Source organism: Oscillibacter sp., assembly GCF_040505565.1.
Taxonomy (GTDB): Bacteria; Bacillota; Clostridia; order Oscillospirales; family Oscillospiraceae; genus Oscillibacter.
On record NZ_JBEUWZ010000013.1, the window covers coordinates 112,492 to 157,626 of the forward strand.

At 52.7% G+C, this 45,135-nt stretch carries 35 protein-coding genes (1 of these 35 only partly in view); 21 read left to right on the forward strand and 14 right to left on the reverse strand.

Annotated elements, in window-relative coordinates; translation table 11 throughout:
• The 6 genes from ABWQ15_RS07305 to ABWQ15_RS07330 form a co-directional block, all read right to left on the reverse strand.
• Positions 1–125, reverse strand: partial view of a hypothetical protein gene (locus ABWQ15_RS07305; RefSeq protein WP_353908102.1) — the 5' portion only. It extends 142 nt beyond the left edge of the window; only the first 125 of its 267 coding nucleotides appear in the window; the start codon lies at positions 123–125; the stop codon falls past the left edge of the window.
• An 8-nt stretch (positions 126–133) separates the two neighbouring features.
• Complete coding sequence (locus ABWQ15_RS07310) at positions 134–2,491, reverse strand: LuxR C-terminal-related transcriptional regulator (RefSeq protein WP_353908103.1); 2,358 nt, start codon at positions 2,489–2,491, stop codon at positions 134–136.
• Positions 2,492–2,997: 506 nt separating this feature from the next.
• Positions 2,998–3,480 carry a flavodoxin domain-containing protein gene (locus ABWQ15_RS07315; protein ID WP_353908104.1) on the reverse strand — a complete coding sequence of 161 codons (483 nt, stop codon included), beginning with the start codon at positions 3,478–3,480 and terminating at the stop codon, positions 2,998–3,000.
• A gap of 15 nt (positions 3,481–3,495) precedes the next feature.
• Positions 3,496–4,851 (reverse strand): MATE family efflux transporter, encoded by a 1,356-nt coding sequence (locus ABWQ15_RS07320; RefSeq protein WP_353908105.1) that lies wholly within the window; start codon positions 4,849–4,851, stop codon positions 3,496–3,498.
• 111 nt (positions 4,852–4,962) lie between these two features.
• On the reverse strand, positions 4,963–5,448 hold the full coding sequence (locus ABWQ15_RS07325; protein ID WP_353908106.1) for a MarR family winged helix-turn-helix transcriptional regulator: 486 nt from the start codon (positions 5,446–5,448) through the stop codon (positions 4,963–4,965).
• 375 nt (positions 5,449–5,823) lie between these two features.
• Entirely contained in the window at positions 5,824–6,186 is a 363-nt protein-coding gene (locus ABWQ15_RS07330) for a hypothetical protein (RefSeq protein WP_353908107.1), read from the reverse strand.
• A gap of 548 nt (positions 6,187–6,734) precedes the next feature.
• On the opposite strand from ABWQ15_RS07330, the gene ABWQ15_RS07335 reads away from it, so the two are divergent.
• From ABWQ15_RS07335 to ABWQ15_RS07375, 9 genes are all read left to right on the forward strand, one after another.
• Positions 6,735–7,184, forward strand: coding sequence for an N-acetylmuramoyl-L-alanine amidase family protein (locus tag ABWQ15_RS07335; protein WP_353908139.1), 450 nt, complete (start codon positions 6,735–6,737; stop codon positions 7,182–7,184).
• Positions 7,185–7,456: 272 nt separating this feature from the next.
• Positions 7,457–8,614, forward strand: a complete 1,158-nt coding sequence (locus ABWQ15_RS07340) for a sensor histidine kinase (RefSeq protein WP_353908108.1) — start codon at positions 7,457–7,459, stop codon at positions 8,612–8,614.
• Positions 8,615–8,628: 14 nt separating this feature from the next.
• Positions 8,629–9,495 (forward strand): response regulator, encoded by an 867-nt coding sequence (locus ABWQ15_RS07345; RefSeq protein ID WP_353908109.1) that lies wholly within the window; start codon positions 8,629–8,631, stop codon positions 9,493–9,495.
• A gap of 97 nt (positions 9,496–9,592) precedes the next feature.
• Positions 9,593–10,924, forward strand: coding sequence for a YjiH family protein (locus ABWQ15_RS07350; RefSeq protein WP_353908110.1), 1,332 nt, complete (start codon positions 9,593–9,595; stop codon positions 10,922–10,924).
• A gap of 127 nt (positions 10,925–11,051) precedes the next feature.
• Entirely contained in the window at positions 11,052–12,281 is a 1,230-nt protein-coding gene (locus tag ABWQ15_RS07355; RefSeq protein WP_353908111.1) for an ABC transporter substrate-binding protein, read from the forward strand.
• 103 nt (positions 12,282–12,384) lie between these two features.
• Positions 12,385–13,260 (forward strand): branched-chain amino acid ABC transporter permease, encoded by an 876-nt coding sequence (locus ABWQ15_RS07360; protein ID WP_353908112.1) that lies wholly within the window; start codon positions 12,385–12,387, stop codon positions 13,258–13,260.
• 13 nt (positions 13,261–13,273) lie between these two features.
• Positions 13,274–14,176, forward strand: coding sequence for a branched-chain amino acid ABC transporter permease (locus tag ABWQ15_RS07365; protein ID WP_353908113.1), 903 nt, complete (start codon positions 13,274–13,276; stop codon positions 14,174–14,176).
• A complete protein-coding gene (locus ABWQ15_RS07370) occupies positions 14,173–14,928 on the forward strand; it encodes an ABC transporter ATP-binding protein (RefSeq protein WP_353908114.1) in 756 nt (251 codons plus the stop codon). Before ABWQ15_RS07365 ends, ABWQ15_RS07370 begins: the two co-directional genes overlap by 4 nt.
• Positions 14,928–15,632 (forward strand): ABC transporter ATP-binding protein, encoded by a 705-nt coding sequence (locus tag ABWQ15_RS07375; protein WP_353908115.1) that lies wholly within the window; start codon positions 14,928–14,930, stop codon positions 15,630–15,632. The genes ABWQ15_RS07370 and ABWQ15_RS07375 overlap by 1 nt, the downstream gene beginning before the upstream one ends.
• Before the next feature lie 888 nt (positions 15,633–16,520).
• On the opposite strand, the gene ABWQ15_RS07380 is transcribed toward ABWQ15_RS07375, so the two are convergent.
• Entirely contained in the window at positions 16,521–17,729 is a 1,209-nt protein-coding gene (locus ABWQ15_RS07380; RefSeq protein WP_353908116.1) for a M20 metallopeptidase family protein, read from the reverse strand.
• Positions 17,730–17,998: 269 nt separating this feature from the next.
• Between ABWQ15_RS07380 and ABWQ15_RS07385 the strand changes: the two genes are divergently transcribed.
• The 5 genes from ABWQ15_RS07385 to ABWQ15_RS07405 all read left to right on the forward strand — a co-directional run bounded on the left by ABWQ15_RS07385 (position 17,999) and on the right by ABWQ15_RS07405 (position 24,784).
• Complete coding sequence (locus tag ABWQ15_RS07385; protein ID WP_353908117.1) at positions 17,999–19,180, forward strand: DUF3798 domain-containing protein; 1,182 nt, start codon at positions 17,999–18,001, stop codon at positions 19,178–19,180.
• A gap of 135 nt (positions 19,181–19,315) precedes the next feature.
• Positions 19,316–20,902, forward strand: coding sequence for a sugar ABC transporter ATP-binding protein (locus tag ABWQ15_RS07390; protein ID WP_353908118.1), 1,587 nt, complete (start codon positions 19,316–19,318; stop codon positions 20,900–20,902).
• 3 nt (positions 20,903–20,905) lie between these two features.
• On the forward strand, positions 20,906–21,949 hold the full coding sequence (locus tag ABWQ15_RS07395; RefSeq protein WP_353908119.1) for an ABC transporter permease subunit: 1,044 nt from the start codon (positions 20,906–20,908) through the stop codon (positions 21,947–21,949).
• On the forward strand, positions 21,946–23,214 hold the full coding sequence (locus tag ABWQ15_RS07400; RefSeq protein ID WP_353908120.1) for an ABC transporter permease subunit: 1,269 nt from the start codon (positions 21,946–21,948) through the stop codon (positions 23,212–23,214). The genes ABWQ15_RS07395 and ABWQ15_RS07400 overlap by 4 nt, the downstream gene beginning before the upstream one ends.
• Positions 23,215–23,257: 43 nt before the next feature.
• Positions 23,258–24,784 (forward strand): serine hydrolase domain-containing protein, encoded by a 1,527-nt coding sequence (locus ABWQ15_RS07405; protein ID WP_353908121.1) that lies wholly within the window; start codon positions 23,258–23,260, stop codon positions 24,782–24,784.
• A 127-nt stretch (positions 24,785–24,911) separates the two neighbouring features.
• Here the strand turns inward: ABWQ15_RS07405 and ABWQ15_RS07410 are convergent, their stop codons facing one another.
• The 6 genes from ABWQ15_RS07410 to nifJ (ABWQ15_RS07435) all read right to left on the reverse strand — a co-directional run bounded on the left by ABWQ15_RS07410 (position 24,912) and on the right by nifJ (ABWQ15_RS07435) (position 34,165).
• Positions 24,912–26,261, reverse strand: coding sequence for a hypothetical protein (locus tag ABWQ15_RS07410; RefSeq protein ID WP_353908122.1), 1,350 nt, complete (start codon positions 26,259–26,261; stop codon positions 24,912–24,914).
• A gap of 1,170 nt (positions 26,262–27,431) precedes the next feature.
• Positions 27,432–27,995, reverse strand: coding sequence for an ECF transporter S component (locus ABWQ15_RS07415; protein ID WP_353908123.1), 564 nt, complete (start codon positions 27,993–27,995; stop codon positions 27,432–27,434).
• 125 nt (positions 27,996–28,120) lie between these two features.
• Positions 28,121–29,161, reverse strand: coding sequence for a uridine kinase family protein (locus tag ABWQ15_RS07420; protein WP_353908124.1), 1,041 nt, complete (start codon positions 29,159–29,161; stop codon positions 28,121–28,123).
• A 2-nt stretch (positions 29,162–29,163) separates the two neighbouring features.
• Complete coding sequence (locus ABWQ15_RS07425) at positions 29,164–29,598, reverse strand: DUF3842 family protein (protein ID WP_353908125.1); 435 nt, start codon at positions 29,596–29,598, stop codon at positions 29,164–29,166.
• 589 nt (positions 29,599–30,187) lie between these two features.
• Positions 30,188–30,631, reverse strand: a complete 444-nt coding sequence (fabZ, locus tag ABWQ15_RS07430) for a 3-hydroxyacyl-ACP dehydratase FabZ (RefSeq protein ID WP_353908126.1) — start codon at positions 30,629–30,631, stop codon at positions 30,188–30,190.
• Between the two features lie 12 nt (positions 30,632–30,643).
• Complete coding sequence (nifJ, locus tag ABWQ15_RS07435; RefSeq protein WP_353908127.1) at positions 30,644–34,165, reverse strand: pyruvate:ferredoxin (flavodoxin) oxidoreductase; 3,522 nt, start codon at positions 34,163–34,165, stop codon at positions 30,644–30,646.
• Between the two features lie 506 nt (positions 34,166–34,671).
• Between nifJ (ABWQ15_RS07435) and ABWQ15_RS07440 the strand changes: the two genes are divergently transcribed.
• Positions 34,672–35,436 (forward strand): IclR family transcriptional regulator, encoded by a 765-nt coding sequence (locus tag ABWQ15_RS07440; RefSeq protein ID WP_353908128.1) that lies wholly within the window; start codon positions 34,672–34,674, stop codon positions 35,434–35,436.
• Positions 35,437–35,511: 75 nt separating this feature from the next.
• Positions 35,512–36,321: an SDR family NAD(P)-dependent oxidoreductase gene (locus ABWQ15_RS07445; RefSeq protein WP_353908129.1), complete on the forward strand. Its 810-nt coding sequence runs from the start codon at positions 35,512–35,514 to the stop codon at positions 36,319–36,321.
• Between the two features lie 262 nt (positions 36,322–36,583).
• On the opposite strand, the gene ABWQ15_RS07450 is transcribed toward ABWQ15_RS07445, so the two are convergent.
• Complete coding sequence (locus tag ABWQ15_RS07450; protein WP_353908130.1) at positions 36,584–37,420, reverse strand: IclR family transcriptional regulator; 837 nt, start codon at positions 37,418–37,420, stop codon at positions 36,584–36,586.
• A gap of 418 nt (positions 37,421–37,838) precedes the next feature.
• On the opposite strand from ABWQ15_RS07450, the gene ABWQ15_RS07455 reads away from it, so the two are divergent.
• The 5 genes from ABWQ15_RS07455 (at position 37,839) to ABWQ15_RS07475 (ending at position 45,038) form a co-directional block, all read left to right on the forward strand.
• Positions 37,839–39,116, forward strand: coding sequence for a nickel pincer cofactor-dependent isomerase, group 22 (locus ABWQ15_RS07455; RefSeq protein ID WP_353908131.1), 1,278 nt, complete (start codon positions 37,839–37,841; stop codon positions 39,114–39,116).
• 13 nt (positions 39,117–39,129) lie between these two features.
• The gene (locus ABWQ15_RS07460) at positions 39,130–39,411 is read left to right on the forward strand and encodes a UxaA family hydrolase (protein WP_353908132.1); all 282 of its coding nucleotides are present in this window, start codon (positions 39,130–39,132) and stop codon (positions 39,409–39,411) included.
• A gap of 14 nt (positions 39,412–39,425) precedes the next feature.
• Positions 39,426–40,589: a UxaA family hydrolase gene (locus ABWQ15_RS07465; RefSeq protein WP_353908133.1), complete on the forward strand. Its 1,164-nt coding sequence runs from the start codon at positions 39,426–39,428 to the stop codon at positions 40,587–40,589.
• Positions 40,590–40,679: 90 nt separating this feature from the next.
• Positions 40,680–44,207 carry a pyruvate:ferredoxin (flavodoxin) oxidoreductase gene (nifJ, locus tag ABWQ15_RS07470; RefSeq protein WP_353908134.1) on the forward strand — a complete coding sequence of 1,176 codons (3,528 nt, stop codon included), beginning with the start codon at positions 40,680–40,682 and terminating at the stop codon, positions 44,205–44,207.
• 54 nt (positions 44,208–44,261) lie between these two features.
• Positions 44,262–45,038, forward strand: coding sequence for an enoyl-CoA hydratase-related protein (locus ABWQ15_RS07475; protein WP_353908135.1), 777 nt, complete (start codon positions 44,262–44,264; stop codon positions 45,036–45,038).
• Positions 45,039–45,135 lie beyond the last annotated feature (97 nt).

Below are 45,135 nucleotides of genomic sequence, written 5' to 3' on the forward strand. Positions count from 1 at the left end.
CGCAGGATTTCGGCCTGCTGTGCGTCTTTGGTAAAGCAAATTCGCCCTTGAAGCACAAGGCCAATTTGCCCGCCCCGCTCTGCCAACGTGACGCCGGGTTTCAAGGTCAGTATGATTTGATCCATCGCGCCCCCTATAGCAGACGCAGCTTTTCAGCTGCGGCCCTGGCTTCGCTTCGGCGCTTGACGCCCAGCTTCTGCAAGATACGGCTGACGTGGGTCTTCACCGTCGGCAGCTTGATTCCTAATATCTCTCCGATCTCCTGGTTGCTCAGGTTCTGACAAAGCAGCTTGAGCACTTGTGTCTCCGCCGCTGACAGCGGCTCCATGGCCTGCACCTGCGGTTTCAAAAACCGGGGATACTCCACCGCCTGCGCCCGCGCGGCGGTAATCAATTCGTCGAGATACGCCGCGTCAGCGTTCCAGCCGCATTTGCCCAGCAGCGGCAGAATCGCCGCGCCGTACTGCGCCGCGGGCCAGATGAATTGATACGAAAAGCAGGAGTCCAGTGCCGCGCAAAGCGTTGCTCTCCATTCCGCGTCGCCCATACGCTCCATGCACAGTGCTGAGAGTATTTTTATATGGATGCCGTCCATCACACGACCGCAGTGCTCGCAGTAGGGCGTTAGCCGCGCCAGAAGCAACAGCGCATCGCCGTAATTGTCCTCATAAATTTGCACCATTGCCCGCGTCAGGTACTGGTAGCGCCACATGGCCCACAGCCGCACATCGTTCTTCGGTGCTCTTTCCCGCAGCCAAGCCCGCGCGGCGTCCGTATCGCCCAGCCGGAGATAAATGCGGCAGAGCATCGCGTCAATGTTGGGAAGAAAACGCGTTTGCCCGATGTCGAGGAATTTTGCGCGTAGGCTTTCAATGGATTCCCGCGCCGTTTGCGCCTTGCCTTGCGATACCTGTACCCGCGCCAGTAGCCCAATTACCGCGAATTCAATGTCCGGCGTGCCGCGTGCCTGTATCTCGCCCAAACGGGACATGAGGGTGAGCAGGCGCTTCGATACGTCTTCTCCCTTTTCAAACTTACTCTCGCACACGGCGCAGTCGGCAAGCCCTACGCCGTCCCGCCCCAGAACAGTTTCCAGTGGTTTTTTTATGGTTGCGTACAGCAGATCGTCCTTCTTCGACCATTCGCAGAAGTCCTTGCCGCCGTTCATGGTGCTGGGCAGGGTGCTGGTGACGGAAAAGGCCGGTACCTTGAGCTGCTTGTCCGTCATGACCCGGAACACGCTGCCGATGACCTCAATCAGGCCCCTGCTCCCCCGCTGGGGCAGGGCAATGTCCAGATAGGCAAGCTTTCCCTGCACGTTTTTGTATTCGGAATCGGTTTTCTTGAGCTGCGCGGCGTAGTTTTGCAGTACATCGTACCACCGCTCGGAAGCCTCGTAGTCAAAGCACAGAGAGGTCAGCATGCTCATGCCGCATATCAGAGCCGGAGATTTCAGAATTTCCTCGTCCGGAAGAGCGAAATAGTAGCTTTGCAGCTCGTGGTAGCGTCCGACGCCGGGATGATGCTCCGCGTTTTTCACCAGCAGCGCGGACACCATGCTCTGATCTCCCGCGCGGGAGTAACATTCCAGTGCTTTGTCTGGTTCGTCGTGCAGCTCATAGTAGAGTGCTGCGCGGCTGTACAAACTGTGCTGCTCCGCGTCGGTGAACTTCTGGTCTATTATCCACATCAAAAATTCTCGAAAGACGGGCCAAAAATGAAAGGCGTCCACACCATTGAACAGAAGCATGGTCGTGTCCCGCTGGATAATACCCAACAGTTCTCCCACATGGGGGTCGCCGCTGACCATTTTCGCAAGCTCCAGATTAAAACAATCAAACGGCGCAAGGCACACCAGCAATTGTTGGAGCGGCGCGTCAAAACGGCGGTAGACCGCCTCATCAAAGTAAAGAAACAGCTCGCGTTTGGCTGTATTTAAAGTGTCCTCACTGTATGCCCCGCCGTTTCTCAACTTGCGGCAGAGGATAGCCATGGCGAGGGGATAGCCTTTAAAATCCTGCTGGATTGCACTCATATCACCGGGGCTGACCGTGATGCCCCGGGATTCCAGCATCCGCTCTGCGGTGACGCGATCAAAGAACAGAGCCTGCGCTTCTATGGTGAGCAGGATGCCCGCAAATTGGAACGGCATCAGCCATCCGGGGACGGCTCCCCGGCCCAGCAGAAGGAAGTGCAGGTCCGCTCGCATGCGAATCAGATTACAGAGCGCTTCGCGGCGCTGTGGTTCCAGCAGATATTGCAGATCGTCCACCAGCACCGCGTCGCAGTCCGGCGTGATACTGTCCGGAAGAAACTCCGCAGACACAGCATCGAGCGCACAAACGATATGCCCAGCAAGCAGTGCCGCCGCCGTTGTGGTCTTGCCGAAGCCGCAGGGCGCGGAAAACAAAATGACCCGGCAGTGTTCCCAGCCAGTTAGAAAAATTTCTTTTAGCGAGGGATTTATAATGGCAGTAGCGCTGTCGCCCATGAGCCGCCTCCTTTGAATGATCCGTATATTTACAAGAATTATTTTCCATATATCGACTAATTGTAGCAGAAAAGATTTGTTTTGTAATCCATCCAAAGTATGATTGATGGGGGGATTAAGTTTTTTTATTTTCTCGGATTTATGCCGGATGGGCCCACCTTGCTTGATGTTGTTGAAATGCACCGTGTAATTGAAACATTACGATTTACGGTGTCTCAGGGCTTGCTGCTGATGATTCGGAATCTGTACAAGATGACGAGAGTTCCTGCCCGGCGTGTTCCATGTTTCTGCAGGAACGTTGTCTGCCTATGCACGGTCCGTCTTCGGTGATCACTCCGACATAATGGGTTGCCGCACAACGGTATAAAAAATCCACACTGCCAGCCGGTGTCGGCAGGCAGTGTGAAAATCTTTGATATTTAGCTTGAGTGAAGGCCCTAAGAGTCCACCACTGACGGTGCTTTTGTATCCGGGTATACGGGTGGGGAACGTTTTTCAACAAGGCGTCAGATGGCGCTTTTTCCGTCTTTGCTGGAAGAGGAAATTTTCCTTACCAGCGCCGCGAAGAAGTCTACAGCTCTTTGAATCTCGTCTGCGGTGGGATGCTTTTTATTGATCCCGCCCACCAGCTTCCATGGCCCATAGGAATTAAAACCCTTACAGGCATAAGTCCCCAGGTCTTCCGCGCCCCGCTCCGCGGCAACGGCACGGAGGGAGGCTGCAAAGTCGCGGCTGTTGTCCGCGCAGGTATACAGGAAAAATATCTGTTTTCCTTCTGGCAGACTGGCCTGAGCAAACCGCTCCACGCTTTCGTAAAACTTTCCCCAGGCGATGCCGGAGGCAAAGCCAATTAAATCATAGCCCGTCAGGTCAGCTGCCGGAACGGTCTGCGCATCAAAGACCGTCACCGGATATTTTCCGGCGATCGCATCTACCAGCTTCTTTGTGTTGCCATGGTGCGTAGAGGCATAAATAATGGCTGCTTTCATTTTGTGGTTCCTCCTTTACATCGTCGCTGCCGCAAGAGCATTCGCTTGCTTTTCACTTTTTATCAGCTGCACAGCGGTAATACCGCTGGATACCAGTTCCGTGGCCGGGAACGCGGCCAGCAGCCCTGTCCGCCCCATCACCCCGTTCAGGAGCAGAGCAAAAAACAAAAATAGCACTCCCCGGCACAGGGACAGCACCCCGCCGTTTTTGGCGTCTCCGATAGCAAGGAAATAGGATGCTCCCACAAACTGAAACGCCAGCGTCATATAGCCAACAGCCTGCACTCGCAGCGTCAGAACCCCAAATGCCAGCACCTCGGCAGAATCCCGGTTAAAAAGGCGGATAGCCTGCGGCGCAAAAATCATCAAAAGCACGTTGCACACCACGCAGAATATGGTCGTAAGGAGGATGCCCTCTCTGGTAAACCGGGCTACCCGGTCATAGTCTTTTGCTCCGTAATTGTATCCCGCCAGCGGCTGATAGCCTTTTAGAAAGCCGAATACGGCGTTTATTTCAAGGCAGAACAGTTTATACGTGATGCCGAATGCCGCCACACTGGGATTTCCGTACTTTACCGCCAGAGCGTTGGTCACCGTCAGGGTTGCCATATTTAACAACTGGAAGATAAGCATGGGTACGCCAATTTTCAAAACATTCGCAAAGAAATAGCCGGAGGGTTTTACATATTCTGAGGAGAACTTCAGCAGTCCCTTACCGTGTACAAAATAGAGTACATAGACCAATGAAGACGCAGCGCTGGAAATCACGGTTGCGTAAGCAACGCCTTCAACGCCGGTGTGAAACGCATAGATGAACAGCGGATCCAGTACCATGTTCATGACCGCGCCCATCACCAGCACACCGCTGGTGAACACCGTGGCTCCCTCGGAAACAATGATGTTATTTACGGTAATGTTGAAAACGCTGAACACAAATCCCGCAATGATAATCGTTCCATACTGAACCGCATAGGGCAGCGTATCTCCGTCCGCGCCCAGCACAGTCAAAATTGGGCGAAGACCCAGCAGCAGTCCGGCTGACAGCACCAGTCCGCAGACCACCGCACCGACAAGGGCGGTCGAGGTGAACTCCGACGCCTGCCGGTGCTGTTTGTCGCCCAGCAGCCGGGAGACCTTGGAGCCCGTGCCGTTGCCGAAGCATGTGCCTAGACCTGTAACGATCAGCGTCAGCGGGAAAACCAGGGACACCGCCGCCGTGGGCACCATCCCGAAGCTCCCGATAAAGTAAGTGTCTACCAGATTATAGAGCGCGTTGATAATCATTCCCAGCATGGTAGGAATTCCAAACTTGAACAGCAGTGGGATGGTTTTCCCCGTTCCCATCTCGATCTCGCGCTTTGTCAGTTCCATTTCTTTGCCTCCATAAATATAGTTTCAATACTGTTAATTAATAATTTATTGCTACTAAACACTTTTGCCAAAAAAGAATGCCACGGCGTTGCCATAGCATTACTTTTTTAATTAACCATCCGATTTGGACGATTTATCCAGATCATTGAGCCGGGCGACCAGCGCCTGGTCAAAGAGATCCAGCGTTCCAATCAAAGCCTTCAGTGTATCCTCCGGAAGGCTAAGAAAATACTGAAAAAACGGTTCGGAATTATTTTTGTGGTACGCGTCGTGAAGCCGACTGGCTTCCTCTCCCAGCGGAGTGAGGTATAGGCTCACCTGCGCATCGGAGTCCGGCGACACCTGCTTTTCCACCAGCCCCTTGGCGACCATTTTGTACAGCATTTGAGATGCCGCACCCTTTGAGATGCCCCGCTTTTGGGCTACGGCGGTAACACTCATTCCGGGGGTCTGGTTTAAAAGCATAATGGTGTGGATTTCCGGCCGGGTAAGCAGGAGTCCGTTGCCATAGTTCCACGGGCGTTTTTCGATCTGGATATATTCGTGGACAATCCGTTCCATCAGTGTCGACATCCGCTTGAATTCTTCAATTTCCATCCAATCACCTCCGAACGTTTTGTTGCAATACTGTTTTGATGCTATACACTATATAGCATGCGAATTAAAATTTGTCAACAGGGTCCTGAAAAATTTTCACTTTACCCGGGAGATGAAACAAGCCCGCCCCAGAAAACAATTTCGGGGCAGGCTTGAAGGCGTTCAGCAGTTACTTACGCAAGTTTGATAATAAAGGGCTGACTTTTCGCAAGGATAACTGTCACCAGGAAAAACTGGTTTATCCTTTGTCGGTTCTGAACAATTGAAACGGAATTGAGGCATTGAAGAGCCTTTAATTCGGTTAAAATCTTATTGAAGCATCGGCTTCCGCATTTCTGGCGAACTTAAAACGGAGACAGTGAATCGACTCTTTTTTTAACAGCAATCGCCGCAATCGCCGACATCGCCGGGGACTGCACCCTTATCGGCCAGAATTTTATTGGCAAGCGCATTAAACAGAGCTGCCATTGCTTTTTCCTTGCAGGTGTATGCGCACAAGACATCTTTAATAACTTTAGCCTGTTCAGCAGGATCGCGGATCATACAGACTTTTTGAAGGAATAGTTCCAGGAAGGAGGCCAAGCTGGTCGCGATTCGCGCCTCAGCAGCTGCTACCATATCAACAGATTCAGCATCTGTCGGAACCGGAGGATGCGGGTAACCGCCAGGAATCGCATCAGATGCACCGCCAGACACAGCCTGAGGGGACTCTAAATCCCGAGGGAGAGCTTTATCCATAATGTTTCTCCTAAGAACATATTTCAAGATTACCCCGGATGGCGTAATCTTGCTGTCTTATAATATGTATTAATTGATTTGGCGGCTACTTTAGAAAGAGCTAAAAGCATGTATTATCATAATCGAGTACAGGTTGAATCGCTTGCAATGCCTAATCCGCGATTAATTGGAGCGGGTTTCACATAGGGCACATATCTCAATGAAGGGAGGTGTACCTTATGTGGTGTAGACACTGTTGCCGCTGCTGGCACTGCGGCTGGGTCTGGAACAGGAATTCCTGGCATTGCTGCTGTGGGTCTAACGGCTGATAACTTAAAACGTGCCCCGCGGGAGCTTTATCAGCTCTTACGGGGCACGTTTTACTAGGAACCGAAATTATTTAATCAGAATATGATATAGTAAACTATAGACTTAGGTGTGTTAGTATGGCAATTAAAATATTGATTGATCAGGGACATAATCCGACTGGTTACCACAGTACCGGCGTCTCTTGGTAAGGCCTTGATGAGCAGGATATAACCTTTTAGGTGGGCATCTATCTCGCGGAAATGCTAAACGTAGATTCCCGTTTTGAGGCCCGTTTGTCACGCCCATTGCCTACTACGGTCCTCGAAACCAACAATTCTACAAGTTTGGCAGAGCGTGTAAGAATGGCAAACGAGTGGCCTGCTAATTACTTTATCAGTATCCATGCAAACGCCAGCCTTAATACGGCCATTAACGGCACAGAAGTGTATGTAAATAAGCTTTATACCCAGTCCAACTGGCTTGCAGAGCAGGTTTTGGACGGTATTGTGGAGACTGTGGGTACAAAAAACAACGGTGTCCTTGCAAGGCCGTCTTTATATGTCTTGCAGAAAACTAAAATGCCTGCGATTTTAGTGGAGGTGGCTTATATGTCTAATCCTTCCGATTCAGCAAAACTACGTGACAACCAATATCAGTTTGCGCAGGGAATTTATACGGGAATTATGAGATATTTCGGATTTTCTCAGTAAACGGCAGCCGTCGCCCATGGTTATCCTCCTCAAAAAATTTGACAGTGAGCAGTAATCCGGTTTTATATCACTGCTCGCTGGCTGCCGTGAATTGCACCCCCAAAGTTAGACAGTATGGTATACTGAAATAACTTTGGGGGTGTAATTCATAGACGGGCGCAATCATTTGGTGGCTTCATTTTGACAATCAGAGGTTGAATCCACAGCGACTACATTATATAATCATCGCAACAGGGCCTTGGGCAGGACTGGGATACGCCAAGGAGGTAACCATGAAACTCTATTTTCAATACGGCTGCTTGATTGCATTTTTGTCCCAAATTTATTTTGTACCATACGACGGTTTCATCGCGCCTCCCTCTCTGGGGCTGATTCTGCTGGGGATTGCAGTTCGGGACGAGCTATGCAAAAAGCCCGTCCTATTGGGCGCGGTTGCCGGCGCATTGTCTTTTGCGCTTCGTGTGGTCCTGCAGATCAGCAAGGGCTCTGTTGATTTTTTGCCGGTCATGCTGGACAGCCTCATCGTATATACCATTTACACGGCGCTTTATCAGGTTTTAAAAAGCATGATGGGAGAGGATTATCTGCCGGACAGAATCTTCATTATGCTCATGGCGGACATGATTCCCAATTTGATCTCTATGGGCGTCTGCCAACAGATCAGCGACGAACGGGCCTCTTGGATTTTGCTGATGGCGGCGATTCGCTCCGCACTGGTGCTGATCATCTCCCAGAAAAATCGGGAAGTACAGTATGAAAAGCTGACCAGCTTTGCCGCCAATATCTACGCGGATATTTTCTTTCTACAAAAATCCAAACGACAATTGGACGAGATGACCACTCGCAGCTTTTCCATCTACCAGGAATTGCCGGCGGAAAGTGAACTGCGCCAGCGGGCGCTGTCGCTTGCAAATATGGGACACGAGGTCATGAAGGATTACAGCAATATTGTCAGCGGTCTGGCCAAGGCAATTCAGGTTTCTCAGCAGGAAGCTCCCATGCTTCTCTCACAGATTTGCCGGGTTCTGGAAGCAGGCACCCGAGAGAGTATTGCCCCGGCCCACCTCCGCCTCCGGTTGGAGGGGGACATTCTGATTGAAGAATACTACGATTTTTTCATCGTGCTGAACAATTTGATTATTAACGCGGCGCAGGCGGGCGCAAAACAGATTGAAGCCGAGCTGTCCGTCAAAAACCGAAGCGTTTTCATGCGCGTCTCGGATGATGCAGGTGGGATTCCGGAGGACATTCTCCCCTGCATTTTTCTCCCGGGCTTTTCCACCAAATTTGACGAGCACACCGGCGCGTCGTCGCCGGGGTTGGGGCTGTGCCACGTCAAGGATATCATTGGCAAATGGAACGCCCGAATCCAAGTGGAGAGCACCGTGCCGGATGGTACAACATTTACTATTGAAATTCCTTCGCTGTGAAAGGAGGGTGAACGATGAAGCGGATTCTCATTGTTGATGACGACAGCTCCACGGGAGCTATGCTGAAATTCGTCATCGCGCGGGAGCAGCTGGGCGAGGTCGTGGGCACAGTTTCCGATGAAATCCAGGCAGTGGACGAGATTTTGTTTTACCAACCGGACATTGTGCTCATCGACCTGCTGTTTCCTCATACCGACGGAATCCAGATCATGACACACGCCATGGCGCGGGGCGCCGTCAGCCATTTTATCATGATCTCCCAGGCACAGGACAAGAACATGGAGGAGATGGCGTATAAAGAGGGAATCGACTTTTTTGTACACAAACCCATCAATATCCTGGAAATTCGAAAAGTTCTTCAAAATGTCATCCAGATCACGGAGATGGAGCAGATGCTCTCCGCAGTACGGCAGGCCGTACTGCCGTCTTCCATGGCAGCACCTGCCGAAGATTCAAATTGGAGGCAGAAATTGCAGGAAATCTTGGCAGATATCGGCATCTGGGGAATTACTGGCAGCCGTGAGATCGTGGTGGCGGTCTGGTATCTCAAAGAGCGCCATCTGCTGGATACACATCAGGAATACCAGCTTGCGGACGTCTACCAGCGGGTGGGGCAGGAGTTGTACGGCAGCGAGACCAGCGCCGCGCGGCAAAAGGGAATTGAACAAAAAATCCGGCGCGCCATTCAGAAAGCGCAAACGCATTTGGCATCCAGAGGGACTGAGGATTTCTACGACGATATCTTCATAGAGTATGCCTCCCGCCTGTTTGATTTCGGTCAGGTACAGCAGGAAATGCGTCTGCTGCAGGGAAAAACGGATCAGCCGGGCAAAATTAACACCAAAAAATTCTTTGAGGGGCTTCTTTTGAAGTTGGATTAAAAAATTATTGAAGGTTATTGAAGGTTTTTGAAGTCTTGATTTAAAATAGTAATACGATAGAGGGGAGGAAGCGCGGCCCTGTGCTTTGCGACAAATTATGCAAAAAAAAGAGGGCGGTATTCCCATCCGGAAAAAGACATACAGCCGTGCAGCCTGGATTAAGCTCATCCTGTGCAACCTTGTCGGCATTTTTATGTTTTTTGAGACGATCCCCTTTCAGGGCAGAAACACCATCCCACTGGATGCACTGTGCAGCGTTATCGGCAAGCTGGCGGGCAATGCGCAGCAGTGGGTCGTTGTGGCAATGTGCATTGCCGGGGCACTGATGCCTTTTTTGAAAAAGAACTGGAATCAAAATGGAACCAGCGTTGTTTTTACCATTCTTAAAATCTTGGGCGCATTCTGTGCCGTGATGTTCGTTACCAAAATCGGCCCGCGCGAGTGGCTGGAAAGCGCCAGCCTGCTCCCATTCTTGTTTGGGCTGGGCCGTTCTCTGAGCCTTTTGGTCCCTGTGGGCGCAATCTTTTTGTCCTTCCTGACAAGTTACGGATTGATGGAATTTGTGGGGCTGTTTGTCCAGCCCCTGATGCGTAAGATCTGGAAGACGCCCGGCTGCTCTGCCATTGATGCCGTGGCCTCCTTCGTGGGGAGTTACTCCGTTGCGCTGCTCATCACGGACAATATGTACCAAAAGGGCACCTATACCACGAAGGAGGCCGCCATTATCGCCACGGGTTTTTCTACGGTTTCGTCTACATTTATGGTGACTGTGGCCGGCACATTGGGCCTGATGGAGCATTGGAATCTGTATTTTTGGACCACTCTGATGATTACCTTTGCGGTGACGGCATTCACCGTCCGTATGTTTCCCTTGAACCACTTTCCTGATGAGTATCGGGACGGGGTGACGCCAAAGCCGGAGCGAAGCATTGACCAAAACCGCTTCCGTACGGCGCTCCAGACTGCGCTGGACACCGCGGATCGCAGCGGCAGCCTGCCGATGAATATTGGGAGATCTCTTCTCAACGGGTTACAAATCACCTGCACCATCGTGCCCAGTATTTTATCGGTGGGCCTGATCGGAATGCTTCTGGCAATCTACACCCCGATCTTTCATGTGCTCGGATTTATCTTTTATCCGTTTGCCGCCTTGGTGCAGGTCCCCGAGGCGCTGGTAGCCGCCCAGGCACTGGCCACCAGTATCGCCGAGATGTATCTGCCCTGCGCATTTGTGGTGAATTGTTCCCTGATTACCCGTTACGTGGTGGGTGTGGGCTGTATTTCCGAACTGCTGTTCTTTTCCGCAGTGATCCCCTGCATTCTCTCCACCAGCATTCCCGTCAGGATTTCGCAGATGCTGATACTTTGGGTGGAACGGGTGATGCTCTCCATTCTTTTGGCCGGTGTGGTTGCGATGATTGTATTTTAATTTCCCACCGCCACACCAAAAAGCGGACAGAGACCCGCATAAAATGCAATTAATCCAAGATATCCTTGTACAGTTTTGGGATATGCTGTGATTAATATACTTTTTAACTGCAAAAGGAGGAAAACCCATGAAAAAGTTGTTGAGTCTCATTCTTGCACTGACAATGTCTCTGTCCCTCGCCGCCTGCGGCAGCCAGGCATCCACCGCACCTGCTGCCAGTGGCTCCGGTTCCGGAAGCGCTTCCGCCGGGGACACCTCCCCCATCCGAATCGGCTTCTTCGCACCTGTTTCCGCCGCTTCGGCCGCAGCCGATGGTCAGAGTGCCGAGCAGTCTGCAAAGCTGGCAGTAAAACTGGTTAACGATGCCGGCGGCATCCAGGGCCGCTCTGTGGAGCTGGTCAACTACGATGACGGTCTGGACACCTCGGCGGCTGCCAACATTCTGGAAAAGCTCACCACAGTGGATAACGTGAACGCCATCGTCTCCGGCTCCTATTCCGGTCCCACCAAGGTGGCCGCACCCATCTGCCAGGATGCGGGCATCGTGATGGTTTCCGCCTATGCCGTTCACCCCGACGTCGTTAACGCCGGTGACTACATCTTCTCCCAGTCCTTCCCGGGCGCGGTTCAGGCCACTGCCGCTGCGCAGTTTGCCGTTGGTGAGCTGGGCGCCAAGCGGATTGCCATCGTGGGCGTGGATCTGGACTTTGGCAAGGAGCAGGCTGCTTATTTCAAGGCGCAGGCTACCAAGCTGGGTGCCGAGATCGCCTCTGAGGACTATATCGCCATCTCCGATAACGATATGACCTCCGTCATTACCAAGATCAAGGACGAGAAGGTCGATCTCATCTATATCCCCAACTACTATGCACAGGCCGCCGAGGTCTGCCGTCAGGTTGCGCTGCAAGGTCTGGATGTGAAGATTCTGGGCTGCGAAGGCGCGGATTCCTGGCAACTGCTGCAAACGGCCGGCGAGTACGCTAAGGGCCTGTACATCACCACCAACATGAACCGTGACGACACCAACAAGGAAACCCAGGACTACATTAAGAACTATCGCACCGAATACAAGATGGAGCCCGACATGGTGGGTGCTTCCGTCTATGACGCATTCCAGGTGATCTTTGCCGCCATCAACGCCGTTGGCACCGATCCCGCCGCTATGCGCGACTACATCGCCGGATTGAAGGATTTCGATACCGTTACCGGCAAGTTGATGTATTACACCAGCGCCGGCTCCGCTGTGAAGCCCGTTCAGATCCAGCGCGTAGAGGATGACCTTCAGTTCCACAGCTTCAGTGTCATCAACGACATCAACATCATCGACGGCGACAAACTCCAAAAGGTCGTTTACTAAATAGAGAGGAAGCCCCTCTCTCCCGCGCATGCAAAGGAGCGGAGGCGTCGTACCGGCGTCTCCGCTTTCGCATGAATCTCTATGATCGAGAGGGTATTGTACTATGTTTTTACAGCAAGTCATCAATAGCCTGATGATCGGCAGCCTCTATGCCTTGACGGCCATGGGCGCTACGCTGATCTACGGCATATTGGGCATTCTGGATATCGCCAATGCCGGCGCATATCTGCTGGGCGCTTACGTGGGATATTACGTCTATCATGCAACCGGACAGCTGATTTTGGCGTTTCTGGTCGCCATGACCGCCATCGGACTGTTTGGCGTGATCCTGCACCGCGCCGTTTACGGCCCGATTTTGGCAAAGCCCCGGATGCTGTCCATTATCCCGCTGGTTGCGGCGGTGGGATTGTTCACCCTCAGCAGCGATGCGGTGCGGCTACTCTGCGGCGCAGGTACCAAGGCTTACAACTTCCGATTCTCCACGGACGTGCTCCACTTGGGAAGTGTCTCCATCCAGACCACATGGGTGCTCATTTTTGCGCTGACCGCGCTTTTGCTGGCTGTGTTGTGGTTTATTTTAAATAAAACGAAAATGGGCCTTGCCTGGCGCGCAACAGCGGAGGATCCCGACATCGCCAAAGCCTGCGGCGTCAACACAAATTCCGCAATGGCGCTGTCCTATGTGCTGGGCTATGGGTTTGCCGCTGCTGCCGGCATTATGACAGGCATTCTCTACAATTCCATTACCCCAGCTCTGGGGGAAGTGCCGTCCTACAAAATGCTGGCCATTATTGTGCTGGGCGGCCTCGGAAATCCGCTGGGTACGGTGGTGGCGGGTTTGATCATCGGCTTTGCCGAGGTGATGCTCTCCACTTATACCCAGATTCCTATTCCCAAAGACGCCATAGCGTTTGTCGTGCTGATTATTGTGCTGCTGATCAAACCCGCGGGTCTGTTCGGTCAGCGCAACAAAGTTTGAGGAGGATGGCTGTATGGGTGCATATGTATATTCCATCGGTGCAACAGCTGCCATCTTTATCCTGTTGGCGCTTTCTTTGAACATTATCACCGGTTACGCCGGGCAGGCTATGATGGGACATGCGGCGTTTTTTGGACTGGGCGCCTACACTGCGGCAATTTTGACGCAGACTTACGGCGTGAACTTCTTCGCTGCTCTGCTGCTGTCCATGTTGGTTACCGGTGCCTGCGGCGCATTGCTGGGCCTCATCTCCCTGCGGCTTCAGGCGGACTTTCTGGCCATTACCACCATCGGCATCAATTTTGTCATGGTGGCGCTGTTCAACAACCTGTCCATTACCGGCGGCTCTTTGGGACTCACCATTGTCAAACCCACGCTCTTTGGCGTGAAAATGGGCAATCGCCAGTTCTTCTGGCTGACCCTGATTCTCATCGTTGTATTGTGCCTTCTGATTGTAAAAATGCGCCGGTCCTGGTTTGGGATGGCGCTGGCCTCCATTAATAACGATGCCGGCGCCGCACGCTCCTTTGGTATCGACGTGAGCCGCTACCAGATCCTGACCTTTATCATCGGCACCGCGATTGCAGGTCTTGCTGGCGGTATCTATTCCCATCGCATGGGTTATATCTGCTCTTCTGACTTTGCGTTTGTCATCTCCATTCAAATCCTCTCCATGGTGGTCATTGGCGGCATCGGTACCATCCGCGGCCCGATTCTGGGCGCCCTGCTGCTGACGTTCCTGCCGGAAGTGCTGCGCTTTGCGGACGATTATCGTTCGTTGGTCTACGGTGCGCTGCTGGTCCTGATGGTACGCTTTATGCCCAGCGGCCTCATCGGCGACAACAGCCCGCTGGTCATCGGGAGTAAGAAGCTCCTGGGCAGACGCTTTGCGAAAAAGGGAGGCCAAAAGGCATGAAAGAATTGATGCGGATTGAGGGCCTCAAGATGTATTTTGGTGGCCTCAAGGCCATTGACGGTCTGGATCTGACCATAAATCAGGAGGAGACGCTGGGTATTATCGGACCAAACGGCGCCGGAAAGACCACCCTGTTTAATGCGATCTGTGGCGTCTACAAACCTACGGACGGCAAGATCACTCTGAAGGGACAAGAGGTACAGGGGTTGCCCGCGCAGGAAATGGCGCGCAGGGGAATCGCCCGCACATTTCAAATCTCAAAGCCACTGGCTGATCTCAGCATTCTGGACAACGTGATTGCGGCAGCCGGCGTGCATGAATACACCGGTATGCGCTCCTATTTCCGCAAAAGCCACACGCCGGAAGTTGTCGCAAAAGCGGAAGCTGTACTGGAAGAAACAGGCCTGAGGGAACTGCGTGACAAAAAAGCCAGCGATGTGTCTCTGGGTTACCTGCGCCGTCTGGAAATTGCCCGCGTTTTGGTGACGGATCCGGAGCTGATTATGCTGGACGAACCCTGCGCGGGACTCTCCAACTTTGCAATCAACGAAGTGACCGAGTTGGTGATGAAACTCAAGGCACAAAAAAAGAGCATCGTACTCATTGAACACAACCTGCCGATCACCATGAAGGTCTGCGACCGCATTATGGTACTCAGCTATGGCAAAAAGATTGCCGAGGGAACGCCCGAGGTCGTCAAAAGCGACAAGCAGGTCATCGAGGCCTATCTGGGAGAGGAGGACGAGGAATAATGCTGGAAGTAAAAGACCTGTTTGTATCCTATGGCATGATGGAAGTTCTCCACGGAATCAACGTCAGCGTCAGCACCGGCGAACTCGTCTCTGTCATCGGTCCCAACGGAGCCGGCAAAACCACTCTGATTAAGACCATCATGGGGCTCGTACAGCCAAAAAGCGGCAGTGTGCTCTACGATGGGCAGGACATCACCCATATTCCCGCCCACAAGCGCGCGGAGCTTGGCATCGGCTATGTCCCCGAGGGTCGCCATGTATTCGGCCGCCTGACGGTGGAGGAGAATCTCACCATCGGCGCATACAGTTCCAAGGATAAAGAGAAACTGAAAAAAAATATTGCGATGGTCTACGACATCTTCCCCCGTCTGGGCGAGCGCAAGGAGCAGCTGGCCAGCACTATGTCCGGCGGCGAGCAGCAGATGCTGGCAATCGGACGGGCGCTGACGCTCTCTCCCAAGCTGTTGCTGATCGATGAAGTGTCTATGGGACTGATGCCGATCATGGTCAATACCTGTTTCAAGGTCATTCACGATCTCAACAAAAGCGGTATTACGGTTTTAGTGGTGGAGCAAAACGCCAATAAGGCGCTGAAAGTAGCCGACCGTGGGTATGTGCTGGAAACCGGCAAAATTATACTGACGGACACAGCGGCAAACCTTCGGGGCAACGAGGTTGTACAAAGCGCCTATTTGGGTGCATAAATTCAAGTGAGGTTTCCAGAATTTCTATTGCAAGGCTGCAGCCTCCGCTTTAGGCGGAGATTTCTGATCCAGCGCATGAAAAAACGCTAAAGAGAGACGCTTGGCCAGTGAGCTGCACCCCAATTGTTGGACAGTATGATATACTGAATAACAATTGGGGTGCAGTTATTCCACGAGGAGTAGAGAAGTCGAAAACAGTATAAAATCTCATTGTATCTACCAAGAAAACGAATAAATTGATTGGTTTATCTGCTTTTTTATAATTTCTTGAAAATCAGATGGTTTGCGAGAGTGAAAATTTTCAGATCAGCTCGTGTGGGAGGTGTCTCTGTATGCAATAACGCAGACATACGTTGTTTTCTCTGAGGCTGAGGTCAATCACAGAATCGATAAGTTCTTGTGAGCTGTTTTGGAGAGTATATACAGCTCATGTCAGCGGTACCCCGAAGGAAGTCGAACGCGCAAGGGAATAATTCGGCAGGATTGGTCAGCAAACAAAGCGATAAGCCTACATCGGAGCCTATTTTTAAAGTACGTCACAACTCTTTTTATGCCGAGGCTTTTACGATAAGCCCTCGGTTTTTTTGCGGCCAAAATCATCAGAAATGAGGTTGTTCAAAACCTGCTTCCGTACATTGCACGGCGGTGTGAAAAGTAGGAATGCATGAAGCAGAAACAGCACAACGTCATAGCCTTTTGAAACAGGGACAAAATAATCTCAGTACATTCCCTCACCACTGTTTTTGCGTTTTTTAACCCGCAACCCCCCAAATTTAAATCTACGTTGACAGTATCGAAGGTCAGAGCTCACGATTTAAATCTCGTTCAATCGGCTGCGATACCGCGCGAAAGCAGCTCCGCCGTTTCGCACCGTGTGCGGCATGCCGCTCAGTCACAGTGCTCCTCCAGCCAGCGCATGGCACAGTACGCGTAACAGGCAGCCCCCCTCGGAAGAGCCTGTTCGTTGAATACGCAGTAGGGGCTGTGGACCGCATACGGATAGCCTTCTTCTGCACTGCCGAAGCTGACATCCAGATAAACGGATGGCACCTTATGGGCGACTTCACTGAAATCCTCGGCGCCCATAACCGGCCCGATCACCGCCGTCAGGTCTTCTCCGCATAGTTCACGAACATAAGAAAAGACGGAGTCGGAGACGGCCCTGTCATTCAGCGTCGGACGAAGGCTCTCTCCAAACTGCACCTCCGCCTTTCCACCGAAAGCAGAAGCGGCCGCCTCTGAGATTTCCACGATCCGACGTCGGATTAGCGCCTGCGTCTTCTCATCAAAGGTTCGGAATGTGCCGGAAAGCACACCGCTCTCCGGCAAAATGTTATCAACCGATCCGGCATGAATCTGGCATACGGATAAAATTGCAGGTATGAATGAACTCAGCTCCCGGCTGCGGATGGCGTACAGCCCCTCTGCAATATGGCTGAGCATATAAATTACATCCGTTCCAAGCTCCGGCGTGGCGCCATGTGTACCCTTTCCGATCACCATAATGTGAAATGTATCGCTCGACGCCTTCGCTTTCCCGTCAATGGCACAAAGTATGGTGCCGGTCTTCCAGGCGCTTCCGGTCAGGCAGTGCATGGCGATCGCTGCGTCCACTCGGGGATTTTCTAAAAGGCCGTCCTCTATCATGCGGGCCGCACCGTTGTACCCTTCCTCCCCCGGCTGAAACATCAGCTTTACGGAACCGCAAAGCTCCTCCGCGTGGGTGGCTAAAATGGAGGCGGCACCCAGCAGCATCGCCGTGTGGGTATCGTGGCCGCACATATGTGCGGTGCCGGGTGTCTGACTGCGATAGGGCAGCTCGTTTTTCTCCTGCAGGGGAAGAGCATCCATATCCGCCCGGAGCAGGACGACCGGTCCCGGACGGCCGCCTTTGATAACCGCCGTAACGCCGGTAACACCCTCTCCCCCTGTGCGGGAGGGCTCCAACCCCATCTGTCTGAGTGCTGTCTCCACGAACGCGGCTGTCTGGGGCAAATACAGCCCAATCTCCGGACGGCGATGGATTCCCCTTCTCCATGTTATCAACTGGTCGGATAGGGCATCCGCCTCCCGCTGAATCTCCTGTGCGCTTGTCATACTGTTCTCCTTCCCGCCGCACACTGCTTCGCATTTCCGTACGAGCCCGTGATACGGCTTATCTTTGTAAATTCTTTGTAAATAATGTTCCTTTCTATCCTGCCAAAACCGTCAAAATAAGTATTGACATTCTCGGGGTTGTCTTGTAGACTTACTTTTAAGCTGAATAGTTCTTTAAGTATTCTTTAAATACGTTTCATGTTAGCACAATGCTTTTCACGAGTCAATCGTGTAAAATAGAAATTTACTTAAAGGGAGAGGATCAAACAATGAAAGAAACTTGCAAACGCGCTCTCAGCCTGCTCATGGCGGTCATGATGACCACCCTTCTGCTTGCCAGTTGTGGCCAGCAAGCCCCCAGCAGCGGTACCGGTTCTTCCCCAGCATCATCTGGAAAGAATTCTAATTACAAAATTGCGATCATGTATACCGATGCGTCGCAGGGCGAAGAGCCGACCCGCGCCTTTGAGCAACTAAAAGCAGAATACGGTGATCAGGTTGTGGGTTCTTCCTTCCCCTCCGGCGAACAGGAAGTGCTGGTATCCACCGCCCTGGGGCTGGTTGCCGATCCAAATGTGGCTGCCCTTCTTATTTTTCAGGAGCCCGCTGGTGCCTCCGCCGCTGTCAAAGCCTGCCGGGATGTCCGCCCCGACGTGCTTTATATGGCGGCCGTCGTTGCCGAGGACCCGGATGTAGTGGACGAAGCCTTTGACGTTGTGGTGGATCCCGCTAAGATCCCCATGGGTGATTCCATTGTGAAACTGGCCAAGGAGATGGGCGCCACCACATTTGTGCATTATTCCTTCCCGCGTCACATGGCCATGGAGTCCCTTGCGCAGCGGCACGATGTCATGAAGAAAACCTGCGAGGAAGTCGGCATTGAGTTTGTCGACGCCACATCTCCCGATCCCCTGAGCGATGCCGGCGTCACCGGAACACAGCAGTTCATTCTGGAGGACATCCCCAAGAAAATTGCCCAGTACGGCAAGGACACTGCATTTTTCGGTACCAACACCGCCATGATGGACGTTATGGTCAAGGCCGTTGTGGACAATGGCGGCCTGTTGCCCTCCACCTGCGATCCAAGTCCCTTCCAGGGCTTTACCAGTGGCCTGAGCATCGAGATTCCGGAGGACAAGTCCAATGATCCGCAGTATGCTGTGGAGCAGATCCGCGCAAAACTGACCGAACTGGGCATGACCGGCCGTCTGGCCACGTGGCCCGTGTCTTCCTCCATGCTTTACTTCAACTCCATCTTTGAGTATGCCAAAGAGTGGGCTGAGGGCACGATCACCGAAAAGACCGACGTGGATGCGCTGACTAAGGTCTTTGACTCGGTCGCCGACAAGATGGCCGGTATGGACTGCAACGTTTATCTGAATCCCTGGGAAGCTGGTGGTAAAACCTATTCTCACCTGATGGGCTTCCAGATGGACTTTATCACTCTATAAGATCTTATCCGGCAACGGAGACGCCAAACCGCTTTGTGCGTTTCGGCGTCTCCGTTTTATCACCCTCAGCCCGCGGACAGCCAAGCCACTCAGAGGCCGATCCATGCGGATAATCATTTTTTGGGAGGCGTAAGAATGGAAACCAATGCTGTAATTCCCGTTCTGTCAATTCAGAACGTCGGAAAAGCATACGGTGAAAACTGGGTGCTATCCGATGTGTCGATTGATATAATGCCCGGAGAGATTCATGCTATTTGCGGTGAAAATGGCGCCGGAAAATCCACCCTAATGAACATTCTGTTCGGGATGTCCGTGATTTCCGACACCGGCGGATACGCAGGGAAAATCTTCATAAATGGGGAGGAGTGCAGGATTGCCTCTCCCGATCAGGCAATTGCAAAGGGAATCGGCATGGTCCATCAGGAATTCATGCTGATCCCGGGCTTCAGCGCCAGCGAGAACATCAAACTGAACCGTGAACCGCTGAATGCCAACATTGTCAGTAGATTTTTGGGCAGGAAGCTCAAAACGGTGGACTTTGCAAAAATCAACAGCAATTCCAAGGAGAGTCTGGACAAACTTGGCATCTGTATGGACGAAACGCAGATGGTTGACACGCTCCCCGTGGGATACATGCAGTTTGTGGAAATTGCGCGAGAAATTGACAAGGAAAATATGAAGGTTCTGATTTTAGACGAACCCACTGCCGTTCTCACGGAGTCCGAAGCAGAGATCGTCCTAAAAGTCGTAAAGCGCCTGTCTTCTATTGGAATCTCAGTCCTGCTTATCACGCATCGAATCAACGACATTATGGAGATCGCGGACAAGGTGACCATCCTCCGGGATGGCCGAAACGTCAAAACCATGCCCGTCTCGGAAACCTCCCCGGGGGAAATTGCGCAGCTGATGGTAGGGCGGGAGCTGGATCTGAACACGATTCAAAAACGTATTGTACCCATCGGCGAAGAGGTCGCTATGAGTCTCCGGAATTTCATTGTGCATATGCCCGGGGAAATGGTCCGCGGGATTGATCTGGATGTGCGCAGGGGCGAGATTCTGGGCATCGGCGGACTGGCCGGCCAAGGTAAGGTGGGCATTGCCAACGGCATCATGGGAATCTTTCCTACGGAGGGCGAGGCCATCGTATTCGGAAAGCCGCTAAAGCTGAACTCTTCCAAGGCGTCCATGAATGCAAAACTGGCATTTGTCTCGGAGGACAGGCGGCGAATGGGATTTGCGCCGGATCTGTCCATTGCGTTGAACATTGCCGCTCCCGCCATGTTTAACTACAACCAGTTTTTTCGCCGCATCCTGTTTTTTGAACAGATCGACGAAAAAGGAATTGACGCCGTTGCCCGACAGTATATCGAGGAATTTCAAATTAAGTGCACGGGGCCGCAGCAGCCCGTGGGAACGCTGTCCGGCGGCAATCAGCAAAAAGTCTGCATCGCCAGCGTGCTGATGCTTCGCCCGGATATCCTGCTGGTTTCGGAGCCCACCCGGGGAATCGACGTGGGCGCCAAGAACATGGTCCTTAATACCATCACGAAAATAAACCGTGAACTGGGCGTTACGGTCATTTTTACATCATCCGAGCTGGCAGAGCTGCGTCAAGTGTGCGACCGAATCGCCATCATTGCAGACGGTCAAATTTCCGACATTCTGCCGGCGGACGCAGACAGCGAAGTCATCGGCGTAGCCATGAGCGGGAAAAGGAGGTAATCCATGGATAACATCAGGCGAAAAATTCGTGAATTCGGAATGCCGCGTATCATCATTATCGCGTTTATCTTTGTCATTTTAATTGGCGCCATGTTGGAAGGCCAGGATATGGCCGCGCTGATCAGCGACTCTCTGGTTCGGGTAGGTCAGAACATGATCCTGGCTTTGGCCATGCTTCCGGCGATCCTGGTGGGTGCAGGACTGAACATGGGCCTTGCTATCGGAATTGTCTGTGGCCTTCTGGCAGGCCTTCTGAGCATCCAGTGGGGTCTGATGTCCTGGAGCGGCATCCTGATGGCGTGTCTCCTGGCCTTGGTCTTCGGCAGTATTGTCGGCGTCGGATACGGAAAACTGCTGAATTTGGTCAGAGGCTCTGAAATGTTGATCGGCAACTACTTGGGATCCTCTGTGGTATATCTGATGTGTATGTTCTGGTTTGCCGCGCCGTTCACCAACCCGACGATTATCTGGCCCATGGGCGGCACCGGAGTCCGGACCACCGTGCCGGTCAGCGAGTACTATGAAAAAGTGTTTAACCGATTCCTGGCATTTAAGATCGGTGGGGTAACCATCCCCACAGGCCTGTTCCTGTTTGTCTTTCTCATGTGCTTTCTGGTCTATTTGTTTACCAAAAGCAAAAGCGGCATCACGCTCCGCGTGGTGGGCAACAACCCCTCCTACGCCGCAATGTTCGGCGTCAATGTAAATCGGGCACGCCTGATTGGTATTGCTCTGTCCACCGCTCTGGGCTCTCTGGGCATTGTGGTATATGCCCAGAGTTACGGCTTCTATCAGACTTATGAAGGCCCCCTGACAATGGCGTTTACTCCTATGGCGGCCATTCTTTTGGGCGGTGCAACCATGCGGAGCGTCAAAATCCGTCATGTCATCATCGGTACATTCCTGATTCAGACGCTTTTGACCACGGCGCTCCCAGTCTCCAATCAGCTGTTTCCGGAAAGCAACCTTTCTGAGGTTTTCCGCATTATCATCTCCAACGGCATCATTTTATACGCACTCTCTCAGGCAGGAGGAAACGAGAAATGAGAAAGATTCAAAAATTTTTCGTCTCCAATGCTGTGCCGCTTCTATTTACAATCATCTGCATCATTGGAGTCTTTTTTTCCGGAACGCCGATCTCCACCATCCTCGCCGACCTGGTAAACCGGTTCGACCGAAACAGTCTGCTGGTTCTCTCGCTCATCATTCCGGTTACCTGCGGCATGGGCATGAACTTCGGCATCGTACTGGGCGCCATGTGCGGACAGCTGGGCCTGATCACCGTCACAATCCTAAAGATGTCAGGGATTTCCGCGATTCTGATGGCGGCCTTATTCGGTTCTCTGGCAGCCGTACTGTGCGGCTTTCTGTCTGGAAAAATTCTGAATCGGACAAAAGGCCAAGAGATGATCACCAGCATGATTGTCGGCTATTTTTCCAACGGCATCTATCAATTTATCTTTTTGTTTGCCATCGGCGGCATTATTAAGGTGAACTCCGACATCATTCTGACCGGCGGAGTCGGCATAAAAAACACCGTTGCTCTGGACAGCATGCAGTATGCACTTGACAATTTGAACATCTTCGGCCTGAATACCCGCGTCAATTTGTTTACCGGTGTTTTCTTCTTTGCGGCCTTTTTCTTAGTGGTTCTGTTGATTTCCTCGCTAATTCATAAGAACTGGACAAGGCGGCGACTGGCAGAACTCGTCATCTGCGCCGTACTGATGGCTGCCTCCCCGATTGCCGCCAAGGTCCCCCAGCTACTTGTGGCTAATCTTCTGATCCGAATTCCGATCCCCACGTTTCTTCTGGTGATACTCGTCTGCTACCTCATCCAGAAGTTCATGAAAACAAAACTGGGACAGGACATGCGCGCCGTGGGCCACGACCGGCAGGTCGCGGCTGCCGCCGGCATCAATGTAAATCGGGTCCGCATCATTTCTGTCATTATTTCCACCGTCATTGCCGCCTGGGGGCAAGTCATTTTTTACCAAAACCTAGGTACCATGGACGCCTATTACGGGCACGAAAAAGTCGGCACTTTCTGCGTGGCCGCGATCCTGATCGGCGGGGCTTCCGTCAAGAAAGCCACCATCGGGCAGGCTATCCTCGGCACGGTGCTGTTCCATCTGCTCTTCACAGTCAGTCCGCTGGCAGCGCAGCATATCTTTAATAACTCCATGGTGGGCGGCTATTTCCGGATGACGCTCTGTTATGCGGTCATTGCCGTTGCGCTGATGCTTCACGTCTGGGAGACCCGCGCCAAGGCGCGGGACCTACAGAGTCAGGTCAGCCAAGCCATCCGCTGATGGCTGAAAATTAAACCGCTATTATTTGAAAGAGGTGCTTTGTTTGAGTAATCCGCTCTCGCGTGTAACACCGCAGGAGGCCGGAATCAATCCGCAACGCCTGAAAGCATTGTATCAGTTCCTGATGGATCCAACCCTGGGCATTCACTCGTTTATGGTTCTCCGCCACGGAAAGGTCATCTCTGAGGCCTGGTGGGATCCCTACGCTCCGGAAAAGCCTCACACTTTGTTTTCGGCGAGCAAAACCTTTACCGGTCTGGCGGTCTGCTTCGCAGCCCAGGACGGTGCTCTTTCTCTGGAGGACCGGGTGGTATCCTGGTTCCCAGAGCAGCTCCCTGTCAAGGCCTGCACAAACATGGAGAAAATGACCATCCGCCATCTTCTCACCATGAGCGCAGGCTTTGCAAAGGACCCTCACGACTTTCCGTGGTCGCGCCCTGATGACATCCTGGCCACAGGACCGCACTGCTGCCATCAGGGCAAGGAGCTTCCCCAAATCGACTGGGTCCGCAATTTTTTCAACCACTATGTCGCCTATGAGCCCGGAACTGAATTTGTCTATTGCACGCACGGCACTTATATGCTGTCGGCCATTGTACAGCGAGCCGTAGGCAAAACCCTGTTTGAGTACCTGACAGAAAAGCTTTTTTCCCCGCTGGGAATTGAATCGGCCTCTTGGGAACTGGGCCCCGACGGATACAATGTGGGCGGCTGGGGCTTGATGCTGACCACGGAAGATCTGGCCAAGGTGGGGCAGTTCCTGCTCAACGGCGGCGTTTGGGACGGCATACAGCTCCTGTCCCGTCAATGGGTTCGGGAGGCTACCTCCGTACACGTCACCATGGACCATCTGGATGAGCCTCACATTGCTGGATACGGCTACCAGATTTGGGTTGACGAACGGGAGGGCTGCTTTTGCCTGCGGGGTGCGTTCGGGCAAATCTGCGCGGTGATTCCCGGCAAGGACATGGTCATCGTCTATACCGGCGGCAGCAACGCGCCGGAGAGGCGGGTTGTCTGGGAGAAAATCTGGGAGCTGCTGGTGGACTCCGTAGACCGGGACTCCCCCGCGGAGGGAGCGTTTGAGTTGACTCAGCTTACCCGCTCCATGCGCATTCCGACCGTCGTCGGCTCCCCTTCCTGGGAGACTCCCCAGGCCGCCCGGTGGTCCGGACGGTGCTACCAGCTCGGTGACAACCGGCTGAATTTTACATCCATCTCCATCAGGTTTTCAAACGCTCCGGATCGGCCGGACTTTCTGACGCTGGGCCTTCGGGAAAATTCGTTTACTGTACCCATAGGATACGGCTGCTGGTGTTCGGGTAAAACCTGTGTCCAGACTTCTGAAACAGACACGGATGTATCCGTGATCTTCGAAAGCGTCTCCTGCTCCGGTGCATGGAGAGAAAGCAGCTACTATATCCAGCTTTGTTTCGACGAAACAAGCTATATCAATACGATGGAACTGACCTTCTCCGACGGCGGCGTCATTCTCCGGCATAACCGGAACTGCACGTTCTTTTCCGCCATCAAGACGACGCTGACCGGAGTAGAAACTCCACTCAAATAACCCGGATGCCAGTCCGCTCCCGCCGGGATGCAGATCCTTTTATCGAGGACACGGCCCGCACGGAAATCAGCGGCATTCTGAGTATAGCAGCAGGACTCCCGGAGCATCTGCTCCGGGAGTCCTGCTGCTATACTTCAAACCGAAAACGATAAATATTGTTTGGACGGCCTTTGCCCTGCAAAAGATATTTTCCGGAAATTTCTGCATATCCCGCCTTCTCCAGGTTGGAAAGAATTTTATTTGCCATACGCAAAGAGACGTTCAGCTCTTGCTTGATCCAATTGGAATCAACCTCTCGGTACTGCCCACGCTGCAGGGCCAGCATCAGTTTAAAAACTGTGGTGGAAGAAAGATGTGCCTGACTGGCAATTTCATTAATCGTCGGCTCAAAAATTCCATCCCGCTCTCTCCGGGACACAGAGTCGGGCTCCATGTCCGTACGCAGTGCCTTGATCCGGCCGTCACTGCCAATCAGAAAGGTCTGCCCGGCGGAACATGCAGTGCTCCCAGCATATTTCACAGCCGTGGCGGCATTTTCCCGCGCGCACTGGATTGTGCTGCCAATACCATATCCAACGGCGGCCGAAATACCGGACTGCCGCTTTAAAAGGCCAGTCAACTCGCAGTATGTATTTTCACGGGTCAGATCATAGATGGTCTGTGCATCGGTAAATGCCTCAAAATTTCCGTCCACCGTTTCATTGAGCAGAAGCGATTTTGAACCAAGAGATGCATTGAAGCAATTGAGCGCGGTTTCAACCTTTTTGCGGTCCTTGTCTCCGACACCCTCGCCCAGATTGAAATAAATGCAGGCCACCTGGCTGTCCTTCAGAGATTTAAGTTCCATCTCCCGGCGCAGAGCCTCCACAATCCCGAAAATTTCCTCCGGTGTCAGACGTACATATATATGTCCAATTCCGTACTTCTGAAAAACCTCGGTTGCGATCATAGAGCGCGTCATAAAAAATTGGTACTCACGGGAACGGATGGCCCGCACATGGCGTTCAATCATCTCCTGCTCGTACGAGATGACCTCCTCCGGACTCATACGGTTGATTACGGCCCGTTCCTCGCGCATCAGCGCCCCCAGCCGATTCGCCTCAATGATATCCGGCAGATCATGCTCCCGTGTCATCAGATCTAGCCGGACCTTACTTAGATCCAAATTCGGGCAGTGGATCGTCTGCAGTAAAATCATCCGGTAATAATTCTCCACCGTCGCACTGAAGTACCGGTGCGGAAGAGCCACGCCCTCTCCGTAATATCCGATAAACCGGTCGGAGAGTGTCCCGCTGGTCAAAATGCCATCATAGGAATTCTTGATCTGAAGGAATTTCTCTTTCAGGTCATCCAACCTGTCAATCCGAAAATAGTCAAACTGACAGCCAAGATATTTGTCCCCAATGATCTGCTTTACTCGTTCTGCATCGGAACGCAAAAGCATGGCAACACGAAAGTTTTGAGTTCCTGATACCATTGTATTCTCCGTCCTGTTCTCCTGAAATTTTGTCTGCCGCCAAGTCATGAGTTTCGCAGTCAAAAATACAAACCATAAATCTTCCGTGGTAACCGGCGTTCCGGACCGCCTTTGCAGTTGCGCCGAATCCGGGAGCTTATTTGCAAAGCTTTGCTTCGTTTCTACTAAACCCTTGCTCAATTTCAAGAAAGCTCCACGCGGCAGGGCGAAAAGAAGAGTTGGGATGCAATCAGCTCTATTGCAAATCGTTCTCCAGCAGGAGAGCTGTCCGCTCTGCCCATATTCGGCCAAAAGGCCATACAGAGTCACTCTCGGTGGGCGCATATCTCAATTTGTCAATTCACCACAAGTAAGCATTGTATCTTTCCAAAACACCTGCTATTCGGTGGAATTTCCAACGTCCGGCTTGAATAAACTCTTATTTTTCAGCGCTCCATCAACGCAATCGCAATAATGGCAACTTTCTTCATGAAAGTGCATTTCTCTTCTTATTATTCTACCTCGAAAAAGAATATCCGTCAAATAAAAAGAGGCCTTAATGTTATAATTGGTTAACGATAAGTTATGTGCTCAAGATCTTGCGTGACATCATCACAGGTCATATAGTCGCCTCTCTCCTCTATAAAAAGTGATTGGCTATGAATGCCAGTTTTTCACTGAAAACACTCAAAGCCAATCACAAAGATTAAAACTTTTTATAGATCAAATGGTGGGAAAAAGCTAAATACAATTGAAAATTAGAGTAAACATCATTCAAACTCGATGGTGATATTTTGGTTTCTACCACATCATGTAGTTCCTGATGTTACCTATCATCTAAATGTGCTCTATTATATCCGTTTACTGAATCTTTTGTGGTCAAAGAGTGGTCAGAGAATGGACACTGCACGACAAGCAAAGATACTAAAATTCGTCGTGTAAAATTGACTATTTGACAAACTTATTTTAACACAAAGATGATATTCACAAGGATAAGCAATCAATTTGGATAGTGCTCAGAAGAACCATATCATCGCAGTCTAAGACTGGCATATTTTCAGCAAATTCAAATCCGCGTGGACATAAAGGGTAACTAAATCAGCGTATAAAGAATCGGTTTTTATGCGCTGCCTTTTTGACAATACTCTTAGGGATGTAACTCCCTTCTTCAAACGCGGGGTTCTCCTGTTTTCAGTTAGCCCCAACGCTCTTCGATGCCGACTGCCTGAATTTCACCATGCCAGTCCGATCCAAAGCAACCATTATGGCGGGGATAAACACGAGCTGTAGTACGATACCGGGAATGGCGTTCAGAAACGCGCCCGCAAAAAACATCTGCCAGGTGAACGCATTTCCGGAAAGCCCCAGCAGAATGATTTCTGCCACACCCCATACGATACGACCTGCAACCATCGCGGCGATCAGGCTGCGGTAAAGCGCCACGATGCACTGCCAGTGAGAGTGCGCATACAAGAGTCCCGCCAGCAGGCCATAGGTCGCCAACTCAGCCGCCATAGCAATGCCGGTGGGGAAAATCGGCGGCATGCCGAACAGCGCAAAGCGCAGCAGCGGCAAGATAAAGCCAACTGCTGCTCCGTACTGCCATCCGCAGATCAAACCGCAGAGCAGAACTGGCAAATGCATGGGCAGCAGCATACTGCCAACTTGGGGAAGCTGTCCCGTAAGGAACGGAAGGACAATGCCAAGGGCTAAGAGCAGGGCTGCAAGAGTCAGGTTTTTAATCTTTGCATTCATTTGAAATTTCTCCTTATCAAAAGCTTTTTGTGTGGCACTTCTGTGCCATTTCGCCTTCCTGGCTTTTTTACGGAGTGCAGAGTTGATCCGCCGCCTTCATGGCGGTGGCAATTGTTTATTTAAGCCTAAAAGAAATCGCTGGTATCAAGCGCGACCGTACTGCCGTGCTCAATGTCAAAAGCTCTGAGATATCGCTCTTCCATGGGGATCCAATGGGTCTGGAACGCAGTGAAATAGGTATCTTCTCGTGTTCGCAGGCGTCGAATCTGTTCGTCTTTGGAGCAGGTCAAAAAAATCCTCAGATCATAATGTGAGGAAAGCATCGGATGCTGAGAATAGCTGCCCTCGATTATGGTCAACGGTTTTGTAAAGAGCAGGGCCGCTTCTTTATAACCGCCTGCTTGGCAGTCGAACGGGCAGTATCTTACAGTACTTCCATTCAAGGTGGGCAAAAGCACTTCCCGCAAAAAGCGCTCAAAATCCATGTTGCCCGCGGGGATATCTATCCAACCGGACGAGCGCTGTTCCATAGGGAGATAGAAGTCGTCCATATGAAAGACGTTGCAGGAAAAGAGTTCCGCGATCAAGGCGGCCAACATTGATTTGCCGCTGCCACAGCGGCCGTCAATGGCAACCAAAATCGGTTTACCCAACTGCATCAACTCCCTGACAGCCAAAAGCGCTGGGAAGTAATTCGCATAATCCACTTTTATTACCCGATAATGGGGGCGATAGGCCTTGCGAAACGTCTCGCTGTGATGAACCGACGGACAGCCTCGCTTTTGATAAGCGGACAGCCACTCATCCATCCCGATGACACGCAAGGATTCAAGTGCTTTCAACCGCTCTTGCAGTCCTGACTGCGTACCGACCTGTTTCTGCGTCGTGCGCGTGAAAAGCTCGGCCAGCAGCGGTGCAGCCTCATTTGGGTCATACTCGTTCGTCAAGTGAAAGCGGCAAAGACCGTTTCCAATATACTCCGGGGCTTGTGAGAAGCCGCCAGCGGCAGTTTTCCATTCCTCCAGAAGATCGGGCAGAACCCGCTTGGGGTCTTCTATCATATGTCCGGGGCCGAACTCGCTCTGATAGGCCAACTTTGTATAATCCTGCGGCTGCATGAGAGGATATCGTTCGGAATGCAGGCGAAGTATTTTCTCAAATTTCATACTTATGCCTTCAGAACTTTCAGCGTCTGCTCAACTGCTGAACGCAGATATTCCTCCAGTCGACAGTCTTTCGTCCCCGCCACATAGACGTTGCAGGCGTTAGACGGGATCAGAATTTTAACCGCGTCGGAGCCAGAGATTGCTGCTGCCATAGCCGCCGGTATCTCACCCAGAATACCGTTGGCCAAGATAATACCGATGGGTCCAAGAATCACATCCGCCCGCCTTGCTTGGTAGATTGCGGCGTTTTCTCCGGTGGCCCCCTTCGGACAACCTGCCTTCAGCATGGCGCTGGTCGCAAGCACGTTGGTGCCGACACATAACAGTTCACAATCTTGTGGAAGTTCTTGAAGCAACAATCGGATAAGTTGCGCGCCCATACCGCCGCCCTGCCCGTCAAGTACCAAAATACGTCTCGATTCAACTTGTTTACTCATCGTTGCTCACCAAATTGTATGCACAATTTCCAAATCGGATTTCTGCGGCATGTAACAATACAACGGTCAGAAGGACCGCAAGTCTACGCTTTTTAATGATTTTACCTCCATAATATGAGCGCTGTCTATGAATGTGGTCGACGGTCCTCTGCGAGTATTCTGTAGATAAACCTCTGCTGAGTTCTGAACTTGAAGAATTGAAAGAAGATAGCTTGTCCATGCACCCACTGACCGCATCCAGACATCGCCTAATCTTTGAATGTCGATTCCTGAATGTACCATGATTGGATTTCTCTATGCCGATCCCCTCCCATGGTTTTTATTATTGTACCATACAAATGCCAAAGATGCAGTAAAATAACTATTTTCACTTTGCTTTCATGTCTTCGGGCATCGCTCTTAACTGAATCCCTAATTGCCCCTTTACTTGCTCCGCGGTTACAATTTAGTTAATCAGCTCCGTGCATCGCGGCCTATATTTCCGATGAGCGAAACAAGATCCCACTAACAAATTAGACCGGAATGCAGAATCTAGATGGGGTCAACCATTTGAATTCTGCATTCCGGCGCCTGTGTTGAGGGGAAAGCTTCAGCGCATGGCGATGGTGACTTCGCTTTCCGCGGCAAGATCCCCGGCGGTATAGACGGTGCATTTGCAAGTGGCAATGGCCTTTTCGGGCCGCTCACTGAGAATTTCTGCGTAAATTTCCAACGTATCGCCGGGAAGAATCTTTTTGCGGAATTTCACATTGTTGATGCCAAGGAACAGCGGCACTTTGCCGGCATAGTCAGGCTTGGTCATCAACACCAGATCGGTGGCCTGTGCGGTGGCTTCCACGGTATATACGCCAGGCAGCACGGGGTCGCCGGGAAAGTGGCCTTTGAAAATCTCCCGGGCCGGATCGACGTAGAGGCTGGCCGCAATATGCTCCCCGGGGACGAGTTCAGAGACTTCGTCAATCAGCAGCATGGGGTCCCTGTGAGGAATGATCTCCATGACCTGCTGGTGGTTGAGTTTCAGTGCTTGTGCCATTGGATTGCCTCCTCAGTCATTGTCCGCGCGGCGCTTGTAGCTCTCCAGCCGGTCGCTCGCATCACGGATGGTTTTGGCGTAAAGCCGCTCGGCACGTTCGGGGAAAGAATCTTCCAGAGCGGCGTAGCGGCGCTCGGACTTGAGATAGGCCGTCAGGTCGCCGGTGGGGTCCTTGGATTCCAAAATAAAGGGATTCTTGCCCTCGGCCTTCAGGCGGGGATCGTAGCGGTACAGGTGCCAGTAGCCGCACTCCACGGCGCGCTTTTGCTCCAGCTGACTGTTGCCCATGCCGCCCTTAATACCGTGCTCCAGGCAGGGGCAGTAGGCGATGACGATGGACGGACCGGGATAGGCCTCAGCCTCGCGGATAGCGCGCAGTGTCTGGGCGGGATCGGCGCCCATGGAGACCTGCGCTACATAGATGTAGCCATAGCTCATCAGGATGCTGCCCAGATCTTTTTTGCGCACTTCCTTACCGCCGGCGGCAAACTTTGCGATGGCCGCAGTGGGTGTGGCCTTGGAGGACTGTCCCCCGGTGTTGGAGTACACCTCGGTGTCCATGACGAGAATGTTAATGTCGCGGTTCTGAGCCAGCACGTGATCCACGCCGCCGAAACCGATATCATAGGCCCAGCCGTCGCCGCCAAAGCACCAAATGGACTTTTTTGTCAGGAATTCCTTATTGTCCAGAATGAACTTGACAGCTTTGGTTGCTTCCTGGTCGGAAGTGTTGACCTGTTCCAGGGCGGCAATCAGGGCGTCGGACACGGCGCGGGTCATTTCGGACTCTCCCTTGTCCCGCAGATAGGCTGCGCAGGTATCCTTGGCCACGCCTGCGTCCATCAGAGTCTGGATGCGCAGCAGGATCTCCTTGTTGATGACCTCGTGGGCATTGAGGAAGCCAAAGCCAAACTCGGCGTTGTCCTCGAACAGCGACTGCTCCCAGGAGGGGCCGAAGCCGCGTTCATCCTTGCAGTAGGGTGTGGCGGGCAGGGGGCCGCCGTAAGCCGAAGAGCAGCCGGAGGCATTGGCGATGTACATCCGGTCGCCGAACAGCTGAGTCACCAGCTTGATGTAGGGTGTCTCAGCGCAGCCTGCGCAGGCTGCGGAGAATTCGAAATAGGGCTTGGAGAACTGGCTGGCCTTCACATTCTTGACAGAGAAGGCATCCTTTTTGATGGGAGTCTGCTCCACACCGAAGGTCCAGTTATCCTGCTCGGCAATCTGAGATTCGAAAGGCACCATGGTCAGGGCGTTATCCTTGGCCAGGCAAACGTTGGCGCAGGAGCCGCAGCCCATGCAGTCATAAGGAGAGACCTGCATGCGGTACTGATACTGGGACAGGCCCTTGGCCGCAACCGTGTGAAACCCGGCGGGCTTATTGGCCGCTTCTTCTGCGTTGAGCAGTACGGGACGGATGGCTGCGTGAGGACATGCAAAGGCGCACTGGTTGCACTGAATACACTTGTCCGCGTCCCACTGGGGAACCATGACAGCCACGCCGCGCTTTTCGTACTGAGTGGTGCCGTTTTGCCAAGTGCCGTCCAGGCAGTTGTACTTCTTAAAGGTGGAGACGGGAATTTTATCGCCCTCCTGGCGGTTCATGGGGACGACGATATCCTTGATGAAGCCGGGGATGTTTTTCTCGGCGGCGACATCGTCGGCCGCATGGGCCCAATCCACGGGAATCTCAAACTTCCGCACACCGGTGATGCCGCGGTCCACGGCGGTATAGTTCAGGCTGGTGACCTTCTCACCGGCCTTTTTGAAGTAGTTCTTATAGATGCCGTCTTTCATTTCCTTAACTGCCAGGTCCAGAGGAATAATGTTGGTCAGCTTGAAAAAGGCCGCCTGAAGCACGGTGTTGGTGCGGTTGCCAAGACCGATTTCCCGGGCGATGTCCGTGGCGTCGATGATGTACATCTTCGTGTGCTTTTTCGCCAGATCGCGCTTCATCTTGCCGGGGATATGAGAGGGCAGATCGGCGTCGCTCCAGCCGCAGTTGAGCAGGAAGGTGCCGCCGTCCTTCAGATCTGCGGTGACGTCGTACTGCCCCAGATAGGCCGGCTCGTGCAGGGCTACAAAATCTGCGGAGTTCACCAAGTATGGGGAGCGGATGGGAATTTTCCCAAACCGCAGGTGGGACTGGGTCAAACCGCCGGACTTCTTGGAATCATAGGAAAAATAGGCCTGGGCATACAGGCCGGCCGCCAAACCGATGGTGGTAATCGTGTTTTTGTTGGCGCCCACCGTGCCGTCGCCGCCGATACCCCAGATTTTGCAGGAGGTCTCACCCTCTTTGAAAATGGAGACCTCTTCATAGGGCAGGGAAGTGAAGGTCACATCGTCCACAATTCCAATGGTGAAATCGTTCTTGGGTGTCTCCTGAGACAGATTGTTGTACACGGCCACGATCTGACCCGGAGTGGTGTCCTTGGAAGCCAGACCGTAGCGACCGCCGACCACCGTGATTTCCGGGCGGAAACGGTGCATGACGCTCTCAACGTCCTGATAGAGAGGCTCACCCATGCCGCCGGGTTCTTTGGTCCGATCCAGAACCGCGACTTTTTTCACAGTATCGGGCAGGACCGACAGAAAGTGCTCGGCGGAGAAGGGACGGTATAGGTGCACCTGAATCATGCCTACCTTGCGCCCGCTGGCGTTGAGGTAGTCCACCGTCTCCTTTACGGTCTCGGCAGAGGAACCCATGAGGATGACGCATTCTGTGGCGTCGGGCGCGCCGTAGTAGTTGAACAGCTTATAGTCCCGGCCAGTGAGTTTGTTGATCTCATCCATATAGCTCTGGACAATGCCGGGCAGGGTGGCGTAGTGTTCGTTGCAGCCCTCGCGGCACTGGAAGAAGATGTCGGGGTTGACGGTGGTGCCGCGGGTAGAGGGATGTTCGGGGTTCAATCCGTTTTTGCGGAAAGCCGACAACTGGTCAAAGTCCACCAGCTTTTCCAGATCGTCATAGTCCAGAGCGTCGATCTTCTGCATCTCATGGGAAGTGCGGAAACCGTCAAAGAAGTGCAGGAAGGGATGGCGCGCCTTGATGGCGGACAGGTGCGCCACGGCACCCAGATCCATCGCCTCCTGAGGAGAGGAGGAGGCCAGCATGCCGAAGCCGATCATGCGGCAGCCCATCACATCGGAATGGTCGCCGAAAATGGATAGGCCATGGACCGAGATGGTACGGGAGGAGACATGGAACACGCCGGGCAGGAACTCACCGGCGATTTTATACATCGGAGGGATCATCAGCAGCAGACCCTGGGACGCTGTATAGGTGGTGGTCAGGGCACCGGCCTGCAAAGAGCCGTGGCAGGTGCCGGCGGCGCCTGCCTCGGACTGCATCTGAATGACTTTGACAGGTTCACCGAAAATGTTTTTCTTTCCATTAGCTGCCCAAGCGTCCACTTTTTCCGCCATGGTGGAGGAAGGCGTGATCGGGAAAATACTGGCGACCTCCGTAAAGGCATAGGATACGTACGCCGCAGCGGTATTGCCGTCCATGACAACACTTTTCTTACTCATAGTTTGGTTCCTTTCTTTCTCAAATTGGAAAATCAATGACTTTGCGTGGTGCTCGGGAATAAGAATTTTGCCATGCTCAATTGTGAATATTCCACACAGCGGAAACTATTTCCGAAAATAGAGCAAAAAAATATTCACAAATGAAAACATTTATGTTACAGTAAATAATAAATGCTTGTGCAGTTTTTGTCAAGCGCATGACAAACAAAAATCGAGGCTTCGGTAGTATGTGTGGGTAAAAATAGAGCATATGAGTCTTGCTCATAAAGGGGCATTAGCCCCTCTTGGTTACCGCATAGCATGGGATTCTAAGGATGCCACAAGCAAGGCGAAGCCGGTTCCTTGACTGGCTTTGAATCTCATGCTAAACACGTGCTTTTTCACTGTGGGTTTTATTTCCATGCAAACTTTTGCGACATCTAGCCTGAACGCCATTTTGCTACCCACACAAACTATGGACGAGCCCAAAAAGCAGAGGAGAATTCTGCGCGAAAGGTTGAAAATATATGGCAAAAGAACAAGTTTCCAGTATTATGCGGGCACTGCAAATTCTAGAGTGCTTTATGGATTCCGGAACTGAGTGGACGCTCAAGGCTCTGGTGGAGCGGCTGGACCTTCCCACAACCACGGTGTTCAGGCAGATTTCCACCTTGGTAGAGCGGCAGTATCTGGAGCAAGATCCCATTCGAAAGAGCTATCGGGTCGGTCCGCGGCTGTATCTGCTCTCCAGCGCAATTCTGGGACACTCCGATATTCGAAGCCTGGCCCGACCGGAGATGGAGCGGCTGAGCGACGTGGTGCAAGAGACCGTCAATCTTAGCGCATTGCTGGAGCATGACATTTTCTATTTGGATAAGGTGGAGACCCATCGTTCCGTGGTGTGCAATACCCGGGTGGGGAGCCGCGCGCCGGCTTACGCCACCAGTGGCGGCAAGGCCATGCTGGCCTTTCAGTCGGAGGAATATGTGGACGAGTACTGCCAATGGATGCTGGATCAAAAGCCTATGACGGACTCCACCCTCACCGATCCGGAGCAGCTGCGGGACGAGCTGGTCAAGACCCGCTTGAACGGTTATGCCATGGACAACGGCGAGATCGAGACGGGGCTGATCTGCATTGGTGCACCAATTTTCGATATGACCTGCCGTGCCCGGGCAGCGGTCAGCATTGCTGGGCCCAGCTATCGAATGCAGGCGGATCAGGCGTTTATCACCCGTGAGATAAAAAAATCCGCGGAGCAAATCTCTGAACTGCTGGGGTACCGAAAGTAAAGAGACGTTCTATTAATTTTTATTAAAAGATAGTGCAATTAAAGGGCTTGAACCCGCACAAGGAAAGGAAACAGTATGAACAGCAAAGAGTATCTCAACAGAGTCTTTGGATTGGACGGGAAGACCATCCTGGTGTCCGGCGCGGCCGGCGGCATCGGATCGGCCATCAGCGAGGGGCTGGCCTATGCCGGCGCAGAGGTGGCGCTGTGCGGCCGCTCTGTGGAAAAGAGCCAAGCATTGGCTGACCAGATCATCGCCAACGGCGGCAAAGCCTCCGTCCACCGTTTGGACGTGACGGACGTCGCCGGTATCCATACCTGCGTGGACGAGGTGGCAGCTCGGTACGGGAAAATTGACGTGCTGTTCAATGTGGCGGGCATAAATAAACGGGAGGGCGTTCTGGACGTGACCGAGGAGACCTATGACCGGATCATGAATACCAACCTCAAAGGCGTATTTATGCTCAGCCAGGCCGTAGCCCGGGAGATGTACAAGCGCAGAAGCGGTAACATCGTCAATATCGGGTCCCACAACGACGAGGGGATGCTTGGCGGCTGCTCCGTCTACGGGGCTGCGAAAAGCGGCGTGGTGGCGCTGACCCGCTCCATGGCCGTGGAATTTGCCCAGTATGGAATCCGGGCCAACACCATTAGTCCGGGACACATTCTTACCGAGCTCACTCAGGTGACCTGGGATCATCCCACCCGCGCCCCTTGGCTGCTGGAGCGGATCGCCATGCGTCGCCCCGGGATGCCGGAGGAGCTGGTGGGAATGGCAATTATGCTGGCTTCCGACGCATCCGCCTATATGACCGGGCAAGCCTACCACGTGGACGGTGGCTGCCTGTGCGGCGGCGCTCCATGGGAGTATGATACCCAGTATTGAGCAGGGCTACGGAAGAATAATTACGCGGAAGATCAAATCCCACCTTCCGGTAATATAAGAAATAAGAGGGCCGACATTCTTCAGGAATGTTGGCCCTCTTTATTACTCACATATAATACCGTCAAATTTTAATATTCATTCGGGTGAGATATCCAGCGACGAATAGGCTGTTTTGCGAAGAACATACTTGGTATTTAGGTGGTCATCTTCGGGTGACTGCCATTAAAAACTATAAAGGGTACACCTAAAACTAAAAATGGACTTATGCTAAAGAAAGCTTCCGGGATTTGGCTAGCTGTTCTATTTCCTTTCTTGCATTCAACAGGCATGCGCGGACAATTTGTTCTTTTTCATCTGAGTAACGAAACAAAGGAACCGTGACACTCAGAGCTGCAAATACGATTCCTTGAGAATAGAGCGGGACAGCCAAGCAACTCAACTGGGAAGTAGACTCCTCTTTTTCCCAAGCAATACCTTTGCTTCGAATATCGTTCAGCTGCGATAAAAGCTGATGCATATCCACTATGGTATGCTCTGTCAATCTAGGGAGCCCGCTTGGATAGAGTGCTTTGACAGCTTCGTCACTCAGCCCACTAAGCAATGCCTTGCCAATGGCAGTGGAGTTGGCAGGCAACTTAGTCCCAACATGAGAAATCATACGGATTTTTTGGGGAGAATCCACTTTTTGAATGTAAAAGACATTCCCCTCGTCCAAAATACCCAATTGACAAGTTTCTTCACAAACATCCACTATCGAGTGCATGATTTTAGATACCAATTTTATTCCGCCGTCATCTTGAAAACCGGCATTCAAAAGACAGGTGCGAATACCGATACTGTACTTGCCGGATTGCCTGTCTTTTTGTATATACTTACGTTCCTCAAGTGTATGAATAATGGGGAACAGGCTGCTTTTGGGTGCCCCCAGAGTCGTGGCTAATTCTGTAAACGTAAATCCTTCTCCATCGGGTGAAAATGCAAGCTCTTCCAAAATGTCTAAAACACGAGCGGTCGATCGGTGCTGATCCTGTAGCATGGTTAAAACCTCTTTTAATTTAATGAAATCATCATAGCAAAGTTCTTTACCTTTTGCAAGCACGTGCGATAACTCATATTTATATATATGCTTAAAAAGGACAAGTGTTTTTTCTCACAAAAAATTCATTTAATTTTATTCAGTTGAACAAAAATAAACAATTGATCCGGCACTCATTGACAAAACGAAAAAATGGGATAATAATTTGTGTAGTTCCTAATTAAGCTGCTAGTTCTTAAATAGGAACAATAGAGACGGTGGGAAACCACCTATTCGAAGTTCAGAAAAATTTTTTCAGGTATGATGGTCATCCTCATGCAACTTGAACAAACATAAACACTCTGTCCCCAAATTGTCTATCGGCGTTAACGCCTTACAACTTGAGTGACTTTTACAATTAATAGTCTGATGATCAGCTGTATTTTTGCTGCGAAGCAGTCTAGCAAAGTGAACGGCGGCTTATGTAGGAGGAAAAAGCGATATGAAAACAATTACCAATCTCATTGAGAACGTACCGATTCCGCGGATGGTGAGGGTTCGGGAAAATTTTGACAGAACCTGTATCCATGAGATTCCCGCGACCATTCTCAGGGAACTCGACCGCGAGGAGTTGGGCGGCAGAATCCTTCCGGGTATGAAAATTGCGATTACCTGCGGCAGCCGCGGCATCAACCACAACGCCCTGATGGCCCGCGCTATGGTGGATTTTGTAAAATCAAGAGGTGCAGAGCCGTTTATCGTGGCAGCCATGGGCAGCCACGGCGGCGCTACCGCCGAGGGTCAGCTGCAGATTTTGAAGGATTACGGCGTCACGGAAGAGGCGATGGGCTGCCCCGTGAAAAGCTGCATGGACACCGTGGAGATCGGTGTCACAGAAAAACGTCACCAGCATGTGCGGATTGACAAGAACGCCGCTGAGGCCGACGGAATTCTCCTCTTCAACCGCATCAAGCCCCACACCTCCTTCCGCGGCCCCTACGAAAGCGGCCTGATGAAAATGATGGCCATCGGTCTTGGCAAGCAGGTGGGCGCCAACGCCCTGCATTCCCAAAGCCCCGCCATTATGCACGAGCTGGTGGAGGAATACGGCAGAACAATTCTCAAAAACGCCCCGGTTTTGGGCGGGATCGCCGTCGTTGAAAACGCCTATGACGAGACGTATCTTATCCGGGGACTCACCCCGCAGGAGATCATCGACGAAGAACCTAAGCTCAAGGAGCTTTCCTATAAGACCATTGCACATTTGTTATTTGATAAGTGCGATGTGTTAGTGGTGGATCAGATCGGCAAAAACATCAGCGGCGACGGGATGGATCCCAATATCTCCGGTCGCTTTGTTCTGCCCCAGTTCTGCTCCGGGGGAATCGCGGCGGAAAAAGTCGTCATTTTGGACCTGACCGACGAGACCCACGGTAACGCCCAGGGCATCGGCCTGGCCGAGGTCACCACCCGGCGTCTTTTCAACAAGATGAACCTGGAGATGACCTATCCCACCGGCGTGACCAATACGTTTTTGCACCTGATGAAGATTCCCATGATTATGGACAACGACCGCGAGGCCATGCAGCTTGCTCTTTGCTGCTGCCCGGAGGCGGAGGATCAGCAGAACCTGAAGATGATCCGTATTCGCAACACTGCCCATATTGACGAGATCGAGATTTCCGAGGCCTTGCTGCCGCTGGCAAAGGCCAACCCCAATATTGAAATTCTGTCTGAGCCCTACGATTTGAAGTTTGACAGAGAAGGCAATTTGTTTTAAGGAGGGACCATCCATGCGAAATGCAATGCTGATCGACTCCGCCGATGACGTGGTTGTGGCAATTGAACCCATTGGCAAGGGCGAAACCGTTGAGTATGACTGCAACGGGGAAGCTGTTCAGTTTCCCGCTCTGGAGGACATTACGATCTATCATAAAGTCGCACGGAATGACATTCCCGCCGCTGCGCCTGTCTCCAAGTACGGTCAACATATCGGGGTAGCGGCCTGCGACATCAAAAAGGGTGAGCATGTTCATGTGCACAACCTATCCAGCCACCGGGAGAATCTGGGCTGAGGAGGAGAGATAAAATGACATTTTATGGCTATAGGCGGTCGGATGGCCGCGTGGGCATTCGTAACTATGTCCTCATTCTGCCAGCCAGCGTCTGTGCCTCTGACACGACCCGCATCGTTGCCCAGCAGGTTAACGGGACGGTGACGTTTAACAACCAGAATGGCTGCTCCCAGGTGGCGTCCGACCAGCAGCTGACCATGGACGTGATGGCGGGCTATGCCGCCAACCCCAATGTGTACGGGACCGTGATTGTGTCCCTGGGCTGCGAGAACTGCCAGATGGATCTGGTGGCTCAGGCCATTGCGGAGCGCACCAATAAACCCATGAGGCAGGTCATTATTCAGGAAGTCGGTGGCACCCTGAAAGCTGTGGATATGGCCGTACGCTACGCCAAGGAAATGGCGGCAGAGGCTTCCATGCTGCAAAAGCAGGAATTTCCCATGTCCGAGCTGATTCTGGGCACCGAGTGCGGCGGCAGCGACCCCACCAGCGGCCTTGCGGCCAATCCCCTGATTGGTCGGCTGAGCGATCTGCTGGTGTCCGACGGCGGTACCTCCATCCTCAGCGAGACCACCGAGTTTATCGGAGCGGAGCATATTCTGGCCAGACGCGCCGCGTCTCCGGAGGTGCACGAACGGATTCTGGATATCGTGCACCGTTATGAAAAGGCGCTGCAGCTGGTGGGGGAAGAAGTTCGTGAGGGAAATCCCTCCCCCGGCAACAAGGCGGGCGGGCTGACCACACTGGAGGAGAAGTCCCTGGGCTGCATCCACAAGGGCGGCCACAGCCCCGTTAACGCCGTGTACGATTACGCAAAGCAGGTGGAACCCAAAAGCGGCCTTGTCATCATGGACACGCCGGGAAACGACCCGTCCTCCGTTGCGGCCATGGCGGCCGGCGGCGCACAGGTAGTGGTGTTCTCCAGCGGCCGCGGCACACCGACGGGGAACCCTATTGTGCCCGTGATCAAGATCACCGGCAACAAGCTGACCTTTGCCAAAATGGAGGATAACATCGATCTGGATGCCTCCCCCGTGATTTATGGCAGTAAGACGATGGAAGAGCTGGGCGATGAACTCTATCAGATGGTCCGGGACGTTGCCTGCGGCAAGCAGACCAAGGCAGAAGCTCTGGGCTTTACCGAGATGGCCATTGCCCGGGTGTGCAATTATGTGTAACACACCACGTTTTGAAATTCAGGGCTGCCCATAAAACGGAGAGTACCCCCAAGGTATCGGGGTTACAAATATATAAAAGAGGAATGTCAAATGAAAAAGAAATATGTAGTTATGGACGGGAATACCGCTGCCGCTCACGCAGCTTATGCGTTTACAGAGGTTGCAGCCATTTACCCGATCACGCCGTCTTCTCCGATGGCGGAAAAAGTGGACGAGTGGTCTGCAAAGGGCAGGAAAAACCTGTTCGGATCCACGGTGGATGTCATTCAGATGCAGTCTGAGGCAGGCGCCGCCGGGACTTGCCACGGCTCCTTGCAGGCGGGCGCGCTGACCACCACGTTCACCTCGTCCCAGGGATTGATGCTGATGATTCCCGCCATGTTCGCCATGGGCGGACAGTTTCTTCCCAGTGTCATGCACATTGCATCCAGAGTGGTCACCTCCAACCACCACTCCATTTTCGGCGATCATACCGACTTCATGACCTGCCGCACAACGGGCTATGCAATGCTGATGTCCTCTACCCCCCAGGAATGTATGGATTTGGCGGCGGTTGCCCACCTGTCTGCCATCAGCTCCAAGTATGCGTTTATGCACTGCTTTGACGGTTTCCGCACTTCTCACGAGATGCAGCGCATTGAGGCTTTGGACTACGAAGATTTAAGAGGCCTCGTGGATTACGCGGCCCTGAAGGATTTCCGCCGCCATTCCCTCAACCCGGAGCATCCCACCAACCGTGGTAACAACGTCAACCCGGACGTCTACTTTCAGTGCAAAGAGGGCGCAAACGAAAAGAGCGCGTCTCTGCCCGACAAGGTCCAGCACTACATGGACGAGATCAACAAGCTGACCGGTCGGGATTACAAGCTGTTCAACTACTACGGGGCTTCCGATGCCGAAGAGGTCATCGTGGTCATGTGCTCGGCTTGCGAAGCCGTGAAGGAAACCATTGATTTTCTCAATGCCAATGGACGTAAGGTTGGTCTGCTGCAGGTGCACCTGTACAGACCTTTCTCTGTGAAGCATTTCACTGAGGCCATTCCCGCAACTTGCAAAAAGATTGCCGTTTTGGATCGCTCCAAGGAAACGGGTTCCGTGGGTGAGCCCCTGTATCTGGATGTGTGCACCGCGCTGAATCAGGTGGGAAGAAGCGATATCAAGATCGTGGGCGGCCGTTACGGCCTTTCCTCCAAGGACACCACTCCGGGCCAGTTTATTGCCGTTTACGATAATCTCAGACAGGAAACTCCTAAAAATGACTTCACCATCGGCATTAACGACGACGTCACCCACACCTCCCTGGATTACAAAGAGGTGGAACTTGCGCATCCCGGTGAGATTTCCTGCAAAATCTGGGGCCTTGGAGGCGACGGCACGGTAGGAGCCAACAAGAACGCGATCACCACAATCGGCCTGACCGCAAACAAGTACGCGCAGGCTTACTTCTCTTATGACTCCATGAAGTCCGGCGGCCTGACCCAGTCCCACCTGCGCTTCGGAGATGAACCCATTCGCTCTACATATCTGGTCTCATCTGCGGATTTTGTAGCCGTTCACGCGCCTACCTATGTCAATAAGTACGATACCACCGAAGATCTGAAGGAGGGCGGTACCTTCCTTCTCAACTGCCCGTGGAGGGTTGGGGAGCTGGAAAATCATCTTACCGCAAAGATGAAGCGGGACTTGGCCCGCAAGCATGTTCAGTTCTACATCATTGACGCCGCAAAGCTCGCCGAGGCGATCGGACTGGGCAATCGGACCAACAATATCCTGCAGGCGGTCTTCTTTGCCCTGACCAAGGTCATTCCTCTGGACGTTGCTGTGGAGGATATGAAGAAGAACAACTACGATTCCTACTTTAAAAAAGCCGGACAGAAGATTGTCGATCTGAATGACCAGGCCGTCGACGCGGGCGTAAGCGCCGCCGTTCGGGTGGAGGTCCCCGAAAGCTGGGCAGACGCCCACGACGCCCCTGCCGAGGAAATCAAGGCCACGCCTTTTGTCAGGGATATTGTCATCCCCATGGATCGCCAGCAGGGAGACAAGCTCCCGGTCTCCGTGTTCAAAAAGCACGGCGTGCTGGACGGCACCTGGGAAAACGGCACTTCCGCCTATTCAAAGCGCGGCGTGGCCACCACCGTTCCCAAGTGGAACGGCGACGCCTGCATCCAGTGCAACCGCTGCGCCATGGCCTGCCCCCATGCGGCCATCCGGCCTGTGCTTCTGACGGAAGAGGAAAAGACCGCTGTTCCCGCATCCTTCACCACCGTTCCCGCCAAGGGCCTTGGCAAGGACGCGCCCGCCTATTCCTTCCGCATGCAGGTATCTCCCTATGACTGCCTAAGCTGCGGCGTGTGCCTGACGGTATGCCCAGCCAAGGAGGCGCTGGTCATGACGCCTTTTGAGGAGATGAAGCCCGAGCAGAGCAACTTCGACGAGATCGCCATGAATGAATCCTATCTGAAAAAGGACGTCATCAACAGCAAGACGGTCAAGAATATTCAGTTCGCAAAGCCCTACTTCCAGTTCTCTGCCGCATGCGCAGGCTGCGCCGAGACCACCTACATCAAGCTGGTCAGCCAACTGGTGGGCGACCGCATGTATGTCGGCAACGCCGCGGGCTGCTCGTCCGCTTACAGCGGCGGAGCACCCATTCTGCCCTACTGCCGTGACAGCCGTGGCTTCGGCCCCGCCTGGGAGCATTCCCTGTTTGAAGACAATGCGGAGTTTGCCTATGGATTCTTCCATGCGCAGGATGCCATCCGCAGGGAGATTCTCACGCATCTGGAAGCCGTGAAAAGTTCCGGCGTGGCTGTGGACGCCGTCAACAGTTATCTGGCCGACTGGGACGACAAGGAAAAGTCCCGTCAGGTCTCCGATGCGCTCATTGCCGCACTGAAAGCCGGCGAAAAGACGCCGGATGTGGAATTTGTTCTGGACAATCAAGAGTATCTGGCCAAGAAGTCTATCTGGGCATTTGGCGGTGACGGCTGGGCCTATGATATCGGCTTTGGCGGCATCGACCATGTCCTTGCTCAAAACCGGGATGTCAACCTGCTGGTTCTCGACACCGAGGTTTATTCCAACACCGGCGGACAGTCCTCCAAAGCAACTCCCACCGCTGCTGTTGCAAAGTTCGCCGCCGGCGGCAAGCAAATTTCCAAGAAGGACCTGGGCGCAATCTTTATGAGCTACGGCTATGTCTATGTTGCGCAGGTGGCTATGGGCTATGACCAGGCTCAAACCCTCAAGGCCATTCGGGAAGCCGAGGCCTATCCCGGCCCCTCCATTATCATCGCCTATTGCCCCTGCCTGGAGCAGCATATCAAGGCGGGCATGAGCTGCACACAGGATGAGATGAAGAAGGCCGTTGACTGCGGCTACTGGCATCTCTATCGCTATGATCCTCGCCGAACGGCCGAGGGAAAGAATCCCTTCCAGCTGGATTCTCCCGAGCCCGACATTGGAAAAATCAAGGACTTCCTCATGGGCGAAAACCGCTATGCATCCCTGAAGAATAACTTCCCCGAGCGCGCCGACGCTCTTTATGAGAAGAACATCGCCGACGCCAAGGCTCGTTATGCCAAATATCGCAGGATGGCGCAGGACACTGAGTGATGAACTCACAGGTGCTTTGAAGTAATAGTGCTGAAAAAATAAGGAGGAAGTTTATTGTACACTACCATTCACTACGAGGTTAATGATGGCATTGGGATTGCCAGCATCAACAGGCCGGAGGCCCTGAACGCCTTGAATTCCACGGTAATCGGCGAATTGGAGAAGTTGATGGGTGAGATTGAGGCGGACAAGACCCTGAGAGTACTGATTCTCACGGGAGAGGGGCGTTCTTTTGTTGCCGGTGCCGATATTGCCGAGCAATGTCCGCTGGACTTGGCTGGTGGTCGGGCCTGGGGACGGAGAGGCTCCGCACTTTTCCGCAGAATTGAGCGGCTGGAAATTCCCACTATTGCCGCCGTCAACGGGTTTGCCTTGGGTGGAGGATGTGAGCTGGCAATGGCCTGCGATATCATTTTGGCCTCTGAAAAAGCGAAGTTTGGGCAGCCGGAAGTCACACTGGGCATCACACCCGGCTTTTCCGGTACCCAGCGTCTGGCACGACGGATTGGCGCAGCAAAAGCAAAAGAGCTGATTTTCTCCGGCAGAATGGTCAAAGCAGACGAGGCAAAAGAGATTGGCCTTGTAAATGCAATGTATTCCCCCGAAACGCTGATGGAGTCTGCGGTTGCCATGGCAAGGTCCTTTGCGAAAAATGCGCCGATTGCCGTGAAATACTCCAAGGCGTGCATTGACAGAGGATTGCAGACAGACCTGGATACTGGAATTGCAATCGAAAACGAACTGTTTGCGATGTGTTTTGGGACCAGCGATCAAAAGGAAGGCATGACCGCTTTCCTGGAAAAGCGACCGGCTGCGTTTAAAAACCAGTAAGCAATGATCAGTGACAGCCAGGAGCGCTATGAATCTTATAAGCGGCTGGCCGAAAAAGAGCAGTAAGAGCGTTTATACCGGCATCGGGCCACGGGGC

Bases quoted from the DNA above. Each gene is read 5' to 3' on its own strand.
- ABWQ15_RS07310 (WP_353908103.1), bottom strand. From the start codon at position 2,491: ATGGGCGACAGCGCTACTGCCATTATAAATCCCTCGCTAAAAGAAATT.
- ABWQ15_RS07315 (WP_353908104.1), bottom strand. From the start codon at position 3,480: ATGAAAGCAGCCATTATTTATGCCTCTACGCACCATGGCAACACAAAG.
- ABWQ15_RS07320 (WP_353908105.1), bottom strand. From the start codon at position 4,851: ATGGAACTGACAAAGCGCGAGATCGAGATGGGAACGGGGAAAACCATC.
- ABWQ15_RS07325 (WP_353908106.1), bottom strand. From the start codon at position 5,448: ATGGAAATTGAAGAATTCAAGCGGATGTCGACACTGATGGAACGGATT.
- ABWQ15_RS07330 (WP_353908107.1), bottom strand. From the start codon at position 6,186: ATGGATAAAGCTCTCCCTCGGGATTTAGAGTCCCCTCAGGCTGTGTCT.
- ABWQ15_RS07335 (WP_353908139.1), top strand. From the start codon at position 6,735: ATGCTAAACGTAGATTCCCGTTTTGAGGCCCGTTTGTCACGCCCATTG.
- ABWQ15_RS07340 (WP_353908108.1), top strand. From the start codon at position 7,457: ATGAAACTCTATTTTCAATACGGCTGCTTGATTGCATTTTTGTCCCAA.
- ABWQ15_RS07345 (WP_353908109.1), top strand. From the start codon at position 8,629: ATGAAGCGGATTCTCATTGTTGATGACGACAGCTCCACGGGAGCTATG.
- ABWQ15_RS07350 (WP_353908110.1), top strand. From the start codon at position 9,593: ATGCAAAAAAAAGAGGGCGGTATTCCCATCCGGAAAAAGACATACAGC.
- ABWQ15_RS07355 (WP_353908111.1), top strand. From the start codon at position 11,052: ATGAAAAAGTTGTTGAGTCTCATTCTTGCACTGACAATGTCTCTGTCC.
- ABWQ15_RS07360 (WP_353908112.1), top strand. From the start codon at position 12,385: ATGTTTTTACAGCAAGTCATCAATAGCCTGATGATCGGCAGCCTCTAT.
- ABWQ15_RS07365 (WP_353908113.1), top strand. From the start codon at position 13,274: ATGGGTGCATATGTATATTCCATCGGTGCAACAGCTGCCATCTTTATC.
- ABWQ15_RS07370 (WP_353908114.1), top strand. From the start codon at position 14,173: ATGAAAGAATTGATGCGGATTGAGGGCCTCAAGATGTATTTTGGTGGC.
- ABWQ15_RS07375 (WP_353908115.1), top strand. From the start codon at position 14,928: ATGCTGGAAGTAAAAGACCTGTTTGTATCCTATGGCATGATGGAAGTT.
- ABWQ15_RS07380 (WP_353908116.1), bottom strand. From the start codon at position 17,729: ATGACAAGCGCACAGGAGATTCAGCGGGAGGCGGATGCCCTATCCGAC.
- ABWQ15_RS07385 (WP_353908117.1), top strand. From the start codon at position 17,999: ATGAAAGAAACTTGCAAACGCGCTCTCAGCCTGCTCATGGCGGTCATG.
- ABWQ15_RS07390 (WP_353908118.1), top strand. From the start codon at position 19,316: ATGGAAACCAATGCTGTAATTCCCGTTCTGTCAATTCAGAACGTCGGA.
- ABWQ15_RS07395 (WP_353908119.1), top strand. From the start codon at position 20,906: ATGGATAACATCAGGCGAAAAATTCGTGAATTCGGAATGCCGCGTATC.
- ABWQ15_RS07400 (WP_353908120.1), top strand. From the start codon at position 21,946: ATGAGAAAGATTCAAAAATTTTTCGTCTCCAATGCTGTGCCGCTTCTA.
- ABWQ15_RS07410 (WP_353908122.1), bottom strand. From the start codon at position 26,261: ATGGTATCAGGAACTCAAAACTTTCGTGTTGCCATGCTTTTGCGTTCC.
- ABWQ15_RS07415 (WP_353908123.1), bottom strand. From the start codon at position 27,995: ATGAATGCAAAGATTAAAAACCTGACTCTTGCAGCCCTGCTCTTAGCC.
- ABWQ15_RS07420 (WP_353908124.1), bottom strand. From the start codon at position 29,161: ATGAAATTTGAGAAAATACTTCGCCTGCATTCCGAACGATATCCTCTC.
- ABWQ15_RS07425 (WP_353908125.1), bottom strand. From the start codon at position 29,598: ATGAGTAAACAAGTTGAATCGAGACGTATTTTGGTACTTGACGGGCAG.
- fabZ (WP_353908126.1), bottom strand. From the start codon at position 30,631: ATGGCACAAGCACTGAAACTCAACCACCAGCAGGTCATGGAGATCATT.
- nifJ (WP_353908127.1), bottom strand. From the start codon at position 34,165: ATGAGTAAGAAAAGTGTTGTCATGGACGGCAATACCGCTGCGGCGTAC.
- ABWQ15_RS07440 (WP_353908128.1), top strand. From the start codon at position 34,672: ATGGCAAAAGAACAAGTTTCCAGTATTATGCGGGCACTGCAAATTCTA.
- ABWQ15_RS07445 (WP_353908129.1), top strand. From the start codon at position 35,512: ATGAACAGCAAAGAGTATCTCAACAGAGTCTTTGGATTGGACGGGAAG.
- ABWQ15_RS07455 (WP_353908131.1), top strand. From the start codon at position 37,839: ATGAAAACAATTACCAATCTCATTGAGAACGTACCGATTCCGCGGATG.
- ABWQ15_RS07460 (WP_353908132.1), top strand. From the start codon at position 39,130: ATGCGAAATGCAATGCTGATCGACTCCGCCGATGACGTGGTTGTGGCA.
- ABWQ15_RS07465 (WP_353908133.1), top strand. From the start codon at position 39,426: ATGACATTTTATGGCTATAGGCGGTCGGATGGCCGCGTGGGCATTCGT.
- nifJ (WP_353908134.1), top strand. From the start codon at position 40,680: ATGAAAAAGAAATATGTAGTTATGGACGGGAATACCGCTGCCGCTCAC.